64 protein-coding genes, 5 tRNA genes and 1 riboswitch are annotated in these 55,537 nt (G+C 46.9%); of the genes, 20 read left to right on the forward strand and 49 right to left on the reverse strand.

Translation table 11 applies throughout. The features are described 5' to 3' along the window. Nucleotides 1-2: 2 nt before the first annotated feature. The 6 genes from GKZ89_RS17275 to GKZ89_RS17300 form a co-directional block, all read right to left on the reverse strand. A tRNA-Gln gene (locus GKZ89_RS17275) sits at nt 3-77 on the reverse strand. Nucleotides 78-92: 15 nt separating this feature from the next. After that, nucleotides 93-168 (reverse strand) — tRNA-Val (locus GKZ89_RS17280). A 370-nt stretch (nt 169-538) separates the two neighbouring features. Continuing rightward, nucleotides 539-610, reverse strand: a tRNA-Glu gene (locus GKZ89_RS17285). Nucleotides 611-620: 10 nt separating this feature from the next. After that, nucleotides 621-711, reverse strand: a tRNA-Ser gene (locus GKZ89_RS17290). A 14-nt stretch (nt 712-725) separates the two neighbouring features. Next, nucleotides 726-800, reverse strand: a tRNA-Asn gene (locus GKZ89_RS17295). A 131-nt stretch (nt 801-931) separates the two neighbouring features. Next, complete coding sequence (locus tag GKZ89_RS17300; RefSeq protein ID WP_155113661.1) at nt 932-1,381, reverse strand: SprT family protein; 450 nt, start codon at nt 1,379-1,381, stop codon at nt 932-934. A gap of 106 nt (nt 1,382-1,487) precedes the next feature. Here GKZ89_RS17300 and cmpA point away from each other — a divergent pair, with 106 nt between their 5' ends. After that, entirely contained in the window at nt 1,488-1,598 is a 111-nt protein-coding gene (cmpA, locus tag GKZ89_RS17305; RefSeq protein ID WP_155113662.1) for a cortex morphogenetic protein CmpA, read from the forward strand. Nucleotides 1,599-1,626: 28 nt separating this feature from the next. Here the strand turns inward: cmpA and GKZ89_RS17310 are convergent, their stop codons facing one another. From GKZ89_RS17310 to acpS, 14 genes are all read right to left on the reverse strand, one after another. Beyond that, a complete protein-coding gene (locus GKZ89_RS17310; RefSeq protein WP_155113663.1) occupies nt 1,627-3,792 on the reverse strand; it encodes a Tex family protein in 2,166 nt (721 codons plus the stop codon). A 101-nt stretch (nt 3,793-3,893) separates the two neighbouring features. Further along, nucleotides 3,894-4,493: a PP2C family serine/threonine-protein phosphatase gene (locus GKZ89_RS17315; RefSeq protein ID WP_155113664.1), complete on the reverse strand. Its 600-nt coding sequence runs from the start codon at nt 4,491-4,493 to the stop codon at nt 3,894-3,896. After that, nucleotides 4,490-5,281, reverse strand: a complete 792-nt coding sequence (sigB, locus tag GKZ89_RS17320; protein ID WP_155113665.1) for an RNA polymerase sigma factor SigB — start codon at nt 5,279-5,281, stop codon at nt 4,490-4,492. Before sigB ends, GKZ89_RS17315 begins: the two co-directional genes overlap by 4 nt. Continuing rightward, nucleotides 5,247-5,729, reverse strand: a complete 483-nt coding sequence (rsbW, locus tag GKZ89_RS17325) for an anti-sigma B factor RsbW (RefSeq protein WP_155113666.1) — start codon at nt 5,727-5,729, stop codon at nt 5,247-5,249. Before rsbW ends, sigB begins: the two co-directional genes overlap by 35 nt. Then, nucleotides 5,726-6,058 carry an anti-sigma factor antagonist gene (locus GKZ89_RS17330; RefSeq protein WP_155113667.1) on the reverse strand — a complete coding sequence of 111 codons (333 nt, stop codon included), beginning with the start codon at nt 6,056-6,058 and terminating at the stop codon, nt 5,726-5,728. Before GKZ89_RS17330 ends, rsbW begins: the two co-directional genes overlap by 4 nt. Before the next feature lie 61 nt (nt 6,059-6,119). Continuing rightward, on the reverse strand, nt 6,120-7,127 hold the full coding sequence (locus GKZ89_RS17335) for a PP2C family protein-serine/threonine phosphatase (protein WP_155113668.1): 1,008 nt from the start codon (nt 7,125-7,127) through the stop codon (nt 6,120-6,122). Between the two features lie 13 nt (nt 7,128-7,140). Further along, nucleotides 7,141-7,542 (reverse strand): anti-sigma regulatory factor, encoded by a 402-nt coding sequence (locus tag GKZ89_RS17340; RefSeq protein WP_155113669.1) that lies wholly within the window; start codon nt 7,540-7,542, stop codon nt 7,141-7,143. Between the two features lie 3 nt (nt 7,543-7,545). Further along, on the reverse strand, nt 7,546-7,911 hold the full coding sequence (locus tag GKZ89_RS17345; RefSeq protein WP_155113670.1) for an STAS domain-containing protein: 366 nt from the start codon (nt 7,909-7,911) through the stop codon (nt 7,546-7,548). Further along, on the reverse strand, nt 7,908-8,744 hold the full coding sequence (locus GKZ89_RS17350) for an STAS domain-containing protein (RefSeq protein ID WP_155113671.1): 837 nt from the start codon (nt 8,742-8,744) through the stop codon (nt 7,908-7,910). Before GKZ89_RS17350 ends, GKZ89_RS17345 begins: the two co-directional genes overlap by 4 nt. 213 nt (nt 8,745-8,957) lie before the next feature. Beyond that, complete coding sequence (gene ndoA, locus GKZ89_RS17355; RefSeq protein ID WP_035404386.1) at nt 8,958-9,308, reverse strand: type II toxin-antitoxin system endoribonuclease NdoA; 351 nt, start codon at nt 9,306-9,308, stop codon at nt 8,958-8,960. A gap of 4 nt (nt 9,309-9,312) precedes the next feature. Continuing rightward, entirely contained in the window at nt 9,313-9,594 is a 282-nt protein-coding gene (locus GKZ89_RS17360) for a CopG family ribbon-helix-helix protein (protein WP_035404384.1), read from the reverse strand. A 128-nt stretch (nt 9,595-9,722) separates the two neighbouring features. Then, nucleotides 9,723-10,901: an alanine racemase gene (alr, locus tag GKZ89_RS17365; protein WP_155113673.1), complete on the reverse strand. Its 1,179-nt coding sequence runs from the start codon at nt 10,899-10,901 to the stop codon at nt 9,723-9,725. 339 nt (nt 10,902-11,240) lie between these two features. After that, nucleotides 11,241-12,251 carry an outer membrane lipoprotein carrier protein LolA gene (locus GKZ89_RS17370; RefSeq protein ID WP_162357026.1) on the reverse strand — a complete coding sequence of 337 codons (1,011 nt, stop codon included), beginning with the start codon at nt 12,249-12,251 and terminating at the stop codon, nt 11,241-11,243. Nucleotides 12,252-12,349: 98 nt separating this feature from the next. Beyond that, complete coding sequence (gene acpS / locus GKZ89_RS17375) at nt 12,350-12,715, reverse strand: holo-ACP synthase (RefSeq protein ID WP_155113716.1); 366 nt, start codon at nt 12,713-12,715, stop codon at nt 12,350-12,352. Between the two features lie 79 nt (nt 12,716-12,794). Between acpS and GKZ89_RS17380 the strand changes: the two genes are divergently transcribed. Further along, nucleotides 12,795-13,505: a rhomboid family intramembrane serine protease gene (locus tag GKZ89_RS17380; RefSeq protein ID WP_162357028.1), complete on the forward strand. Its 711-nt coding sequence runs from the start codon at nt 12,795-12,797 to the stop codon at nt 13,503-13,505. Here GKZ89_RS17380 and GKZ89_RS17385 read toward each other — a convergent pair. The 6 genes from GKZ89_RS17385 to GKZ89_RS17410 form a co-directional block, all read right to left on the reverse strand. Next, entirely contained in the window at nt 13,425-14,930 is a 1,506-nt protein-coding gene (locus GKZ89_RS17385; protein WP_155113674.1) for a PH domain-containing protein, read from the reverse strand. The genes GKZ89_RS17380 and GKZ89_RS17385 overlap by 81 nt on opposite strands. Next, on the reverse strand, nt 14,920-15,399 hold the full coding sequence (locus tag GKZ89_RS17390; RefSeq protein WP_162357042.1) for a PH domain-containing protein: 480 nt from the start codon (nt 15,397-15,399) through the stop codon (nt 14,920-14,922). The genes GKZ89_RS17385 and GKZ89_RS17390 overlap by 11 nt, the downstream gene beginning before the upstream one ends. Nucleotides 15,400-15,653: 254 nt before the next feature. Next, nucleotides 15,654-17,111 carry a degradosome RNA helicase CshA gene (cshA, locus tag GKZ89_RS17395; RefSeq protein WP_155113719.1) on the reverse strand — a complete coding sequence of 486 codons (1,458 nt, stop codon included), beginning with the start codon at nt 17,109-17,111 and terminating at the stop codon, nt 15,654-15,656. 201 nt (nt 17,112-17,312) lie between these two features. Beyond that, nucleotides 17,313-18,023 (reverse strand): alpha/beta hydrolase, encoded by a 711-nt coding sequence (locus GKZ89_RS17400; protein WP_155113675.1) that lies wholly within the window; start codon nt 18,021-18,023, stop codon nt 17,313-17,315. 87 nt (nt 18,024-18,110) lie between these two features. After that, nucleotides 18,111-19,478 (reverse strand): UDP-N-acetylmuramoyl-tripeptide--D-alanyl-D-alanine ligase, encoded by a 1,368-nt coding sequence (locus tag GKZ89_RS17405; RefSeq protein WP_155113676.1) that lies wholly within the window; start codon nt 19,476-19,478, stop codon nt 18,111-18,113. Between the two features lie 87 nt (nt 19,479-19,565). Further along, entirely contained in the window at nt 19,566-20,663 is a 1,098-nt protein-coding gene (locus GKZ89_RS17410; protein WP_162357055.1) for a D-alanine--D-alanine ligase, read from the reverse strand. 182 nt (nt 20,664-20,845) lie between these two features. Here GKZ89_RS17410 and GKZ89_RS17415 point away from each other — a divergent pair, with 182 nt between their 5' ends. From GKZ89_RS17415 to GKZ89_RS17470, 12 genes are all read left to right on the forward strand, one after another. Then, on the forward strand, nt 20,846-21,166 hold the full coding sequence (locus tag GKZ89_RS17415; RefSeq protein WP_155113678.1) for a thioredoxin family protein: 321 nt from the start codon (nt 20,846-20,848) through the stop codon (nt 21,164-21,166). A gap of 92 nt (nt 21,167-21,258) precedes the next feature. Beyond that, complete coding sequence (locus GKZ89_RS21645) at nt 21,259-21,399, forward strand: DUF4025 domain-containing protein (RefSeq protein WP_430697575.1); 141 nt, start codon at nt 21,259-21,261, stop codon at nt 21,397-21,399. Between the two features lie 44 nt (nt 21,400-21,443). After that, nucleotides 21,444-21,551: riboswitch (SAM riboswitch) on the forward strand. 82 nt (nt 21,552-21,633) lie between these two features. Next, on the forward strand, nt 21,634-22,869 hold the full coding sequence (locus GKZ89_RS17425) for a carboxylate--amine ligase (protein ID WP_155113680.1): 1,236 nt from the start codon (nt 21,634-21,636) through the stop codon (nt 22,867-22,869). 15 nt (nt 22,870-22,884) lie between these two features. Next, nucleotides 22,885-23,934: an LLM class flavin-dependent oxidoreductase gene (locus GKZ89_RS17430; protein WP_155113720.1), complete on the forward strand. Its 1,050-nt coding sequence runs from the start codon at nt 22,885-22,887 to the stop codon at nt 23,932-23,934. A gap of 16 nt (nt 23,935-23,950) precedes the next feature. Next, a complete protein-coding gene (gene msrA / locus GKZ89_RS17435; protein ID WP_155113681.1) occupies nt 23,951-24,487 on the forward strand; it encodes a peptide-methionine (S)-S-oxide reductase MsrA in 537 nt (178 codons plus the stop codon). A 292-nt stretch (nt 24,488-24,779) separates the two neighbouring features. Beyond that, a complete protein-coding gene (locus GKZ89_RS17440) occupies nt 24,780-26,315 on the forward strand; it encodes an FAD-dependent oxidoreductase (protein WP_430697562.1) in 1,536 nt (511 codons plus the stop codon). Between the two features lie 70 nt (nt 26,316-26,385). Then, nucleotides 26,386-26,835, forward strand: a complete 450-nt coding sequence (locus GKZ89_RS17445) for a MarR family winged helix-turn-helix transcriptional regulator (RefSeq protein ID WP_155113682.1) — start codon at nt 26,386-26,388, stop codon at nt 26,833-26,835. After that, the gene (locus GKZ89_RS17450; RefSeq protein ID WP_155113683.1) at nt 26,832-27,257 is read left to right on the forward strand and encodes an organic hydroperoxide resistance protein; all 426 of its coding nucleotides are present in this window, start codon (nt 26,832-26,834) and stop codon (nt 27,255-27,257) included. The genes GKZ89_RS17445 and GKZ89_RS17450 overlap by 4 nt, the downstream gene beginning before the upstream one ends. A gap of 474 nt (nt 27,258-27,731) precedes the next feature. Continuing rightward, nucleotides 27,732-28,604, forward strand: coding sequence for an NADH dehydrogenase FAD-containing subunit (locus tag GKZ89_RS17455; RefSeq protein ID WP_155113684.1), 873 nt, complete (start codon nt 27,732-27,734; stop codon nt 28,602-28,604). Continuing rightward, complete coding sequence (locus GKZ89_RS17460) at nt 28,585-29,322, forward strand: hypothetical protein (RefSeq protein ID WP_155113685.1); 738 nt, start codon at nt 28,585-28,587, stop codon at nt 29,320-29,322. Before GKZ89_RS17455 ends, GKZ89_RS17460 begins: the two co-directional genes overlap by 20 nt. Continuing rightward, entirely contained in the window at nt 29,319-30,023 is a 705-nt protein-coding gene (locus tag GKZ89_RS17465; protein WP_155113686.1) for a hypothetical protein, read from the forward strand. The genes GKZ89_RS17460 and GKZ89_RS17465 overlap by 4 nt, the downstream gene beginning before the upstream one ends. Before the next feature lie 13 nt (nt 30,024-30,036). Continuing rightward, nucleotides 30,037-30,711 carry an ABC transporter ATP-binding protein gene (locus GKZ89_RS17470; RefSeq protein WP_155113687.1) on the forward strand — a complete coding sequence of 225 codons (675 nt, stop codon included), beginning with the start codon at nt 30,037-30,039 and terminating at the stop codon, nt 30,709-30,711. 475 nt (nt 30,712-31,186) lie between these two features. Here GKZ89_RS17470 and GKZ89_RS17475 read toward each other — a convergent pair whose 3' ends face one another. After that, nucleotides 31,187-31,798 (reverse strand): class I SAM-dependent methyltransferase, encoded by a 612-nt coding sequence (locus GKZ89_RS17475; protein ID WP_155113688.1) that lies wholly within the window; start codon nt 31,796-31,798, stop codon nt 31,187-31,189. 147 nt (nt 31,799-31,945) lie between these two features. Between GKZ89_RS17475 and GKZ89_RS17480 the strand changes: the two genes are divergently transcribed. Beyond that, nucleotides 31,946-32,992 carry an FAD-dependent oxidoreductase gene (locus tag GKZ89_RS17480; RefSeq protein WP_162357047.1) on the forward strand — a complete coding sequence of 349 codons (1,047 nt, stop codon included), beginning with the start codon at nt 31,946-31,948 and terminating at the stop codon, nt 32,990-32,992. On the opposite strand, the gene GKZ89_RS17485 is transcribed toward GKZ89_RS17480, so the two are convergent. From GKZ89_RS17485 to GKZ89_RS17570, 18 genes are all read right to left on the reverse strand, one after another. After that, complete coding sequence (locus GKZ89_RS17485; RefSeq protein ID WP_155113690.1) at nt 32,961-33,536, reverse strand: metal-dependent hydrolase; 576 nt, start codon at nt 33,534-33,536, stop codon at nt 32,961-32,963. The two genes, GKZ89_RS17480 and GKZ89_RS17485, sit on opposite strands and share 32 nt — an antisense overlap. A 58-nt stretch (nt 33,537-33,594) precedes the next feature. Beyond that, nucleotides 33,595-34,257, reverse strand: coding sequence for a vWA domain-containing protein (locus GKZ89_RS17490; RefSeq protein WP_241680309.1), 663 nt, complete (start codon nt 34,255-34,257; stop codon nt 33,595-33,597). Nucleotides 34,258-34,276: 19 nt separating this feature from the next. After that, nucleotides 34,277-35,368, reverse strand: a complete 1,092-nt coding sequence (locus tag GKZ89_RS17495) for a toxic anion resistance protein (RefSeq protein WP_155113691.1) — start codon at nt 35,366-35,368, stop codon at nt 34,277-34,279. Nucleotides 35,369-35,384: 16 nt separating this feature from the next. Beyond that, the gene (locus GKZ89_RS17500; RefSeq protein WP_155113692.1) at nt 35,385-36,983 is read right to left on the reverse strand and encodes a YceG family protein; all 1,599 of its coding nucleotides are present in this window, start codon (nt 36,981-36,983) and stop codon (nt 35,385-35,387) included. 25 nt (nt 36,984-37,008) lie between these two features. Next, a complete protein-coding gene (locus GKZ89_RS17505) occupies nt 37,009-37,821 on the reverse strand; it encodes an HAD family hydrolase (RefSeq protein ID WP_155113693.1) in 813 nt (270 codons plus the stop codon). Then, the gene (locus GKZ89_RS17510) at nt 37,821-38,936 is read right to left on the reverse strand and encodes a cysteine protease StiP family protein (RefSeq protein WP_155113694.1); all 1,116 of its coding nucleotides are present in this window, start codon (nt 38,934-38,936) and stop codon (nt 37,821-37,823) included. The genes GKZ89_RS17505 and GKZ89_RS17510 overlap by 1 nt, the downstream gene beginning before the upstream one ends. Continuing rightward, nucleotides 38,926-40,326, reverse strand: a complete 1,401-nt coding sequence (locus GKZ89_RS17515; RefSeq protein WP_241680310.1) for a phosphoribosyltransferase family protein — start codon at nt 40,324-40,326, stop codon at nt 38,926-38,928. Before GKZ89_RS17515 ends, GKZ89_RS17510 begins: the two co-directional genes overlap by 11 nt. Continuing rightward, the gene (locus GKZ89_RS17520; protein WP_155113695.1) at nt 40,253-41,482 is read right to left on the reverse strand and encodes an HpcH/HpaI aldolase/citrate lyase family protein; all 1,230 of its coding nucleotides are present in this window, start codon (nt 41,480-41,482) and stop codon (nt 40,253-40,255) included. The genes GKZ89_RS17515 and GKZ89_RS17520 overlap by 74 nt, the downstream gene beginning before the upstream one ends. Nucleotides 41,483-41,548: 66 nt before the next feature. Continuing rightward, nucleotides 41,549-42,127, reverse strand: coding sequence for a TerD family protein (locus GKZ89_RS17525; protein WP_155113696.1), 579 nt, complete (start codon nt 42,125-42,127; stop codon nt 41,549-41,551). Nucleotides 42,128-42,265: 138 nt separating this feature from the next. Beyond that, a complete protein-coding gene (locus GKZ89_RS17530) occupies nt 42,266-42,844 on the reverse strand; it encodes a TerD family protein (protein ID WP_155113697.1) in 579 nt (192 codons plus the stop codon). A gap of 63 nt (nt 42,845-42,907) precedes the next feature. Next, nucleotides 42,908-43,504 (reverse strand): TerD family protein, encoded by a 597-nt coding sequence (locus GKZ89_RS17535; RefSeq protein WP_155113698.1) that lies wholly within the window; start codon nt 43,502-43,504, stop codon nt 42,908-42,910. An 867-nt stretch (nt 43,505-44,371) separates the two neighbouring features. Beyond that, complete coding sequence (locus GKZ89_RS17540) at nt 44,372-45,445, reverse strand: ABC transporter substrate-binding protein (RefSeq protein ID WP_155113699.1); 1,074 nt, start codon at nt 45,443-45,445, stop codon at nt 44,372-44,374. Further along, nucleotides 45,442-46,245: an ABC transporter permease gene (locus tag GKZ89_RS17545; RefSeq protein WP_155113700.1), complete on the reverse strand. Its 804-nt coding sequence runs from the start codon at nt 46,243-46,245 to the stop codon at nt 45,442-45,444. The genes GKZ89_RS17540 and GKZ89_RS17545 overlap by 4 nt, the downstream gene beginning before the upstream one ends. Beyond that, entirely contained in the window at nt 46,242-47,045 is an 804-nt protein-coding gene (locus tag GKZ89_RS17550) for an ABC transporter permease (protein WP_155113701.1), read from the reverse strand. The genes GKZ89_RS17545 and GKZ89_RS17550 overlap by 4 nt, the downstream gene beginning before the upstream one ends. Beyond that, nucleotides 47,035-48,141: an ABC transporter ATP-binding protein gene (locus GKZ89_RS17555; RefSeq protein WP_155113702.1), complete on the reverse strand. Its 1,107-nt coding sequence runs from the start codon at nt 48,139-48,141 to the stop codon at nt 47,035-47,037. The genes GKZ89_RS17550 and GKZ89_RS17555 overlap by 11 nt, the downstream gene beginning before the upstream one ends. Before the next feature lie 30 nt (nt 48,142-48,171). Further along, on the reverse strand, nt 48,172-48,714 hold the full coding sequence (locus tag GKZ89_RS17560) for a helix-turn-helix domain-containing protein (protein WP_155113703.1): 543 nt from the start codon (nt 48,712-48,714) through the stop codon (nt 48,172-48,174). A gap of 168 nt (nt 48,715-48,882) precedes the next feature. Continuing rightward, the gene (locus GKZ89_RS17565; protein ID WP_155113704.1) at nt 48,883-49,170 is read right to left on the reverse strand and encodes a putative quinol monooxygenase; all 288 of its coding nucleotides are present in this window, start codon (nt 49,168-49,170) and stop codon (nt 48,883-48,885) included. Between the two features lie 12 nt (nt 49,171-49,182). Further along, a complete protein-coding gene (locus tag GKZ89_RS17570; protein WP_241680311.1) occupies nt 49,183-49,920 on the reverse strand; it encodes an AAA family ATPase in 738 nt (245 codons plus the stop codon). A gap of 113 nt (nt 49,921-50,033) precedes the next feature. Between GKZ89_RS17570 and GKZ89_RS17575 the strand changes: the two genes are divergently transcribed. The 3 genes from GKZ89_RS17575 to GKZ89_RS17585 are packed head-to-tail and all read left to right on the forward strand — an operon-like array spanning nt 50,034 to nt 51,466. Next, nucleotides 50,034-50,525, forward strand: a complete 492-nt coding sequence (locus GKZ89_RS17575; protein WP_155113706.1) for a DinB family protein — start codon at nt 50,034-50,036, stop codon at nt 50,523-50,525. Then, nucleotides 50,501-51,022: a metallophosphoesterase family protein gene (locus tag GKZ89_RS17580; protein ID WP_241680312.1), complete on the forward strand. Its 522-nt coding sequence runs from the start codon at nt 50,501-50,503 to the stop codon at nt 51,020-51,022. The genes GKZ89_RS17575 and GKZ89_RS17580 overlap by 25 nt, the downstream gene beginning before the upstream one ends. A 42-nt stretch (nt 51,023-51,064) precedes the next feature. After that, entirely contained in the window at nt 51,065-51,466 is a 402-nt protein-coding gene (locus GKZ89_RS17585) for a cytosolic protein (RefSeq protein ID WP_155113707.1), read from the forward strand. Between the two features lie 53 nt (nt 51,467-51,519). Here the strand turns inward: GKZ89_RS17585 and GKZ89_RS17590 are convergent, their stop codons facing one another. Together GKZ89_RS17590 and GKZ89_RS17595 are read right to left on the reverse strand one after the other, a co-directional pair. Next, on the reverse strand, nt 51,520-51,816 hold the full coding sequence (locus GKZ89_RS17590; protein WP_155113708.1) for a hypothetical protein: 297 nt from the start codon (nt 51,814-51,816) through the stop codon (nt 51,520-51,522). Nucleotides 51,817-52,027: 211 nt separating this feature from the next. Further along, nucleotides 52,028-52,330, reverse strand: coding sequence for a DUF6509 family protein (locus tag GKZ89_RS17595; protein WP_155113709.1), 303 nt, complete (start codon nt 52,328-52,330; stop codon nt 52,028-52,030). A 134-nt stretch (nt 52,331-52,464) separates the two neighbouring features. On the opposite strand from GKZ89_RS17595, the gene GKZ89_RS17600 reads away from it, so the two are divergent. Continuing rightward, nucleotides 52,465-52,632 carry a YozQ family protein gene (locus tag GKZ89_RS17600; RefSeq protein WP_162357050.1) on the forward strand — a complete coding sequence of 56 codons (168 nt, stop codon included), beginning with the start codon at nt 52,465-52,467 and terminating at the stop codon, nt 52,630-52,632. 617 nt (nt 52,633-53,249) lie between these two features. Next, the gene (locus tag GKZ89_RS17605; protein WP_155113711.1) at nt 53,250-54,572 is read left to right on the forward strand and encodes a short-chain fatty acid transporter; all 1,323 of its coding nucleotides are present in this window, start codon (nt 53,250-53,252) and stop codon (nt 54,570-54,572) included. 51 nt (nt 54,573-54,623) lie between these two features. Here GKZ89_RS17605 and GKZ89_RS17610 read toward each other — a convergent pair whose 3' ends face one another. Further along, entirely contained in the window at nt 54,624-54,779 is a 156-nt protein-coding gene (locus GKZ89_RS17610) for a DUF1540 domain-containing protein (RefSeq protein WP_162357052.1), read from the reverse strand. 63 nt (nt 54,780-54,842) lie between these two features. Continuing rightward, nucleotides 54,843-55,487 carry an SDR family oxidoreductase gene (locus GKZ89_RS17615; RefSeq protein ID WP_155113712.1) on the reverse strand — a complete coding sequence of 215 codons (645 nt, stop codon included), beginning with the start codon at nt 55,485-55,487 and terminating at the stop codon, nt 54,843-54,845. Nucleotides 55,488-55,537 lie beyond the last annotated feature (50 nt).

Genomic DNA, 55,537 nt, shown 5'->3' on the forward strand with positions numbered 1-55,537 from the left:
GATGGCTGGGCTAGCTGGATTCGAACCAACGCATGACGGAGTCAAAGTCCGTTGCCTTACCGCTTGGCTATAGCCCACTATTAAAATCTCTCTGGTGGAGGATGACGGGATCGAACCGCCGACCCTCTGCTTGTAAGGCAGATGCTCTCCCAGCTGAGCTAATCCTCCGTGGTTTCGGCTTGTGATGAGCGGCGTATTCCGTCGTCGCTTTCAGTCGTTCGCATCCTCACGCACTTATGTGCGCTCCGGTGCTCTCTACTTCGGCTCCTAGGACTACTTGCTCCTCCCAACCCTCTTACGTTTACTTTGTTGGGTGGTGGTTTCGGCTTGTGATGAGCGGCGCATTGCGTCGTCACCTTCAGTCGTTCGCATCCTAACGCACTGATGTGCGCTCCGGTGCTCTCTACTTCGGTTCCTAGCACTGCTTGCTTCTCCCAACCCTCTTACGTTTACTTTGTTGGGTGGGGTTTCGGCTTGTGATGAGCGGCGTATTACGCTGCCCAGCTGCCTGCTAGATTACTTGTCCCAAAATAAAAAATGACCCGTACGGGATTCGAACCCGTGTTACCGCCGTGAAAGGGCGGTGTCTTAACCGCTTGACCAACGGGCCGTAAAATAGATGGCGGAGAAGGAGGGATTTGAACCCTCGCGCCGCTTACGCGACCTACACCCTTAGCAGGGGCGCCTCTTCAGCCACTTGAGTACTTCCCCATCTGAAAATAAAATGGCTCCGCAGGCAGGACTCGAACCTGCGACCGATCGGTTAACAGCCGATAGCTCTACCACTGAGCTACTGCGGAACAATAAATAGCAGACTTCTTTGATTATAGATAAATTATTACACAAAGTCAACATCTATATACATTCGCAATGTCTGAATGTGGCGTCTTTCCCGACGGCTTTTATAATTTATCATACATACAGAAGTTCGTCAACCGACTTTCTGAATTTTCCCGCCGCATTTTCCACAAACATATTTCTTTGTGTCCATCCTTCTTTTGCGTTCATATTTTTGCGAACAAGTTCCGCACTTATACAAATGAATCGTATTCGGTGTCCGAAGCTTTTGGATCGGCGTGCAGAAACGCGGGGCACCTACTTCCGCAAGCAGCTTTCTGAAATCGTGGTCCCGGTGTTTATAGCCCTTGCCTTCCAGATGCAGATGGTAGTGGCAAAGCTCATGCTTGATAATGCCAATAAGCTCTTCTCTGCCATGCTCCACCCAGTGTTTTGGATTGATTTCGATGTTGTGGGAAGAAAGCATGTACCTTCCCCCTGTTGTACGGAGTCTGTTATTGAACACCGCTTTATGGGTAAATGATTTATGGAAACAGGAAGAAGAAATTTCTTCCACCAGTAATTGAAGTTCATGCTGAGTCATGTTAACACCCTTTATTTAATGACCCGGTCGGCGAACGGGACATTTTATCGTTGCATACATTAGCTAATACCCATACTCCATTATACCGATTAAGGAGGCATGAGCAATGCCATCATGGCTGAAAAATCAGATGATGCGTGCATATCTTGAAAAGAACAGCTATCAGATCAGACTTTTAAATCAATGCTGGTATTTTTACAGGAAAAAACACTGCTGAAAAAGAAGCAGTGTTTTATTTCTGTCGGTTACGATTGATCAGTAAGCATCGTGAGGGAAACCCTTCCCTTGTGAACATCAACCGAATCCACCCAGACCGTAACAACGTCTCCGACACTTACAACGTCGAGCGGATGTTTTACATATTGACGGCTCAGCTTGGAAATATGCACAAGCCCGTCTTGCTTTACACCGATATCGACAAAGGCGCCGAAGTCCACTACGTTTCTGACAGTCCCCTGCAATTCGAGTCCTTTGCTGAGATCTTCAAGCTTCAGGACATTTTTCTTGAGCAGCGGCTTGGAAACCTCATCCCGCGGATCCCTTCCCGGCTGGACAAGCGCATCGCAAATATCTCTCATCGTCAATTCGCCGATCCCGAACTCTTCAGCTGCTGCTTTCAGATCAACCGTCTTTATTTTTTCACTTAACGCTTCACTCCCGAGATCTCCGGCTGTTGCTTTCAATTGCTTGAGAAGACCTGTCGCGACTTTATAGCTCTCGGGATGAATGGCTGTCCGGTCAAGAGGCTGGTCTCCATCCATCACGCGCAAAAATCCAACGGCCTGCTCGTAGGTTTTCGCACCAAGGCGGGGAATGCCTTTCAGCTGTGTCCGGCTTGTAATCTTGCCAAGCTCCTCCCGCTTGTTCACAATGTTCTGCGCAACGGCTTTGGAAAGCCCGGAGACGTACTGCAGCAAAGCGGGTGATGCGGTGTTTACATTCACGCCGACACGGTTTACAACGGTTTCCACTACAAAAGTAAGGGAATCATTTAAATTCCGCTGGCTGACATCATGCTGATACTGGCCGACACCCACTGATTTCGGGTCAATTTTCACAAGCTCCGCCAACGGATCTTGAAGTCTTCTTGCAATGGATACAGCACTCCGCTCTTCTACTTTTAAATCCGGGAACTCTTCCCTCGCCAGGTCAGATGCTGAATACACGCTTGCTCCTGCCTCATTCACGATCAGATAAGCAAGGTCTTTACCCGACTGCTGAATCGCATCTGCGACGAGCTGTTCACTTTCTCTTGAAGCTGTCCCGTTGCCTACAGCAATTACCTCGATCTGATGCTGATCAATCAGCTTCAAGATGGTTTGAATCGCTTCTTCTCTCTTGTTCACCGGAGCGTGGGGGTAGATCACGCCGATATAGAGGACCTTGCCTGTTTCGCTTACGGCTGCGAGTTTGCAGCCTGTCCGATATGCTGGATCCAATCCGAGGACAACCCTTCCTTTCAAAGGGGGCTGCAGAAGAAGATTCTTCAGGTTTTCAGAAAAAATGTGAATCGCTTGTTCATCCGCCTTTTCGGTTAACTCTTTGCGGATTTCCCTTTCAACAGAAGGTTCGATCAGCCGCTTATAGGCATCTTCAATTGCTTCCTCCATCAAGTGCTGGACAGTGGTGTTTCTTGACTTCAGCTCTTTTCTTTTCAGATAACTGATAATCTGGTCTGCCGGAGGAGTGATGGCCGCCCTTAAAATTCCTTCCTTCTCTCCGCGGTTGATGGCAAGGATTCTGTGGGGGGCTGCCTTATGTACAGGCTCTTCGTATTCATAATACATTTCAAATACATTCTTTTCGTCTTTTTCCTGATCCTTAGCTGATGTGACAAGGCTGCCCTTTCTAAAGGTTTGCTCTCTGATCCATTTCCGGTATTCCGGCTCATCCGCAATTCGTTCAGCAGCAATATCCTTGGCTCCTTGAAGGGCATCTTCAGGCGTCGCAACACCCGCTTCTTCATTAATAAATTCGAGCGCCTTCTTTTCAGGGGCTTCTGAAGCAGGCAGCTTCATCATCCACTGCGCCAGCGGCTCCAGGCCTCTCTCCTTCGCAATCGCTGCTTTTGTACGGCGCTTTTGCTTATAGGGTCTGTATAGATCCTCTACTTGCTGAAGTTTTACAGCAGACCCGATCTCTTTTTTCAGCTCTTCAGTCAGCTTGCCCTGCTCTTCGATCAACCTGAGAACTTCCCCTTTCCGGCTCTCAAGGTTTTGCATATACTGCCATGCTTCTGAGATCTCTTTAATCTGGACCTCATCCAGCGCACCCGTCTGTTCCTTGCGGTAACGGGCAATAAAAGGGACTGTATTCCCTTCATCAAGCAGCTGAATTACACTCCTCACCTGCTTTAAGGGAATAGATAAAGATTCTGTCATTGCTTTAAGTAAACGTTCCTGGTTTTCCATACGTCTCCTCCGGTTAGCGGGATGACTCTATCATAGCAAAAAACCTTAAAGGATTTACAGCACATGTGCCATCTCATAATAAAAAGCCGCCCAAATTCCAGTTAGAAAATTTGGCCGGCTATATAAGTCAGATCATCGTCCCGCTCTTTCGTAAAAGGCTCAAGGAAAGTGGAAATTTCCTCGATTGTTTCATGATTTTTAAGCAGTGATTTAATGGCTGTGATTTTTAGTCCGTCTGAATGGATAATGAATTTAGCGCCTGATTGGTAGGAATAGCTGCTGATTTTATATTTTTGGGGTTTGCCTGACATATAACCGAGGATTGGCAGAGGATATACGAAATCTCCTGAAGGGTTATGCATGACAAAACGTATATTTCCGACAGATCCATAGGTCAGCTGCTGATCTGCGAAGGTCATCTTAAAGATCCCGACTGTAGCTCCCCGCTTTTCTTTAAGAGCGGTGTTGCACTTTTCCAGCAGCTGGCCGACCTCTTCTTCATGACAGCATTTGACCAATTCGGTTATGACCTGGGAAGATTCATGAGCTAATTCACCGCTCCCAAGCCCGTCAGCCAGCACACATATAAAATAATCCTCTGTGGTCGTCATAAAAAAACTGTCTCCGCAGAGGGATTTTCCCTTTTTTTGAAGTTGGAAGGCCAAAGCGCGGACCTTTTCATTTGTTACCCTTTCGATCATTGATAATACTCCAATGATTTATCGGCAGCCAGCGCTTCCTTCAGCTTATGAATCGCTCTCCGCTGAAGCCTGGAAACATGCATCTGTGAGATGCCGAGTTCTTCTCCAGCTTCTTTCTGGCTTTTGTTTTCAATAAATGTAAGCTGGATAATCTGCTTTTCACGATCTGATAGAACATGAAGCACACTCTCAAGCATCATCCGCTGATTGACACGTTCAAATCCGTCATCCTGGGAACCGACAATATCAAGAATGGTAACTGTGCTTCCATCCGGGTCGGCCTCAATGGAATGATCAACAGACAGAGCCTGATAGCTTTTGCCCATTTCCATCGTTTCCAGCACTTCTTCTTCCGTTACCTCAAGGTATTCTGCTATCTCGTATACTCTCGGGGACCGCTGAAGGTTATTTGTTAACTCATCTACAGCCGCTTTGATTTTCGGTCCGAGCTCCTTGATTCTCCTCGGAACATGCACACTCCATGTTTTATCCCGCAGGAACCGCTTGATCTCCCCGATAATCGTAGGAATCGCAAATGCTTCAAATGATTTTCCGACCTCAGAATCGTACCTTCTGATTGCTCCAAGCAATCCGATCATTCCCACCTGAAGCAGATCCTCATGAAAGCTTTTACCGCGCGAATACTTTTTGGCAAGGGTCTCTACCAGTCCTCTGTAATGATGCACCAGATCAGTCTGGGCTTGATCATCCTGAGTCTTCTGGTAAGCGGCAATCAGGTCGTTTACCTGGTCCTTAGTTAGCTTCGTAGTTTGTGATGGTTGTGTCATGATTCACCCGCTCCCCGTTTAAGAACTTGGTTAAAAACACGGTGACTCCAGTGCTGATCTGCACCCGGACCTCATCCATGAGCGTTTCCATCAAGTAAAGGCCTAACCCTCCTTCCGGAAGGGAATCAACGCTGGAATTTGAAGAGTAAGGACCGAGTTCCTTTTTCTTTTCTTCGAAATTGAAACTTTGCCCAGTATCGGAAACCATTACTTCAAGGCGGTCTTCATACAGACCAAAACCGATATTCACTTCACCTTTATCAACATTTTTATAGGCATGCTGCACAGCATTTGTGCACGCTTCGCTTGTGGCAATTTTCAAGTCTTCAATTTCATCGTAGGAATAACCCATGCGGCTCGCAATCCCCGATAGCGTCAGGCGGACGATGCCTACGTATTCGGGTCTTGCAGGAATTTTCATTTCAATGTAATCCACTACTGAACTCATTGTACCCCACCCTCTGCTTTTGATGAAATATCGATGATGTCATTTAGACCCGTGATTGTAAAAAGTCTTTCAAGCCGGTCTGACAGTTCTACAAGGCGCAATTCTCCATCATTTTTCCTTACGTTTTTCAGAAGGCCTACGAATACTCCAAGACCTGTACTGTCCATATACGAAACATCGCGAAGACTTATCGTCAGCTGGGGATTGCTCTGCTCAGCAAGAGGAAGCAGCTCTTCTCTCAGTTTAGGCGCCGTATATGCATCTATTTCACCTGCTACAGTGACTTTTGTTAAATCGTTCATATTTTCGATAACTGTTTTTAAATTCATTATCCATTCACCTCAGACTTGACGTATTATGCTATGGTTTTTTACCCGAATCATTTGGCAGTTAAACCTTCCGCCGGATGATGATCAGTGTAAAATCATCCCTCAGCTGGAAATCCTGCATAGTCAAAAATTCCTTATAAATTGAGTCGGCTATTTTCTGTGCCGGAAGATGGCTATATTTTGTGATCATATCTGTAATCTCTTGTCTTTCAATAAAACCGTCCGAAGAACGGCTCTCTGACACTCCGTCTGAGAAGAGGATAACCATGTCCCCTTCTTCAATCTGCTTGTCATACTGCCTGTATTTGACGTTCTGGTCCACACCGAGGACGAGGCCTTTAGCATCAAGGTCCTGGAATGTATTATCTTTCCTGGAGAAGTAAAAACCCGGTTCATGGCCGGCTGATGCAAAAGAGAATAAATGCGTGTGCAAGTCATACATCCCATAAAACATGGTGATGAACATGCTTGGATCCACATTCTGTTCTACTACCCGATTCAAATTTTCCAAAACATAGCCCGGTTCCTTCCGGGACTCAGGGAGGCTGTCCATCGTGTATTTGATCATAGACATGCAGAGAGCAGCAGGAATGCCTTTTCCGATTACATCGGCAAGAGCAATACTGATATGGTTCTCATCCTGAACAAAATGATGATAGTCCCCGTTCATTTGCTTGGACGGAATACTGACCGCTCCAATGTCCAATTCGTCACAAATCGGAATCTTCGTTTCAAGGAGCGTCTGCTGGACATTCGCTGCAATTTCAATTTCTGACTTGATTTCAAGCTGCTTGTCCCTTAGGATCTGATGCTCCTGATAAGCAAGTCCATAGCCCACCATCACCTCAAGCAAAAAATCCAAAGAACTCAGTACATCTTCCTTCGTATCCGGGAACAGGTCCTGCAGAACCTTCCGGTGAATGCTCACAATTTCCTCTGGGGGAATTTGCTGCTGCAGGGTCTGTCTGCTGAATTTCTGCCCTTGGTACAAAGCGGTCTCTGTTAGTTCATTTATATAGTTATGAAGTAATTCTTTGTACTTTGATTCGATCACTTCTTTAAATTCCATAAAGGCCAGCCTCCTAGCGAAGCCATTTGACCGCACGAATGTCGGTCCCTTCTCCAGCAGCAGACTGAATGTTGAATTCATCCATCAGTCTTTTTACACCTGGCAACCCGGCCCCAAGCCCCCCTGAAGTAGAAAAGCCGTCTTCCATTACCTTTCTGATATCAGGAATTCCAGGACCACTGTCAATGGCTATTATTTTCAATCCTCTTTTTCCGTATTCTTCGATTTGCTCGATGCATAGCTGACCCTGGCCGGCATATAGATAAATATTCCTTGCGAGCTCAGAAATCGCTGTGGTGATCCTTGCCTGGTCCACCGTGCCGAAGCCAAGCTCTTTGGCTACATTGCGCCCCAGCTGCCGGGCTGCTACAATGTCCCATTCTGTTACGATATTAACGCAGGATTGGTTGTCCATTGGCTATTCCCCCAATTCCTGCTGCAGCGTCTCTAGTCCTTTTTCTAAATCTAGTGCTGTCTTTACATCTTCAAGCTGTATGCCCAATTCGATCAGAGTAATGGCAACAGCCGGCTGGATGCCAGTCAGCACCACAGCTGCACCCATCAATTTAGACATCCCGATAACGTCTCCCAGTACTTTTGCGATAAAAGAATCAATAACATCCACAGATGTTAAGTCAATAACTACGCCGTTTGCGCCGGTTTCGTGAATCTTATGCAGCAGATCCTCCTGAAACTGAAGCGCTGTCTGGTCATCAAGCTCCCACTGAATGGAAATAAGGAGACAGTCTTTTAATTTGAGAATGGGTATTCTAGGCGTTCTCATTCTAATTCCCCCGTTGAAACAATATTTCGATCTGTCATTTCCAAGGCAGCTTCAATGCCTTTTTGCAGTGAATTTTTCGTTGTGATTTGATTCAGATTAATGCCCAGGTTCACAATTGTCTGGGCAATTTCAGGACGGATCCCTACCAGGAGGCATTTCGCCCCGACTAGCCGGACTGCTTCGGATGCCTGGATAATATGGTGGGCTACCATTGTATCGACAACCGGAACACCTGTAATATCAATCAGCACTACCTCAGAGCGGTGCTTCACCACTCCGTCCAGCAGATTTTCCATAATACGCTTTGCTCTTTCTGTATCAATCGTGCCCACAAGAGGCATAACGGTTATATTTTCAAAAACAGGAATAAGCGGTGCAGACAATTCCTGAAGGGCTATTTTTTGAAGCGAAACAGTTCTTTCCCAGGAGGAAGCATATTCAAGCAGCAGCTGCTCCGTTAGAGGAGAAACCTTTTGATCGAATTGCCATACAAGCTTCATCTTGTCCTCTTCGGAAGAATGCTCTGTCATTTTATTAAAAATCAGAAGCCCGAGTTTTTTGACCCCTTTTGTAATAAAAGTCATTGACCACCCCGACTGGACAATGCGGGATGTAAAGTCAGAGAGCAGCTGGTCTGCCTCTTCGGTGCTGCCCTCCATATATTGAATAAGAATTCCGATGAATTCCTGAGCTGTCTGTCTGTATACAGCATCAGACACAAAATCCGAATACTTCCGGTCATCGAGCTCCTTCAGCGCAAGATGCCACTCTTCCTGGATCTCGATCTGATTCTCGTGCAAAAACGATAAAATCGAATTGTTCTCAAGATTCAAGCCTGTCCCCCCTGTTCCCTGAACGGATTAAAATACACTGCCCCTATTATACCTATTTATGTAAACAAAAAAAAGGAATGTGCCGGTTAAACTTCGCTTCCAAGTTATGGTCTTTCTCCTGAATCCTTCTGTGCCGGACGATTCACTTCTTATTATAAAACAAAAAGGAAGCTGCCGTGCATAGCAACTTCCTTTTTATTTTTGATTATTCGATTAAAAATCAATAAGTCCGAGGCTTATCTGCAAGGCTTCATCCACTTTATCCATCATTTCATCGTCAAGGTGAGTGATCTTGTCCGTCAGTCTCTGTTTGTCTATGGTCCGGATCTGCTCAAGCAAAATAACGGAATCCCGTTCAAACCCATAGCGCTTCGCGTCAATTTCGACATGTGTCGGCAATTTTGCCTTTTGGATCTGGGCTGTGATTGCAGCAACGATGACAGTCGGACTAAATCGGTTCCCTATGTCGTTTTGAATGATTAAAACTGGACGGACGCCTCCCTGTTCAGAACCAACCACAGGTGATAAATCAGCAAAATAAACGTCGCCGCGTTTTACAATCAAAGGATCAACCTCCGCTTACTAAGCGGTCTACGGTATGATCAGCCTCTGATTCTGCCATGAAAGCTTCGGAAGCAATATTGAGGTTAATCTTGGCCATCTCCATGTATCCGCGTCTCATGGATTCACGAATTTGGCGTTTTTTGCGTTCACGAAGATACATTTTTGTCGCCTGATAAATAAGCTCGCTTCGATTTCCGTTCTCTTGTTTGACAAGACTGTCCAATTCTGACACTAATGTCTGCGGTAAGCGGATCATAATTTCAGTCGTTGCGCTGGATTCAGACACAAACATACACCTCCACCAAACTTGCACACCCGTTATTCCATTCCATAGTCAATCATACCATCATTATATCCGGAAGCAAACTATTTTCTAAATAATCTCTTAACGGAATGCGTATGATATCCGCAGGTTTATCGGCTTTCAGAATGAAAAACGCTCTGAATAATCGGGTTCCTAACATCCATTATACTCTTATTTCGCAAAAACATACGAGGGACACGGGACGACAGAATGCAAGGAACTTCGTAGTTAATCGTATCAAGTCTTTCTGCAACTTCGTCCATCGTGATGGACTCTTCAGACTGGCTGCCGATCAGTGTCACCTTCGTACCGGTTTCCATTCTCTCCGGCAGCCGGATCATGCATTGATCCATGCAGATTCTGCCGATAATTGGCACTCTTTTCCCCTCTGCAATCACCTCGGAATCTTTCAGCCGGCGGATCCAGCCGTCCGCATAGCCAACCGGCAGCGTCCCGACCCATTCCTCTTCATCTGCCGTATATACAGCCCCGTAGCTGACACTTTCGCCCTTTGCCAGTTTTTTAACATGAACGATCTTTGTATGAAGGGACATCGCCTCTTTGAGCTCATATGGCAGACTTTTTTTCAGCTCGGAAGATGGCGACAGCCCGTACATTGAAATTCCAAGTCTGACTGTATTAAAGATTTTGTCTTTAAAACGAAGGCCTGCCGCGCTGTTGGCACAATGTACCATCAGCCCGCTGCAGTCAATGCCCGCAAGCATCTGCCGGAATCGCTCAAACTGCCGGTCCGTATAGTCAGACTCAGGCTCATCCGCCGCTGCAAAATGCGTATAAATTCCGCGGAACTGCAGGACTTCCGACTTCCGGGCAAGCTCAACAGCCTCATCCAGCTCTTCTTTCTCCGTCAAACCGAGCCTGCCCATCCCCGTGTCCACTTTAATATGCACATCCATTGTTCCGTTTCGAACATGCTTCTCTGCTTCCATCAGCCACTCCAGCGAAACAGCCGTAAGCGTCAGTTTGCTGTCAATGCAAAACTGGACATCCTCCGGCCGGGAAGCGCCAAGCACAAGAATCGGCGCTTCCACTCCCTTCTGCCGTAAAGCCACAGCCTCATCCACAAAGGCAACCGCCAGCATCTCGGCTCCTGCCTGAAGCGCCGTTTCTGCAACCTCCGCATCACCATGCCCGTATGCATTTGCCTTCACCACAGCGATTACCCGCCCATCCGGACCAAGATGGCGTATCATGCTCTTTACATTATATTCAATCGCATCCAAATCTATTTCTGCCCACGTATCACGATAAAAGGGTTGCTCCTGCATCAGCATTCATCCTCCGGAAAAATTAAATCTATAAAAGATTATCCGGTTTTGGACGGGGAGTTGTCAAACACAGAAGAAAGTGGCTGACATGAGGCTGGATAGGTGGCGGTTTACATTAGGCCGGACCTGTCCCGCTATGCTTTAAAGCAGCAGGGGACAGAGGGACGCCGCTGCGAGCCCGTGTGCGGGAAGGGGTTTCAGGGATGGTGCCGGAGCTTTCGTACAGCAGAGATCGCGGGGACTGACCCCTCTGGGATACCCGTCCGGCAACCAGGATACACAATAGCACCCGCCTTCTCCCCACAAAAAAACTGACCTCCAAAGGTCAGTTTTTTCGCATTACTTAGCTGTCTGTCCCTGTACGGAGCGGGCGGTGTTCATCAGTTCGTCCGGAGTCATGTCTTCAGAGGCAATCATGTATTCGACTCCGTCGGCAGTCCAGGTGATGGAGTTTTCCGTGATGGCGCCTACTGTAAAGCCGAGGTCTGCCGGATCACCATTGACGGTTACGGCATTGGCAGATGGAGCGGCGGCGGCTTTTTCCTGGATCAGGGTGAAGTTCTTTTCACCTGCAAAGGTCATGACCACGCGCTTGCCGTTATCGGTTTTCAGCTCTTTTTCCTGGATCAGCTTCACGCCTTCTGGCATTTCCATCGGATATTTGACCGCGAACGGCTTATTATCAACTGGTGCTGTGGCAGGTAGGTCCATCATGCCGAAAGACATGTTCTTTTCCATATTGAAGGAGTCCTTGTCAAAGGATGGATTAAATTCAAAGTCTTTAAATTCCACAGTTACAAGTGCGTTCCGGTCCGGATCCATGACTTTAACACTTGCAGGGGACAAGTCATTTTTATTAAAGGTGATTTCCTGCATCGGAAGCATGGAATTGTTCTGATAGTTCGTTTTGGTTTCAAAGACGTATTGCTTTTCTGTTGCCTTGAACACGGCTGCCTTATCCTTGATCACATCATTTACAAGTGATTCGAACAGGTAAGCCTGGCTGCTGTTTTTCGGCCAGTCGCTCTGAAAACGGAAGCTTTTGTTCAGTGACGGTGTAAGGACGTAGACCCCTTCTTCGTTTCGTAAGATCATCTGGCTTTGTTCTTTGGCCGGATTTTTGAGGTTAACGCGGTAAAAGGATGGCTCCTTGTACCAGATTTCCACATCATATACTTGCGGCTCGCTTCCTGTCTGCAGTGTCATTTTCGCTTTTGTTTTGTAGCTTTGAAGATCTTCTACCTTTTTATCCAGCCCTTTCACTACATCGGTCTGCGATTTATTTCCGCATGCAGACATTAAAAAAACAGCCATCAGCCCTACAAGCAATAAACATAAGCTTTTTTTCACCCGTTTTCAGCCCCTTTGTATTGTCTAAGCAGGAGGAAAAACACTTGTCTCCCTCATTCCGATACAAATATATGACACAGGTTGGGTGAATATGCAGACTAGCTTGACAGGCTTTCCATAATGATTTGGGCGGCTGCGTACTCTTTCGTATGTGTGATGGAGACATGGATTTTCATCTTTTCAAAGCCAGTGGCGATGACCTCCGGCGCTCCATTGCTTCCTTTTACCACCTGAAAATCATGGAAGCTTAATGCGCCGCCAATTCCTAACCCGGTGGCTTTTGCGAACGCTTCTTTACAGGCAAATCGGCCTGCCAGAAATTCTGTTTTTCGCAGACCGGCAAGCTTTTCGTAAACGGCAAGCTCCAGCTCTCCGAGAATACGGTCCGGAAACCTGGGCTGCCTCTCCTCCAGTCTGCGGATCCGCTTAATCTCCACTATATCCATACCGATGCCGGCAATCATGTAATCTTCCTCTCTCATCAGTACTAATCCCTGTGTCCCTCCATATAAATGGAAATAAATAAGGAAAGGGGCGGGCCCTGTGTTTACACGGACAGAAACTTTTTCAGAATTTCTTTCTAAATATCCGGTTACTTCTTCTATTGCCGCTATTCATACAGCCTTATGGCTGGTCTTTCTTCTCCCGTTTAAAGATGCTGCTTACTGGTTTTCAGAAATTGACGGATTTAATTCAGCTATTCTTGCAGGAGAGTGGTGGAGGCTTGTGACCCCTTTATTTCTCCATGCAGGCTTTTCCCATCTTTTTTTTAATACGGTTTCTCTCATTCTTTTTGCTCCAGCTCTTGAACAGATGCTTGGCAGATGGAAATTCAGTCTCCTCTATTTGCTTGCCGGCGTTGCCGGGAATGCCGCTACCTTATTGCTTCTGCCGGGCAGCTACAGCCATGTGGGGGCGTCCGGAGCCATCTTCGGATTGTTCGGCGCCTATCTGTTTGCTGCTTTTTTCAGAAAAGGAAAAATCAGCCCAGTAAATGTACAGATTCTTTCTATCATTGTTGCCCTCAGCTTTGTTACTTCACTCCTGTCTCCATCCATTAATCTGACAGCGCATCTTTTTGGCGGAGTGGCTGGGTTCGCATTGGGACCGATCCTTTTTCAAAAAGAAGCGTTTGTCCACTATACGTACTACAGTGTTGCTAGCCGGAGCAGATCAGTCAGCCGGACCTTGCCAGTCTGGATGGTGATCCTCTTTATCCTTGCGGTGATCGGGGTTTTCTACATGTTTTTTTAAGCCGGAATACCAGTCATACAGACGTTCCGCTTCAGCAAACTCCAGATCCCTCACAGCAAACTGAGCACCCAGGCTGCTGGACATGACCGCTGCTTTAACCGTTGCCAGTTCTCCTGATTGCTGGAAAAGATTTTGCTGCAATTGAAACTGCTGCATCCTCTTCTTTGGCAGAATGACGGATATTCTGGAAATCGCTCTCATATGAAGGGTCAGCTGCTTTCCTTCTAAATGATAGCCTGCATCCCGGTAAGCCATATAGCCAAATAACAAAAAGAGTGGCAGGAGCAGGAGGGAGAAAAGACCCCATCCAGGGAATAAAAAGATGAGGATCCCTGCCGGAATCAGAGAGGGCCAGACGTACCGGATGATGTACTTTCGCATCGCCCTCTTCGGAACCGGAATTTTTTCGCTGCTGTATGCATATTGGGGCAGAAATTCCTTCAGCAGCGATTCAGCTCTCTCCTTTTTCACAAACGGGAAAATCGCTGCCGAAAGACCATCCTTATCTTCTTTTCCGCCTGCACAAATCAGCTGAACTGTCGCATACCCAAGCGGCTGTCTCAGAGGATTCTCCGTTATTTTCACGGCCTGAATACGCTTAACAGGGATCGTAAGCTGTTTTTTTTCGAGCAGACCCCGTGAAATCACTAGATCATCTCCTGATTTCACAAGGGAAAAACGCGCATATTTCAGCAAAATTCCGGCCATGGAAAGAAGCCATGCCGCCAGAAAACCGATAAAAATTAGCAGAGCAAGAAACGGGACGCTCGAATGGATCAGGAACTCAAACCGGCCCAGGATCCTGTCGATCGGGAGCAATTCATCCACCTGTGAGCCAAATGCGAAAACAGCCGAAAGAATAACCCCTATCCCGCTGCTTGTCGCTGCTCCGATCATCAGTTCCTTTTGAGACATTTTATACGTTTTCTCAGGAGCTGAACCGGCCTCTTCTGCCTCTTTCCTTTGTGTGCCAAGCAGTTGCTTCCGTTCGTATAGGGCTTCTTTTATGGCAGCTGCTTCTCCCTTTGAGATTGCGGTCAGCTCGATTTCAGCTTCTTTCCCTCCGCTTGCCGTTTCAATTTCGAGGCGGACAAGCCCGAACATCTGCTGAACGATTCCTGCTGTTGTGTTAATGGTTTGTACCCGTTCAACCGGCACATAACGGCGCTGTTTTACAAACAGCCCCTGCTCAATCCGCAATTCATCCTCTTCAATGCGGTATGTAAACTTCAGCCACTTCATCAAGCCGAAAGCCGCCAGGAGAAGCAAAAACAAGCCGGCCCCTCCGTACAGCAAGGCTCCGAGCAAGCCATCGGCACGGTTGGCAAAAATAAAGATTCCAAGCGGAATAATCATCTCTTTCAGCGATTTAAGAAAATGGATAAGGACCGTTGCCGGATGCAGGCGCTTCGGATCAGACATCATCGTCACTCACCCTTGCCAGACGGGAGATCGAATCTCTCAGCCTGTCTGCTTCCTCCATATCGAGGGCAGGGATCTCATGCTTCGTCGCAGCAGTCGAGATCTCAACAGAGGAAAGCTTATATTTCCTAAGGAGCGGGCCCTGTTTCGTATCCACATGCTGGACCCGGACCATCGGGATAATCGTCCTCTTGACCGTCACCCATCCATACTGAAGATCAATCTCCTGTTCATGCACCTCATATCTCCAAAATCGCTGCCGGTACAACGGAATAAGCCAGCCATAAAACACAGCAATCAAAATGGCAGCAGCTGCCCCTCCGGCAGCCAGCCACATCGGCCAACTCTGCCAAAATACAAGCAGCCAAAGAGCGGCATCGAGCAATGCGAATACCCCTGCTGTAATCATCCCCGTGATTTGCCAGACAGTCTTTGCTTTCATGCTGATCTGATTCCCCGGTTTCTCTCTCACATCCAACTCCCCCTTACGAATTTCTTTACAACGGCCAATCTGATGACCTTTTCTGATTACAGGTACTAAACAATACGGCAGAAGCAGGAAAAAGTTTCATATCTACTGATAAGTATAAAGGGAATCCCGCTTATTTAAAAATGAAGGCGGATTTTTTTATTAGGCAGCAGCTTAACCCCAGCGGTTTTGAGGGCTGCAGGGCGGTGTCTGCAAAATAAAAACAGCACCTGCATGAACAGGTGCTGTTGAATGGATCAGTTAGAGTAAGCTTTGTTTTTGCCGCTGTTGCTGCTGCCGCCGCTTCTTCTTTGCTGGCCGCCGCGCCCTTTGTCGTTGTAAGAGCGGTTGCCGCCTTTGTAGCCTTCACGACGGTTGCGGCTGCCGCCTTTGTAGCCGCCGCCTGAGCCTTTTCCGCCGCCGCCGCGTTTTGAGAATGCAGGCGGTTCATCGGTAAGCTTAATTGGTGTTTGGTCCGGTTCTTTTGTCATCAGCTTGATAACTGCTGCTACTACAGATTCAGCGTCGAATTCTTCAAGCAGCTGGGATGCTGCTTTGCTGTAGTAAGACAAGTTGCCTTCTTCGATGAGGGAACGGATTTTTTCCGCTGTCATCGTTTGCTGGCCTTCAAGAGCCTGATCAAGAGTCGGAGCATTCATTTTGTCCATTTTGCGTTTTGTCGTACGTTCGATGCTTTTCAGCATATCCATTTCACGGGAAGTGATGAATGTCATCGCCATTCCTGTTTTTCCAGCACGGCCTGTACGTCCGATACGGTGTACATAGCTTTCCGGATCCTGAGGCACATCGAAGTTGTAGACATGGGTTACACCGGAAATATCAAGTCCGCGGGCAGCTACGTCTGTTGCAACGAGTACATCGATGCTGCCGTTTTTAAACTTGCGAAGAGCAGACATTCTGCGGGCCTGGCTCAAGTCGCCATGGATTCCTTCAGCTGTGTATCCGCGAAGGTTCAATGCTTCTGTAAGCTCATCGACACGGCGTTTTGTACGGCCGAACACGATCGCAAGCTCAGGAGATTGAATATCCAGCAGACGTGTCAGAACATCAAACTTCTGTTTTTCGTGAGTGTTGATGTAAAATTGCTGAATGTTTGGTGTTGTTACTTCTTTGGATTTCACTTTAACAAGTTCAGGGTTCTGCATGAAACGCTCAGCAATGCGGCGGATCGGATCCGGCATTGTAGCGGAGAACAGCAGGGTTTGGTGCTCAGCCGGTACATTTGAAAGGATGGATTCGATATCTTCGATGAATCCCATGTTCAGCATTTCATCTGCTTCATCAAGAACAACTGTATGAACGCCGTCAAGCTTCAACGTTTTGCGGTTGATGTGGTCAAGCAAACGTCCAGGTGTTCCAACGATGATATGAGGGTTTTTCTTCAGCGCACGGATCTGACGGCTGATGTCCTGTCCTCCATAGATTGGAAGCACGCGGGAACGCTTGTAGTAGCTAAGCTTGAAAAGCTCTTCTGATACTTGAACAGCAAGCTCCCGTGTCGGTGCAATGATAATGGATTGGATGTTTTGGTTTTCAGGGTCGATTTTCTCGATCAGCGGCAATCCGAAAGCAGCGGTTTTACCTGTTCCTGTCTGTGCCTGGCCAATAATGTCTTTACCTTGAAGACCCAATGGAATGGTCTGTGCCTGAATGGGAGTCGCTTCTTCGAAACCCATTTTGTTGATTGCCTTCATAAGATTTTCGCTTAAACCTAATTCTTGAAACTTTGTATTCAAATTTATTCATACTCCTTTATTTATCCAGTCTTTTCAGACTTAGTTATAGTCTTCACAGACTTTAGTTTCAGTTTCATTCTTCTTTACGAAGCCCGTAAACACTTAAATTTAATCATAGCACGTAATAGGAATGAAAACAATGATTCATAAAAACCTTATTTAAACCTTTTCTGTTTCATATTGCCTGATGCCTAAAAAAGCGGCTGTTTCTTTCGCCAGTTCTTCGAAGTCTTCCCCATGGCAGACAAGGTGGGTCGAGGCAGGGAGAAAACAAAGCTTTTTCTCCTTCGAGCCGATCGTTCGATACAGGTAATGAGCGCTTTTCATCGGGACGATCCCATCACATTCCCCTTGGACAATCAGAACCGGTATTGTGATTTCCGGAAGTCTGGGCTTCGTATATTTAACAAGCTTCCGGAATTGGAGAGTGGATAAAATTGGCGTTTCCGTTATTTTTTTCCTGTAGCGGAGATACACTTCATTTTCATTCAGCGTACCTTTCATCCCATCTTCAATTACAAGCCGGATGTCCTTGATCACCTGCCGGGGGTTCACATAGTATGCGGCAGCGCTCAGCAGCACGAGCTTTTTCACCGGATATTTTGTCGCCAGATAGGATGCAATCATGCCTCCCATCGAAAAGCCTGCGATGTAGACCTCTTCACATGCTTCCAGCAAATCCGCCAGTTCATTCTCTGCACACTCGATCCACCTTTGGAAAGCCACTCCTCTAAGGGCACCTGGCTGATCGTGGCCAGGGAGACACGGAATCCGGATATCCCACTTCGTATGCTCTTTGACAAATTCGGCCAGCGGCACCACTTCATCCGGAGCCCCCGTAAAACCATGAATAAACAAACAGCCTTTCATCTCCTCAGCTCCTGGTTTTGGGTCTTTATAATACAGCTTACCCGCTCAGGAGGAATCGAAAAGACAAATTTTTGTTATTTTTTACATTTACTCAGACAGAGCTGAAACAACTTCCTCGAGTCTCATGCCTCTGGATGCTTTTACAAGGAAAAGATCTCCTTGTTGCGCAAATTCTTTTACGGCCTGAATAAGTTTTTCTTTATCCAAAAAACTTTTTATTTGATCTTCCTGAAGGTTCTTTTTGGCACCCTCAGCAATAAAGGCTCCGAGCTTGCCATAAGTAAACACATAGCTCGAGCGTGCTGTGATCGCTTCCCCTGTCTCTTCATGAAATGCCTCTTCCCGGTCACCGAGCTCAAGCATATCCCCAAGGATCAGAATTCGGCGGGAATAGCCTTCCAGGTCCTCCGCAAGCCTGATGGCTGCTTTCATGGACGTGGGGCTTGCATTGTAGGCATCATTAATGACCGCCCAGCCCCTCTCGGTTTTGGCCAGCTCAAGCCGCATAGCCGTCATAGCCAGATTCTCAAGTCCCTTACTAATCATTTCATCATTCAGGCCAAAGCTTCTTGCGACAGCAATCGCCGCAAGGGCATTCCAGACATTATGCTTTCCGAGAACAGGAACGCTGAACCTGCTGCCCTCAGGCTGGACAGTAAATTCGACCCCGGATTCTGATTGATGAAAATCGGCCGGATAAAGATCATTCCGGTCTGTTTCCCCAAACGTCACGGTTCTTCGATTAACAGCAGGCACTCTCTCTCTTAACAGCGGCTCGTCACCGAAGTAATACAAGGTGCCTTCTTCTTTCAAACCAATGGCAATTTCAAGCTTCGCCTCAGCAATTCCTTCCCTTGAACCGAGATCCATCATATGGGATTCACCAATGTTCGTAATCACCGCTGCATCCGGACGGGCGAGCTTTGATAGAAGCTCAATTTCTCCTTTTGAGCTCATCCCCATTTCAAGAACCACTGCCTCCGTGTCCTCAGGCATTGCCAGAAGCGTAAGCGGGAGTCCGATATGGTTGTTAAAATTACCCTGTGTTTTATGTACCTTAAAAGATGCTGACAGGGCGGAAGCCAAAAGATCTTTCGTTGTCGTTTTGCCATTGCTTCCTGTAACTCCGGCAACTTTAACGTTCAGCTGCTCTTTGTATGTTTTTGCAAGCATCTGAAGCGCCGCGAGTGTGTCATCTACATAGATAACGGGTACATCTTGAGGCGGGTTGTGCTCATTTTTCGCCCACAGGATTGCAGCAGCCCCTTCAGCTAATGCTTTATCCGCAAAACGATGGCCGTTAAAATTGTCTCCGGTAATCGGGACGAATAAAGAACCTTTCCGGATGCTTCTGGAATCAGTGGAGATGCCATCGATCTCAATTGTTTCAAATGACTGGGCCAGGCCTTCCCCCCCTGACATATCCTGAATTTCCGCTAATGTACGCTTAATCATGTTCAGCTGTTCCCTCCTTTTAAATCGGCACAGGCCGGCATTCCGGACTCTGCTGCTGCAGAGGCGGAATCAGCCGACCCTTATCCATTAAAACGTATGTTTAATTTGCTGTTTTTCTTCATGCCGTTCAATTCCAAGCTGGACTAGTGCTTCAATCAGCTCAGGGTATTCAAGTCCTGTATGTTTCCATAGAAGCGGGAACATGCTGAACGGAGTAAAGCCGGGCATGGTGTTTACTTCATTGATCAGCGCTCTGCCATCTTCCGTAAGGAAAAAGTCCGCTCGAACGAGTCCTGCACCGTCAATGGCTTTAAATGCTGTGATAGCCATCATTTCGATGAGTGCATATTCTTCTTCTGTGACCGAAGCCGGAATCATCATTTCCGTATCCCCGTCCACATATTTTGCCTTGTAATCATAGAACTCTTTTTTAGGAGCAATCTCGCCGGCTACTGAGCATTTAGGGTTATCGTTTCCAATAACGCCAATTTCAATTTCACGTCCGATAATCGCTTCTTCCACAATGATTTTACGGTCATAAGAGAAAGCTTCTTCGAAAGCCGCTTCAAGCTCTTCCCGGTTTTTGCACTTACTGATCCCAACGCTTGAACCAAGGTTCGCCGGCTTAACGAAACACGGGTATCCGATGCCGCTCTCCACTTTTGCAAAAGCCGCTTCCGGATCTTTTTTCCATTCACTGCGGATAAGCCATACGTATCCTGCCTGGGCAAGGCCAGCCTGGGCAAACAGGTTTTTCATTGTTACTTTATCCATTCCTGCCGCTGAGGAGAGGACTCCGTTGCCCACATAAGGAATATTCATCATCTCGAGCATTCCCTGAATCGTTCCGTCTTCTCCATTCGGTCCATGAAGAAGCGGGAAAATCACATCAAATGGCTGCTCTTCGGCAGAACCTGGTGTATTGGATGGAAACAGCTCCTTATTCAAGGACATCGGCAAAACAGCTTCACTTTCTGCTGCACCGAGCCGGAGCGCTGCCACTGTCGTAGCAGGCTCATCAAGCCGCGCTCCCCTGACCCATTCCCCTTTTTCCGTAATGTAAATGGGATGGATTTCAAATTTCTCCATATCAAGTGCCCGGATAACTGCCATAGCAGTCTGCAGGGAAACTTGGTGTTCTGCTGATTTACCGCCGTATACAAGTCCTAACTTAATTTTCACGATATATATCCCCCTCAAAGATCAGGTGCGTCTTTTTTATTCACTCTAACCATTTTATCATTTCCCGGTGATTTTGTTGTAGAGTTTTCTTCTATACCCTTCGCCAGCCTTCCATATTTTCTGCAAGAAGAAATAGTCGTTAATTCGCGAAATTTGTATTACACTATGATGGGAGGGATGACAAAATGGAAAGAATTACAACAACCGAACAGTTTGATCAGCTTATTTCAGGCAATCAGGAAGTGCTTATTAAATTTTTCGCAGACTGGTGCCCTGACTGTACGAGAATGAATTTCTTCATAGATGAGATCCTTGAAGAATACAGTGCCTATCAATGGTTTGAGATCAATAAAGATGAATTACCCGAAATCGCCGAGAACTATCAGGTAATGGGCATCCCAAGCATTCTTATTTTTAAGAATGGGGAAAAGAAGGGTCATCTGCACAGCGCAAATGCGAAAACACCTGACCAGGTCAGGGAATTTTTGTCGGAAAACCTATCATGACATACAGCCCGGGACCGTCAGCTCCCGGGCTGTTTTTTTGGCTGAAGCAGGCTATTGCTTCTGAACGATGGGTAAAAATAAGCCATCTAGCTATGAAGGAACTGGCCGAAACACATGAACAGGTACGTGACGATTACGATGCCGGCACAATTCAGTCTGCACATTTCGTTAAAATGGATGATTATTTTCCAGGAAATAATTCATTGTGCTGTATTTCGACCTCTCAATCTTGACAAAAAGACCGTTCAGACATATGATCGATTTAACTAAAAATTCACTCTTATCCAGAGAGGCGGAGGGACATGGCCCTGCGAAGCCTCGGCAACGGAACACATTTTGTGAAACCGTGCCAATTCCTGCAGACTGTATGTCTGAAAGATGAGAGAAGAGACGTCTTAATCATGGACTGTTCACCCCTCTTCTGCTCTGGAAGAGGGGTTTTTATTTAGAAAAGGAGCTGATGCAGATTGGCAGAATTTTTCACAGAAGGACCCGATCTATGGGGGCAGCTGCAGACCCTTCCAGAGGGCCGGAACCCTGCTGTCGTATTTAATGCACACATTACAGGCCTGGCGGTCACAAGGGCTTTAGGGAAACAGGGTGTTCCTGTTCTGGCACTGGACCGCGACGGCAGGGCCGTCGGCCTTCAGTCTAAATATGTGCATACGGCGGCCCACTGCCCGAATCCTTTCACGGAGGAAGAAGCTTTTATTTCCCTGCTCAAAGAAATCGGAGCCAGGCTTCCAAAAAAGGGCGTATTATTTCCGTGCAATGATGAATGGGTGCTGCTCGTCTCCCGTTACAGGGAGGAACTTGAAGAGTACTATCTCTTTCCATTTGCTGGCCTGGAGGCAGCAGAATCGCTGCTGAACAAGAAAAAACTGTATAAAAAGGCAGCCGCGCTCTCTATACCGATACCCGCGACCTGGTATCCGGATGAATGGAACGGAACAGTACCGGATGACATTCCTTACCCATGCATTGTAAAGCCGATTGAACAGCGCAGTTTCTATGAATCTTTTCATGTAAAGGCCTTTACCGCTCAAAACAAACCTGAGCTTCACTCTATTTTGGAGAGGACATCCGGCCACGGAACGGTTATTCAGGAAATCATCAGCGAATCCCTGTCGGACTTTTATTCTCTTTGCACCTATACCAATTCAGACGGGGAGCCTGCCGGCTTGTTTACAGGCAGAAAATTAGAGCAATACCCCCTTAATTTCGGTACCGGGTGTCTGGTCGAGTCAGCAGATGGCGGCAGTTTCGAGGCCGATGGTGCCCGTATCATAAAAGAACAGCGCTATTATGGAATCTCAGAAACGGAATTTGTATATGACAAACGGGATGACACATATAAATTACTGGATGTGAATACAAGAGTATGGAAATGGATCGGTCTGCCCGTCCACGCAGGAGTCAACCTCCCGCTCATCGCTTACAATGAAGCCATCGGGAAGGCCGATGAGCCCGTGCGTCCTGACGGAAAATACGTCAAATGGGTGTACTTCGAAGATTACCTGAACGTCAAACAGGAACGGCCGGGTTCCTTTCATGGCCACTTAACAGACGGGGAGATTGCCTCCGTGCTGTCTGGAGAACCCTCCCCTTCCATCATAGAGGCCGTTGCGTCAGCTGATGACCCTGCTCCTTCTGTCCAGCAGGTGAAAAATAAATACAATCAAGGATATGTTTGTCCTTGCTAGAAGGGTGAGAATGTGATGAAATATGGGTTCTGGCTCCCGATTTTTGGAGGGTGGCTTCGAAATACAGAAGATGAGAACATGCCCCCCACTTTTGATTACGCTAAAAAGGTGACCCAATCTGCTGAGGAGTGGGGCTACAGCACCACCTTGATCGCAGAGCTGTATTTAAATGACATAAAAGGGCCTGAACACGATTCTCTTGAAGCATGGACGACAGCCGCTGCTCTTGCAGCGGTTACGGAAAAAATCGAGATCATGACAGCCATCCGGCCCGGCTTCCACAATCCGGCCGTAGCAGCCAAGATGGCAGCGAATATTGATCAGCTCAGCGGCGGCCGGTTTACTTTGAATGTTGTGAGTGCATGGTGGGAAGAAGAAGCGCGGCAATATGGCGGCATCTTCACCGAGCATGATGAACGCTACAGCCGAACGGAAGAATTCATCCGGGTGCTGAAAGGCCTTTGGACAGAGGATTCATTCTCTCACCCAGGAAAACATTACCAGATACCGAATGCCAGGCTGTTCCCAAAACCGGTTCAAAAGCCGAATCCGGTCCTGTATGCAGGCGGGGAAAGCCAGCGCGGCAAAGAGACCATTGCTGCCAGCTGCGATGCCTACGTTATGCATGGCGGCACGGCAGAAGAAATCACGCTTAAAATAAACGAAATGGTTCAGCTCAGGCAAAAGGCAAACCGCCCGCCCTTCTCCTCATTCGGAATGGCCGCCTATGTCATCTGCAGGGATTCAGAGGAAGAGGCTCTGGAAGAGCTTGCCCGCATAACTGATGTAAAAGAATCCTCTGCATACTCAGGCTTTGATGATTTCACAAGTAAATCCAAGCTTGAACAGCAGATCCAGCTCCAGGATTATTCGGTCTCCAATAGAGGGCTCCGCCCGAATTTAATAGGTACCCCTGAACAGATCGCAGACCGGATTATCGAGTTTGAAAAAGCAGGCCTTGACCTGCTCCTTCTCCAATTCTCCCCGCAGCTTGAGGAGATGGAGCGTTTCGCTAAACAAGTCATGCCCCTAGTCGAAGAAAAGAAGGCGGCAATCGGGCGATAAACAGGAGGAATACGCAATGACGATTCAAACCGCAACCTTTGCCGGCGGGTGCTTCTGGTGTATGGTTAAACCGTTTGATGAGCTTCCGGGCATCCACGGCATCCTATCCGGCTATACAGGCGGGACCATCCAGAACCCAACGTACGAGCAGGTGAAATCCGGAACAACCGGCCATAAAGAAGCTGTACAAATCCAATATGATCCAAGTCTCTTCCCTTACGAAAAGCTGCTGGAGCTGTACTGGCAGCAAATTGACCCGACAGATGACGGGGGCCAGTTTATCGACCGCGGCGAATCGTACCGTGCCATCATCTTTTATCATTCGGAAGAACAGCGAAAAGCTGCAGAAGCTTCCAAAAAAAAGCTTGAACAAAGCGGCCGGTTTAAAAAAACGATCGTCACACCGATACAGGAGGCGGCACCCTTTTATCCCGCTGAAGAGTACCACCAGAATTTCCATAAAAAGAACCCCGAAAAATACAAACAGGAACGCACAGAATCCGGCAGAGATTCTTTTGCATCCGAAAATTGGCAAGGCACGAACTCCCGATGAAGATCGGGGGTTCTTTTTTTGTTGGCTTTGTTAAAGCATAGTGTTGATTTTTCACACCTGTTGATTGGAGCGAAAGGCGTGAGACTCCGAGCTGAGAGCAGCGGGACAGGTGAGACCCCGCAGTCGCGCAGCGGCGAGGAGGCTCACCGCCCGCCCCTGGATGAGCGAACGCCTGCAGCGGAAATCAACAACCAAGTTTAACAGAGCTTTTTTGTTAAAGAATGACGCCTATTCATAGAATCGTGCAATCATGGAAAAATTACCTGTAGTACATATTGAAGGAGGCCATTTATTGACAACGAATCCTATGCCGTCAAATCCTGAACCATTCTGGCGGGAGACAGTCTCGCTCCCAACATTTCCGAAGCTGCAGCAAGATCTCGAAACGGATGCAGTCGTCGTTGGTGGAGGCATTACCGGCATTACAGCTGCCTACCTGCTGGCTAAAGAAGGAGTGAAAGTGGTCCTTCTTGAAGCAGACGTCCTGCTGAACGGAACGACCGGACATACCACAGCAAAAGTAACGGCACAGCACGACCTGATTTACGATGAGCTCCTGCAGCACATCGGTGAAGAAAAAACGAAAAAATATTACGAAGCGAACGATCAGGCTCTTTCTTTCATCAGGGAATATGCAGGCGGCATTTCCTGCGATTACTCGAATCAGGATGCCTGGATCTATACGAACGAAAACAAGAACATCACGAAACTCGAAAGCGAATACAAGGCCTATGTAAAGCTCGGCATAGAGTGTGCGATGGAAGATTCCATCCCCTTCGATGTTCCGGTAAAAAGGGCCATCATTATGAAAAATCAGGGACAGTTCCACCCGCTGGCCTATTTAGCCGATATGACCGAAAAGCTGAAGGAAATGGGCGTGGCCATTTATGAACACACGGTTGCCGTGGACGCGGAAGTGCTTGGTGACGGCGCCAAAGTTAGAACAAGAGACGGTTTTTCTGTAAAGGCAAAGCATGTTCTCTCATGCTCCCATTACCCTTTTTATGACGGCAACGGATTTTATTTTACAAGAATGTACGCTGAGCGCTCCTACGTTCTTGGCATCAAAACCGACAACCCTTATCCGGGTGGCATGTATTTTAGTGCGGATACCCCCTCCCGCTCGATCCGGAGCACACCAATGGATGGCGGTGACCTGATCCTGCTTGGAGGCGAGAGCCATAAAACCGGCCAGGGATTTGATACGAAAAAGCATTATGAAGAACTCGAACTGTTTGGAAAAGTTCATCTAGGGTTAAAAGAAACGGTATACAAATGGTCCGCACAGGATTTGATCACCCTCGATAAAATCCCATACATCGGCCCGGTCACGAAGAATAAGCCTGCCATTCTCGCAGCGACCGGCTATAGAAAATGGGGAATGACGAACGGGACTGCAGCAGCGATGATGCTCCGGGACCTCGTATTGGAAAGGGAAAATCCGCATCAGGAAGTATTTTGCCCTTCCCGTTTCATCGCTGATCCAAGCATCAAGACGTTCCTCGTTCAAAATGCCGATGTAGCCGGCCATTTAATAAGCGGGAAGCTCGATTTTGGATCCCGGAAAAAAATCAGCGAGCTTCGGGAGGATGAAGGCGCGCTTGTCACTCACCAAGGTCAGAAGGCTGCAGCCTACAAGGATACACAGGGGTGCGTCCACCTTGTTGATTCAACCTGCACACACTTAGGCTGTGAGGTAGAGTGGAACAGCGGAGAACGGTCTTGGGACTGCCCTTGCCATGGCTCCCGCTTCACAATTGACGGTGAGGTCATGGAAGGTCCGGCAGACAAGCCGCTCGAAAAACTAAATCCGGACGAAGCACAATAGTTGATTTCTTTTTTTAAGTTGTATAAGATTAGATTGTGCACAACTTATATAAAAAAGGAAGACCATGATCATGGAAAATGAATCAAAACTAAAGCTTGAAAATCAGCTCTGCTTCGCCCTCTATGCGAGCTCAAAAGAACTATCGGCGATGTACAGACCCATGCTTGACCCATTGAACCTTACCTTTCCGCAATACTTGGTCATGCTTGTTCTCTGGGAAACAAATGGACAAACTGTAAAAGAAATCGGCGAAAAGCTGATGCTCGATTCCGGTACTCTTACCCCCATGCTGAAGCGTCTGGAAACGTCCGGCCTCCTGCAGCGGGTCCGCTCAAAAGAGGACGAGCGCAAAATGATGATTACCCTGACAGCAACCGGGGAAAAACTTAGAACAGAAGCATCCTGCATACCGGATAAGGTGGCCCCGAAGCTCGGGCTATCCATAGAAGAGTATAAACTGCTTCTCAAAACGCTTAAAAACCTGACTATTCATCTAAAACAAGGAGGAAACGAATCATGAATGCACTTTACACAGCAACTGCAACAGCAACAGGAGGACGCGAAGGTCGCATCAAATCTTCAGACGGACAGCTGGACTTCCCAGTTTCCATGCCAAAAGGCCTCGGCGGCCAAGGCGGAGACGGCACAAATCCCGAGCAGCTTTTTGCAGCAGGCTACTCTGCATGCTTTGACAGCGCACTGAACCTTGTCATCCGCCAAAAAAGAATCAAAACAGAAGGCACAGAAGTCACAGCCCACGTTTCCATCGGCAAAGATGAAGCAGACGGCGGCTTCAAACTTGAAGTCCAGCTCGAAGCAAAAGTAAAAGGCGTTGACGATGCAACTGCACAGGAACTGATCGAAGCCGCTCACCAGGTTTGCCCATATTCCAAAGCAACACGCGGGAATATTGATGTGGATCTTAAAGGGAAAGCTGAATAATAGATATGGGAAAGCCGGACCTTGGGGGTCCGGCTTTTTTGTTTTAGCAGTGGAACGATGATCGGCCGAGGTCAGTATCAAAAATTATCTAAACAATAGAATGTCCCATTTTAACCAGCTGCTGTTTAGACTTTAATGTAAATTAACTGTTAAAAACTATAAAATTTGTTTTAATTTACAAAAAAAACCTTTATAATACTCAAAGAAAAGTAAATGTAGCGAATTGGAAAGATCACACCAGAGTTTCTAATTTTTCTTACAATGTCGATTAACGGGAAGCTCACTTCTTACACTATTGACGATAGCGCAGTGGGTAAAACAATTAAACTAGGCGGCCAAACTTCAAATTGGAGTACTTTCTCAGTTGATGTTGTGGGAAGATGGACTGCAGATACAAAGTAACTTGGTCTTAAATGTAAAAAAGAAACCGTTTAAGAACTAAACGGTTTCTTTTTAAAGAAGGTGGAGACTTCTATGAAAACAGAATGGAATAAATTTATTAAAAACAAGCTGACCTATGCCAGCTTTGCAATGCTTTTCATCATTGTGCTGTGTTCTATATACACTGGAGTGCAAGCCTATAACGAGGAATATTTGCTAGGGAGTAATTTGTATAAAAAATTCCCTGATGCCATAGCATTAATCTCTCCCCATTCCTATTGGATTGGATTACACAACCCTTTCTTTGGAGAGTTCTATTACTTTATTTTTCCTTTATTAGTCGCATTTCCAGTTGTGGATTCAATTTTTAAAGAATTACATAGTGGAACCATTTATTATGAATTATCCCGAACAAGCCGCTATTCCTATTTTTTTAAAAAGATATGGTTCTCATTTCTTTCTTCCTTTTTTCTTTTTTTAATCCCCCTTCTGCTGGGAATCGTGATTTTTAATCTGGTGACAGGGCAATGGGATTTTACGTCTTATTCAATTACTTATAACAAACTTATTAATGGCCAAGCAATATTAGCAGACAATACATACAGTGCTGAAGAAGGTGTTTTCACAAATCTATTAACGATCTCCCCTTATTTATACATCCTTACCTATTATGTTATAGGCGGGTTGTACGCTAGCGCATATACGTGTTTAGGGCTGGCTATTTCTCTTTTTCTAAAAAACCGTTTTTTGGTTTTATTTATGCCTTTTATCGTTTATATCGGATGCTGGGTTGGATTCTCTGCGATAGGCCTGTTAAATTGGGATCCGTTTAACTTTTTGCGGGCTGCACAGCCTGTTAACGGGATTACTTATATGCCATTCATAATAGACTTCATATTATTTATGTTCTTTGCTTCTATTATTTACTTATGGGGTGCCAGAAAAAATGAAGATGTCTTATCTTAGTATATTTAGATATATATCTTTAGATTTGCTTATAAAAAGAAGAGCAGTACTCTCTTTTATTAGCATAATCCCGCTTATTATGGTCTTATCCGTTCTGCCGATTTCAGCCTTTTCTGTAGCAAAATGGGCTTCACTCCGTGATTTACTTGCAGCTTTCCGCTTCGAATTTACGTACTGTCCGGTGTTTATTTTACTGGTTGGTGCTTTATTAAAAACCAATCATGAATGGGTTATTTTGAGGCGATATAAACAGAGAGAGCAAATTGTTTTATATAAAATTTGGCTTGTGATTATTACAGCTTTCCTATTTGTATTAAGTATTAGTATCATAGGTTATCTTATTTATTTGACGATGACCCGACTAACAAAAATCAACATTGAATACACATCTTTTTTATACTATCTCCCAGGACAAGCAGATGCCCTTCAATCCTTCTTACACCTTCTAATTCTATTCCTTATCCTTTGTATATTAGGAATAGGACTTGTCATATTTTACGAACTAACAGGAAACTATGTCTTATCTGCTTTCGCCATAATCTCAATCACCGTGATTGATAAAAACACAATCGCTGCCATTCCTCTTGTCTTAAATAAACTTGTAATTTATATCCCTATTCACATAATAGCTGCTCTATTTATTGTATTTTTTATCTTAGCTAACCTAGCTGGAACTCTGTCAAAGAATAAAAATTTCTACAGGGACACAGAAGTATGAAACACCTTAAACTCAATTTCCGGCTGCTGAAGAGAGATTTAATTAAAATCGTATTCATATCTTTAATCGTACCGGTCTTAAACTGTATCATTTATTCAAAAAACGGTTTAATAACTCCAAATTTGAAGTCTGATGAAGTGGTTTTAAGTCTGTTCGGTGCGGTTGACCGTAATTACTCAAACTGGATATACTGGATCATTTTTTGTGTAGGGTACGTCGTTATTTTACAATTGGCTTGGAAAAAACAAGTTCATACTTTTGAGATAAACCAGTTATTGCGTCACAAAAACACAAGTACATTTTGGAATATAAAAATGATAACAGGTTTTATTGTTACACTTTGGTACGTCCTATCTGCATTGCTGGTCATGTGGGTTTATAGTGTCAGCATTCACACCGTCAACAATTTTGATCCCGTTTGGCTGCTTATTCTAATTTTTCTATCCATTAATTTCTACGTGCATGGATTGATTTGGCTGATACTAAGAAACGATACGCTAGTGGAAGTGGCAAACGTTGTTATTTTAATGCTGTTTTATGCAGGCACGAAATTGGCCCAACCGTATACACCACTCTATTACAGCATGCTGAGTAAGCACACAGACCCTTATCTTTTAATGGCAATCGAACTTATGATTATTGCAATTTTTTACATCATTATTATAAATCGAGCAAAAAGGATGGATTATTTCAGTAATTAATGGGGGTTCAACAATGTCTAAAATTGAATTAATAAACGTTTCAAAGAAAATCAAAGGAAAAAGACTATTAAATGATATCTCTTTGACAATTGATAAAGGGAAGATCTGCGGGTTTGTTGGCTCCAATGGATCTGGAAAATCAATGCTGTTTAGAGCTATTGCGGGGTTGATTAAACCATCCAGTGGAAACGTAAGGATTTTTGGAAAGGAACTGCATAAAGATCTATCTTTCCCTGAGAGCATTGGTGTTATTTTTGAAAAACCAGGATTTCTAGATCAGTATAATGCTTTCGATAATTTAAAATTCCTTTCAGATATCCAAGGAAAGATCGATTCTGAGCAAATTAAACGGTCTATTCGCAGAGTTGGCCTTGACCCAGAAGATAAGCGTCCAGTAAAAACCTATTCTTTAGGAATGAAGCAAAAACTTTCCATTGCTCAAGCCATCATGGAAAAACCTGAGCTGATCCTTCTAGATGAACCAATGAATGGTCTAGACGAACAATCTGTCATCATGATTTATGAAGTTATTAAGCAGGAGAAAAACAGAGGGGCAACGGTATTGATCACTTCCCATCATCGTACTGACATTGAGACATTGTGTGAAGAAGTCTATAAAATCCATGAAGGCACGGTAAAACCCTTTCATTTTCCATCAGTTTTAAAAACTCAGCAGGTTAAAGTATAAGTAAAAGGAAACCAGGGTTTCCTTTTTTTAAAAGATTTTTAGTCCTTTAACAGAGGACGGGACTGGATCTTGATCTGCCTTTCCACTCGGCCAGATTTAAAAAAGTCAGACAGATGGTTCGCTGGAATGATGGGTGGCGGGGTCTGTCCCGCTCTCCTTTAAAGCAGCAGGGGACAGAGACCGGAGCTGCTGACCCCTTGCGGCCCAACGGTTTGCAGAGTTGGTGCCGGAGCTTTAGTACGGCAGAGAAAGTGGGGACTGGCACGGTGCCAGTCCCCACATCCTTTAAAGCAGCGGGGGACGGAGGCAGCCAGGCTGAACCCCCTCTCCCCCAACGGTTTACAGAGATGGTGCCGGAGCTTTAGTCCTTTAGCAGAGTGAGGGACAGACCCCAGTTTACTCAGATCTGACTCTCTCCAAATTGATCCCACTTTAGCCCCGTTCTGATCCAACAGACCCCGCTGCCAGCCGATGTTCATTTCCCCCGCGGTTTCCGCGCTGTCACACAAACGGTCATCTCCGGCTTTACCCGTTTGAATTTCATGGAGATCCGCTCAAAGCCGCAGGCGCGCATGTCGTCATAGATTTGCTTGCCGAACATCTTCGTTTTGTTCGGGCTTGCGTTTTCTTCCCTCGGCTGCATGGTGATGGCGATGGTACCCCCCGGGATGAGGGCATCAAATAACCGGGATAGGCCATTACGGGGTTCGTCCCAGATGGTATAGTTATTGACGGATAAAATTTTATGGTAGGCGTGATCCGGCAAATTTGCTTCTCCGATATCTGCTGTCATGAGTTCGGTCTTCCCGGCATCTATTGAGTCTCTCAATCTTTTAGAGGCAAGTTCCTTCATCGTTTCTGAGATATCCAGTCCATCGGCTCTTACGACCGGATAGTGGTCGAGGATGTACTCAAGGGCGTAGCCGGGTCCATATCCGACTTCCAGCACCTTGTCGCCGCGTCTGATTCCGAGTCTTGAAATGGTCCATTTGTTGATCACTTTGTTTTCCTGAGCCATGATTTTCCCTGTCATGACTCCGATTATGCCTTTTGGCTTGCTGAAATTCCTTTTTATCAGGCTGAACATGCGGCCACCTCTTCACTCTGTTTTTACTTATAACTATCACCAATCTTTGTGTGTTAAACAAAATGACGCGCACCGAACCCTTCTTTCTTGCTGTTGTCTTTCTATTCAGCGAAAATGAAGACAGTATGGAACAGAGGGGTTACTTACATGAAAACGATTATTCTTGCCGGAGGAGGGCATGCCCATCTCGCCGGCATCTCCAAAGGGATTTTGAACAACTTATCTGAAGCTCGGATTATCATGATTTCTCCTTCGCGCTACCAGTATTATTCCGGCATGTTTTCGGGATTTACTGAAGGGCTTTATCAGGAAGAGGACATCCGCATTGATCTGCAGGCTTTAGCCGGCCGGCACCGCTTTACTTTTTTAAAGGAGCAGGTGACGGTGATTTCCGCTGAGGAAAAAGCCGTGTACACAGATGCCGGGAACCGGTATTCATTTGATTTGCTTTCCATTGATGTAGGCTCCAGCCAGAAAGCCGGATCTTCCATCCTGCCAATCAAGCCGAATCATTCCTTCCCGGATTCCATCCGCTGCTTCCGGGAAGGTCAGGCCCCTGTGATTGCAGGCGGCGGGGCTGCCGGAGTGGAGCTCGCGTTAGCAGCTGCAGCTTACCGGAGGAAAAAAGGCATGAAGGCACCTGTGACATTGATCAGCGGGGGGCCGCTATTATCTTCATCTCACACAAACCACCTTCAAAAAATCTGCTCTGCAAAGGGTGTGCAGGTCATCGCAAATAAAAAAGCCTCTCTGACAAGCAGTGAGGCTTTGGAGGCCGGTGGTGAAACGATTCCTTTTTCCGGTTTGCTATGGCTGACCGGCCCTGAAGCCCCTGCTCTATTTAAAGAATCCGGCATGGGGACGGATGAACATGGTTTTCTGAGTGTAGACGACCGGTTGTCCTATAGCGATTCCATTTTTGCTGCTGGGGATTGTGCTGCGATTTCCTCTTATCCGAAGCTCCCGAAAAACGGAGTGTACGCGGTCCGCCAGTCCGAGATCTTATGGAAAAACCTGATCCGGTCTGTCCATGGCGAAGCGCTTTTGCCCTTTGAGCCGCAGAAACGGTATCTCGCTATCCTGTCTACAGGAGACCGCGAAGGGTTCCTTACATACGGCGGGCTTCATTATCATGGCAGTAGTGCGTGGAAGCTGAAAAACGTTATTGACCGGCGGTATATGAACTCTTTTTGAGGCGCCGTTTTGTCCGGATCTTTTCGATGAGCAAATACAAAATGGCAGCAGCGATCAGTACGCTGTTGATCATACTGAATTCCCGTCCGAAGAAGTCACGATCATAATAGGAAACCGGCCCTCTGAAAATAAGATCGCTCACCGGGTAAAAAACAGGGACAGCGTCCTGGACGTGTGTAAGAAGGTCAATCAGGATATGGCCAAGCCAGCCATAGCAGAACGCAAGCCAGCCATTTACCCATAGTGTTCGAGATCCAATCGCTATGATGATAAATGCAACAGTCCAAATGAACAGAGAGTGTCCTCCCTGTCTGAGGACAATTGTGACTGGCTCATCGAACAATCCATGTACAGCCCCCCTGAGTGAAAATGCAGCTTTCTCCAATCCGAACCAGTTCATAAGAAGGTTTTTCAGAAGCAAATAAAAAAACATAATGAAGTAGACAAAGTCCGGAGCCATGCTTCCGATTACAAAGAATTTTACCATCTGCTTTTTCTTGCGGAAGAGCATGTAGGTCCAGAAGCCGTGATGAAGTGTGTTCACGATTTTCCCCTCCGATTACTATAAAAAAACGCTTGATCATCTCAAGCGTTTTTTACTCTTATAAAATCCCCTTGCCCTTCGCCTCTTCAAGCCAGGAGGGAAATTCATTGAGCAGCTGATGGTAGAGCTGGTCGTCTGAAATGGTCTCCGGGTCTTGAATATGAAAGAAGTTGGCGTTGTCGATAAAGCGCCCTTCCATGGAGTCGAGGTTTTCGAGTGTTTCAAAATTGCTGTCGCCGATTCCGACAAACTGCCAGAAGATGGGCTGATTGGATGATTCGACGACTGGCTTTTTAATTGTTTTCTTGCAGCCTCCGTCATTGATGAAAACGATGAATGCGGGATCACGGCTGATGTCTTCTTTTGTATATTTCCGGATGACGTCTTCCATTACTGGTGGTTCATCGTTACGGCCAAATTTATGAATCAGCGAGTCAGAAAGGATGACGTTTTCGACGTATCCTGTGAAATCGCGCTCAGTTACCGGCTTCAGACGGGCAAACTCATTGTCATAAACCCAAACGTCCAGCATTCCATCATCATCAAACTGGCTGGCAACGGCAAGAATCCGTTCTACGACCTTTTGGACGGTTCCGTTTTTGTAAAGCTTCCTCATGGATCCGGATATATCGAGTACGAGACCGACCCTCGCTGTAACACCGGTAAGCTTCTTCTTTTCGAGAACAATTTGAACGTTTTTCTTCATCAGGCTGATGCTCATAAATGGATATCCTCCCGTATCAGCGCTGCTGTTCCAGACGCTTGAAATTTTCCTGAAGCTGTTCGATCCGGACTTTTCCTTCTTCTCTCATCCGCTTGTTTTCATCCTCGATGGCTTTCGTTTCCTGCATCCCCTTCATAATGATGCTCCATGTCTCTTCCATCGTTTCGATCTTGATGCTCGGGCTGCCGGACATTCTCGCAATATCAGTGCTCTGCTTGGAGATATTCTGGGCATTTTTCAGAAGCATTTCATTTGTGCGGCGGTCAAGTTCGCTCATCGACTGCGCGACAAGGTTTTGCCTTTTGGCAGCGATCGCATTGATCAAGCCGGTTTTGAAGATCGGAATCGTTGTAACGAAGGCTGAATTGATTTTGGCGATCAGCTTTGTGTTCCCCCGCTGAAGCAGGCGGATTTGCGGTGCTGCCTGGTAGGCAACCTGTTTTGCCATTTCAAGGTCATACACTCGCTGCTCCATCAGCTCAATCCCGTTTTTCAGTGTATCCAGTTCCATTGCCGCAAGCTGATTTCCGCTCGCTGCACTGCCTTCAAGTTCCGGGAGCCTGTTTTTCAGCTCTTCGACTTTCATTTCTCCGGCAACAATATACTTCTCAAGCTCTGTGTAGTACTGGAAATTCTGGTCATACAGCTGCTCAAGCGTCTGGGTGGAGCCCTTCATTTCGTTTTCGTATTTTGTGATTTCCACATATACTTTGTCAATTTCAGAGCCCATCGTCTGGTATTTGGAGAAGAGCTTGTCCATCACCTTTTGGCCTCGGTTGAACATTTTATTGATCAGGCCTTTTTTCTCGGCGAAATCCTTGCTGTCAAAGCGGTCCATGATCTTGCCCAGGTGCTTAAGCAGGGCGCTTGATTCTTCCATGCTGCTTGATTTGATCGTGTTCAGGATTCTTCCGGAAAAAGCGGAAATCTCATTTGCCGGCTCTTTTCCATACTCGAGCAGGGCCAGCTGATTTTTATGATCAATGTTTTGAGAGAGCCTTTGAACTTCGGGCTCCCGTCTGAGCTGGGCTTTGATTTCGTTCGTACCCTTTTCGAGCAGTTCTTCCTTTTTATCTAAGTTCATGGTTTGAAGTTCATTTGTATTCATTTTTCTTTCCTCCATTTCAAAACCATTTTTTGAATATCTTTTTAAGCGGGGAAGATTCCTTGAATTCTTCTTCAAAACTGACCTCTTCCAGCCAGTGAACATCGAAGCTGCTTTCTTCAATGTAATGCTCGAGATCATTCTGTCCAGCTGGATTAAACACAGTGATATCCATGCCGAACTCGTTCATCAAGAGCAAAAGCGCAGCATCTGAACGGCTGAACGGCCCGTTTTTTTCCGTGTTATATAAGACAATCTTCGGGATATCCTGTGCATAATCGAATTTCTGGATTAGTTTCAGGACGTCCGGAGGCAAATAGAAGGCCTGGTTAAACAGGTATAGCTGTGTCTGGTAGCTGTCCTCCTGCTTCTGGGATTTAAGCTTGGGGTACGCACAGTATCTTGAGATGGCTGCTGCTAGTCCGGTCTGCAGGCCTGTAGGAAGATTTTTATAGGACCACCAGTTGCCCGCCATCATTTTCTCCGGGTCAAGCTTCCCATCTTCACCGAGCGCTGCCTGGTAATGAAAATGATGGTTCCCGGGGATCGGTTTAGTGAACGGAAAGGAGCGGATCGTCCACGCCAGTTCGTGGTCCGTCACCTGCTGGACTCTCGCCCAATATTCCTTGCGGTTTTTCGATACACCGGCAACTTTGGCAAATAGGGCGGGAATTTGCACAGACTGGTTCGAGACTTCAAAATTGGGGCGGATCAGTGCTTTTTCCCTTAAAAGAATAAACAGTTCATCATAGGTTGTCTTCAAGGTGATGGATTTGGGGATGTATGAGCGGAATTGCCATGGTTTATAGAGAAGTGAGTCTTCCGTATGGATCATCTGCTCAATCTCCCTGGATGCCCGGAAGGCAACCGTTCCTTTTCGTACTGGCTTTTGCTCCGGAAATGGCTGCAGACTGCCTGTAGACGGAAGCCGAATCACGGCTGTCCTTTCCTCTTTTTGATCGAAGGCTGCAAGAATGTCGGTTCCTTCGGGATGAAAGATCAGCACGTCCGCACCTGTTAAAATCAAATAATAGAGAAAGTTTGCTTCGCTTTTTGATGCATCTCCGTACCAGATTAGCTTAGGCCGTCCTGACTCTATGCCGGTCCAGTTTTTCAGATGGTTATGGCTCCATTTTACCAGATCGGTAAATACTCTTCTGAAATCAGGGTCCAGGAACCCTTCCGAATGGACAGATTGATACCGTTCAAGCAGGGCAGCCCAGCATTTCCGGTAATGGATGGAAAGGCTTCGTTCCTTCGATTTTGGAAGAAGACCTTCCCCTTCCATAAAAGCGATCATCCGGTTAACGGAAAGACCCTTCTCTTCTGTGTTAATCATTAAAATCCGCTGGATGGCCTGAAACATTTCAGGCTGAATGGACTTATCAATCCGGCCGCTCAGGAGCTGCGCGCCATCTTCATGAACCAGGTTGTACAGCAGCTCCCGGTACTCATCAGGATCAGGCAGGATCCCAAGTATCCGGAAAGCTGCCTGTGTAAAGGAATATTCCGAATCAGAAACAAGGAAGGAGCTCCGATTCGACAAAGGGGTTCGGAACAAACTGAGCCAATCCTCGTAACCTGTGCTGTTTTTGATTGGTCTAATTGTTTTTTCCATCCCTTCATCTGCTCCTTCCTGTTATTTACGAAACGACGTTTGCTTCCTGGCGGGCCTTTTCAAGAACCTGTGCCAATATTTCTTCTGAAGCAAGAATTCCTTCCTGTTCCGTTCTATAAATGGTTTCGATTGAATTTCGGCCCTGCTCCTGCAGTTCTCCATGCTTTGGAGCAAAAGCGTAGTCGGCGTTTTCAAGCAGGCACAGGTCGAGAAGCGAGTCGCCGGCAGCTGCTACTGTTCTTTCGCCTTCTGTTTTCTGTATATATTCGATCGCAGCCCATTTGCTGACAGGCTTTGGTACAAAGTACAGCTTCCTTCCCTGCATGGAATGGGTCCAGCCGGCGCTGTCGAGCCATTCCGTGAAGCCTTGAAGCTCTGCAGGCACCTTCGTCCGGTCAATGATGCAGTAGCTAAACAACTCATCTGCCGTCCGCTGCTTCAATACCCACTCTTCATGGACAATTTCCTGGAATTTTTCAAGCATTTCTTCACGGGCCAGGCCGTTTTTCAGCTCGCCGGTAATGAAACGGTTCCAGTCTTCGTCCGGTTTTCCATCGCGGAGAATATTGCCGCCGTTGCTGGTGACTGCATAAGGCGTTTGGATTTCCTCCGGGAAAAGGGTGACCCGCTTAAACTGCTCAATGGTCCTCGTCGTGACCGGGACAAACAGAGTCTCTTCTGCGGCCTGCTTCAGCAGGTCGATGCCCTTCCTGGTCATAAAGGATATTTCTCTTCCCTCCAGCGTTTCGATCAGCCGGATTGCTTCCTCAGCCGGTTCGCTTCTGAAGGATTTCCTTGAGTAAATCAGCGTTTGGTCCAAGTCACTCGCAAACAGCATCAGCTTTCCTCCTTCATAGGCTTGATCAGCCCGCAGCAGGAATAAGACATATCCGGATAAATTTCAACTGGGACATTGCGTTCCTTTGCAAGAAGGCGAATATGCCCCAAATCAGGATTGTTTTCGCTCTTCACAAGAATTTTCCACGGGACCCGGCGAAGCAGAACTCTTGTCGTCTCACCGACACCAGGCTTGATCAAGTTGATATTTTCGATGCCATAATCACGCTGAATCTTTTGAATGTCGGCCATACCCTTCCATGTCGGTTCTTCTGCAGGCATCTCTTCTGCATGCCGCTCAATTTCTTTCTCAACGAGAGAAAACTGATTGGCAATGGTGTCTATAAAGAAATTGGACAGATCTTCTTCTGCAAGCTCCCGGTAATACTTCGCCCCATGGTAATCCTCCGGGCCGATATATTCGCTGTTCAATACGGTCCGGCTTAAAAGTCCGGATACGGTAGAGTTCAGGCAGGCACTTGGAATCAGGAAATCCCCCCTCGTTCCAAAGATGGTCACACAGTAACCTGGGTCGGCAAGCACGGCCATCGAATCACTGATGCTGGTTCCGTACTTCTCATTCAGATGCGCAACAGCTTCATTCAGCTCTTTTTTGATGGCTCCCTTGCCTGTCCAGCCGTCCACAAACTGAATATTTTCCGGCGGGTGATTTTCAAAAATGTATTTCATCGCATTCTCGTCAATGCCCCGGCCGCGGATGATGGATACACTGTAGTGCGGAATATCAATTTGATATTTGAACAGGATATACCGTTTGATCAGAATTCCAATCGGCGTTCCCGCTCTTGCAAGCGAAACAAGAACCGCCCCTGTGCCGCGCTCTTTCAAAATTTGCTCGGCGACCACTCCGGCTGCGATGGCAAGTCTTTCTTTGTACTGAGTCAAAGACAGATGGAAAAGATTGATGTATTCCTTGGACGGCTGATACTCAATCGGAAGCATCTCGGAGTAATGCGTTCCGGATTGAACGGCTTCTTCCCTGTCCTGGGTGGAGCTCTCAGGCATGACTTCGCTGATGTCCTTTAACAGGAACGTTACATCCTTAGGGGAGTAACTCCCCATCGGCACTGGTGGCTTTATCGTTTTAGCTGGCATGGGAATCACCTTTCCTTCTGCAAAAGTAGACAAGCTGTACAATCGGAACTGCGGATGTTAAATGGGCAAGCATGGGCTGCAAGTCCTCTTCCAGGGCTTCTCTTTCCATAAAGACAAACACTTCATCATACATTCCGGGCTCTACATTGTAGAAGAAATGCCGGACATCCCGGTGTTCAGGGCTTGGATAGGAAAACTTGGATGAGATGGGGTATCCTTTTTTACGGACACTGTGAATCGGGCTCCTGGTTGTAGAGTGATAAAGGATCCCTTCGCCCATTTCAGAAGCAATTCTCATTGGTATGTACATGAACTCTCCGGTACCGAGGCAAAGGGTACGGCTCCCTTTTCTTTTACCAGTGAGTTCGGCCGCTGCACGGCTTATAAAGGAACCTGCTTTTTCCTGCATGGCACTATCCATGCCGAATCTGCCTGTAACAGAAAGATAATGCGGGGCGGCTGATGGGTCTCCTTTAGAAGACCACTCCGTTTCATAGCCGCTTCCTGCCTCAAGGGTATGAGCAAATACTTGGCTCTCACCCGCAGACAATCGGTTCGGCTCCGCTTCGGGTACTTCCTCGATGGAATCCCCTTCCGCTCTCATGGAACCGGAAAGAAGAGAAATCTCCCGGATGACGATTCCGTGAACTTTTTCAGCCTCCCGAAACGCTTCCCGGTGCTCATCCGTCCGCCAATCAAGCAGCGTCACGATCGCGTACTCCCGCCTCGGAAAAACTTCCTGAATGGATTCAATAATATTAAGGGCTGTTTTGCCCGTCGTGGATTCATCATCTACCAGAATGATTGGATAGGGATGATCAAAAAATTCCGTACCCGCGTAGCAGCGGTGCGAGGTCGCATGGGAATGCTCTTCCTCAAAATTGATGGCTGAACGGAGCTCCTCCACCTCTTCTCTGGTCGTATGAAGAAAACGGGCATTGCCGAAGCTGTTAAACATCGCGTGACCGAGTGCAGTAGCAGTCTCAGCAAAGCCGATAAAAACAGCCGGATCCGGCAAAGTGAACGAATGCTGCTGAACGGCTTCAAGCAAAAGCTCACCTGCTTCTCCTGCCACAATTGCTTCCTTCAGCTCCTGTTTGGCAGGGTGCACAGCTCCATGCACCTGCTCCATATATTGCGCGGCAAGAGCAGCACCAGCCAGCAGAGGCACTTTTGGTGAAACAGCAAGATGCTTGCCGAGCACTTTGCTGACAAAAAGAAAGCTTCTCTTCTTATTGATCCGGGCGCCCATTTCAAACAAACTCTCCAGCGGCAACTGAAACGGATTCTCACGGATTTCAATATCGACTTTAATTTTATCTAAAATTTCCAGCGAGACTTTGTTCGCTGTGTTCGGTGTTGAGAAGGTCAATGAAGGATTGTTGTTCATGCAGCACCCCGTAAATGGAAGATTTGAGAAGCACTTTACGTGCCCAGTTTGTATGCGGTTTGACCTCGTTCATCTTGTTGGAATAAGCGCTTTTGAAGACACCGCCCGCCCCTTCCAGGCTATCGAGGATTGATTTCGCATCAAGGTACTCTTCGTGTGTTACAACGTTCAGGGAATGAACGACTTTGATATGGGAAGGATGAATCACGGTTTTTCCGACAAGACCGTTTGTCTTATCCATCAGAATCTCATGAATCAGCGCATCCTCAAACCGGTTGATCATTTCTGTACGGATTTCAAGTCCGGTTCTGCCGAATGCCTGCTGAAAAGGCGATTGCCTGATTTGCGGCTTCATAATGCGTTTCGACCCGGAAAAATATTCCCAGACGGGTCCCGAAATCACATATTCCTTTGAGCTGCGGCCAAACATGTTGATAATGTCTGTAATACAGTCCCGGATCACAGATATATCGTAGATGGTCGTATCACTGCTCCTGCGGATGCCGAATAAGCCGGAAAAGTCTGTTGCCCCAATCCTCACATTCAGCACAAGCGGATGGTAGGAATCCAAAATTTCCTTAATGGAAACAAGAGTTTCCATTCGGTGTTCCTTATAGATGATCTCATAGGATTCAAGGATGGGCATGCCATACAGTGATAACGAATAAGCTTTGTTCCCTTCAACCAGCGATTCAAAAAAATGATGGCCGTTGGAAGGGCTGAACTTCGGAAAAATGAAGCCGCACAGCAGCTCTCTGGCAGAGCCAAGGGCCGCAAGCATTCTAGTCATTTGTTCTGCTTCTCTCACTCTGATAAAAATAATTGGCAGAAGATCGGAAGGAAAAGCCCCGCTTTCAATCGCAGCTTTAATGGTCTGAAGCTGCCTGACCGTATTTTCTTCCGCATGCTCCACCTCATGGTCCCCTATCGAATCCTCCAGGCAAATCGCCATGCTTGTCAGACCCTCATGTTTCCCTTTGAGGTATTTCCCAGATAGCACATCATTAGAAATTTGGTCTCTCGTTCCCGGCATATACAAAGTGGCTCCCAATGCAAAAGCCAGCAGGTCTCTGGAGGAGGTCCGGCTAAACGGAATGGGCTTTAGATAAAAAAGATCATCCAGCACATCCGCTGGCAAATAGTGAAAATGTCTCATTGCTTCCCTCCTCATCTAATGGTCTGCTATCTGAGAAAAACAGAGAGGCAGAATACTTGCTGCCTCCTATACCTGAAGACCATAGTTCCGGCACAAAGCGGCAAGCCCGCCGGAAAAACCGCTTCCGATCGCACTGAATTTCCAGTCAGACCCATGCTTGTACAACTCGCATACTACCACGGCAGTCTCAATGGAGAAGTCCTCACCTAAATCATAGCGAAGAATTTCTTTTTCTGTCTGCGCATCCAATATGCGGACGAACGCATTGGAAACCTGTCCAAAATTCTGCCGTCTTGCATCCGCATCATGAATGGTTACGGCGATACCGATTTTATCGATGTGAGCGGGCATATTGGCAAAATCGACGAGAATCTGCTCATCATCGCCGTCCCCTTCTCCTGTCCGGTTATCTCCGGTATGCTCTACCGCGCCGTTCGGACTTTTCAGCTGATTGTAAAAAATAAATTCACTGTCATTTTGAACCTTGCCTGTAGCATCTGCGAGAAAAGCCGAGGCATCCAGGTCAAAATCCTGCCCTCCACTGTAGCGGTTTGTATCCCAGCCAAGTCCGACAACCACTTTTGTCAGCCCGGGATTTGTCTTCGTCAAGTCAATCCGCTGGCCTTTAGACAATGAAAGTGCCATAGCAGTCCCTCTTTTCTTTATTTTTTGTTTAAAAAAGGGGCGACCTGCAGAAGTCTGCCCTTTAAAGCTTCACCCATTGGTGATCAGCCATAAAATCGGCAGGCCGCCTGCATTCAGTCACCCCGTTTCAAACGCCGGTTAGACGTTCAAGCCATAGTCGCTGACAAGAGAAGCCAGTCCGCCCTGATATCCGCTTCCGATCGCGCTGAACTTCCATTCAGCTCCGTGACGGTAAAGCTCGCCAACAACAACCGCTGTCTCAATGGAGAAATCCTCTCCAAGATCGTAACGGATCAGCTCTTCCCCGTTCGATTCGCTCAAAATACGCACATAAGAATTGCTGACTTGTCCAAAATTCTGGCTGCGGTTTTCCGCATCATGAATCGTGATCGTGAAAGCAATCTTCTGAATGCTTTCAGGAACGCCTGTCAGGTTCACTTTTACCTGCTCATCGTCTCCTTCACCTTCGCCTGTACGGTTGTCTCCTGTATGTTCAACAGCTCCGTTTGCACCTTTTGTATTGTTGTAGAAAACGAAATCCTGCTCAGAAGCGCATTTTCCATCAGCATTTAAAAGGAATACAGAGGAATCGAGGTCAAAGTCCTGTCCGCCGTCATACTTGTTTACATCCCAGCCAAGACCTACCACAATGTTTGTAAGACCCGGATTGGATTTTGTTAAATCAACTTTTTGCCCTTTAGATAAACTGATTGCCATTTTCATAACCTCGCTTTATTGGAATTTGGTATTCTGCTTAACTATTAATTTACACCTGCATCATTAAACGTAGCGGTTTGCAATTTCACTGATGGACGTATCCTTTGTTCCGTCGCCGATCGCGTTGAACTTCCATTCACCGTTATGGCGGTAGATCTCACCCGGAATCAGAGCCATCAGGCCAGAAAAGTTATCTGTCAGGTTAAAGTGAACAAGCTCGCTGTTGCTGGAGTTATCCACTACCCGGATAAACGCATTCTGAATCATGCCGAAATCCTGCTTACGCTGGACAGCCTGATAAATGTTTACCACAAATACCAATCTATGTATATGTGAAGGTATACGGCTCAGATCCACACGAACCTGCTCATCGTCCCCTTCTCCCTCTCCGGTGAGATTATCTCCGGAGTGCTGCACACTTCCGCATGAGCTTGTCTTGTTTCCGAAATACACTAAATCCTTCTTATCTGTAAGCTTGCCGCTCTCATTCAGCATCAGCACTGACGCATCACAGTCAATGTTGCTGCTGCCTCCGCCAAAGCCAAAGAACCCTCCGCTCTTCTTCACAGGATCCCAGCCCAGCCCGACTGTCAGCGACGACAAACCGGCTCTGCCTTTCGTCAAATCAATTTTCTGCCCTTTTTGCAAGGAAATGGCCATTCTTCAACACTCCTTCCCAGTAATAAATACTCTAAAACCTAACACTCTTGCACATGCAGCCTCTTTGAAGCGCATACAGCATTCCAAGAAAATGATACCACAGAATTTCCAAGGCATTCAACTTTGAGCGACAATGTTCCTTATCATTCAACAGGGTGAATAGGCCCGGTATTGTTTCATACGAATGGGGGAAGCCGGTGGTTTCATTTTTTTTCTGGTTTGGGGTGGTGATGGGGGCGGTGGTGATGGGGGCGGTGGGCAGCGGGTGCCTGTCCCCACTTTCTCTACCGTACTAAAGCTCCGGCACCACCTCTGCAAACCGTTGGGGCAGAAGGGATTGCACGATCCTTCCTCTGTCCCCTGGTGCGGTAAAGCGGTGCGGGACAGGCACGGTGCCTGTCCCCACTTTCTCTACCGCAATAAAGCTCCGGCACCACCTCTGCAAACCGTTGGGGCAGAAGGGGTTGCGCGATGCATCCTCTGTCCCCTGGTGCGGTGAAGCGGTGCGGGTCAGGCACCGCCTATTTGGTACAGGCGCTCAACTGATCAATATGCCGGTATAGGCGGTATAGGCAACGCCAAACTGATCAGTATACTGGTGTGGACGGGACAGGTTTCGCTCGACTTCTAAAATACCGATTGTGCTCTGACCCCACTTTCGCTAAAGCACTAAACCTCCGTCCCCCCTCCTTCACCTCTTTTTACAGCCAAGGGTTCAGTCCATTCTCGCTTGTTCCCCGGGTGCTTTAACGCAGTGGGGGTCAGTGCAAAAAATGCCCTTACTCAAATTACAACCTCACCTCCCCCCCTTCCTCCTCTCTCCCCGCACAAAAAAACAGCCCTCCAAATCAAAGGGCTGCTCTGTGTCTATTTCCGATGCATTTTAAATTCCAAAAACAGCTCGTTGTAGTGGGCGAGCATTTTCTTCCCAAGGTTGTCGTAGACTTCCAGTTTTTCCGTGGTCTCCGCATCCGGGTAAAAGCGCTCGTCTCCGGATATTTCTTCGGGCAGGATGGCGAGAGCTTCTTTATTCGGTGTGGAGTAGCCTACGTATTCAGCGTTTTGGGCAGCTGTTTCCGGGTCGAGCATGAAATTGATGAATTGATGGGCTGCTTCTGGGTTGGCTGCGGTTTTTGGGATGACCATGTTATCAAACCAGAGGTTTGAGCCTTCTTCGGGTACGACATAGTCGAGGTTTTCGTTTTCGGCCATAATTTCCGATGCGTCTCCGGACCAGACGACACCGGCGGCTGCTTCTTCGTTGGCGAGGAGCATTTTGATTTCGTCCCCGACAATGGCTTTTACGTTTGGCGTCAGCCTGTTGAGTTTAGCTTTCGCTTCCTGCAGGTGGGCTTCCTCTGTGTCATTCAGGGAATAGCCAAGGCTGTTGAGTCCCATCCCCATGACCTCGCGGGCTCCGTCTGCTAGAAGGATTTTGTTTTTCATATCCGGGTTCCAGAGGTCATCCCAGCTCGTGATTTCTTTGCCGCCGAGCAGTTCCGGATTGTAGACGATGCCGACCGTTCCCCAGAAATAAGGAATCGAGTACTTGTTCCCCGGGTCGAAGGACAGGTCCATGAAGCGCTGGTCGATGTTCTTCAGATTAGGCAGCTTCGAATGGTCAAGAGGGATGACCAGCTTCTCATCCTTCATTTTGCTGATGGCGTATTCGGAAGGAACGGCAATGTCAAACGTCGTCCCTCCCTGTTGAATTTTTGTAAGCATCGCTTCGTTGGAGTCAAACGTCTGGTAGATGACTTTAATGCCGGTTTCTTCTTCAAACTTGTCTACAAGCTCCGGGTCGATATAGTCTCCCCAGTTGTAGATGGTCAGCGTGTTTCCGCCGGAGTATCCCTGCGAGCTGTTCAGCCGGTCGATGGCTATGTACAGCACAAGGGAAAGGGCAGCGATCACAATGAATGCACGAGTCAGCTGTTTCATTTTCGGATGGCCACTCCTTTCACGCGGTTATTGCGCTGGGTAATAAAGTAATAGCCGATGACGAGAAGGATCGTCACCAGGAAAATCAAGGTGGACAAGGCGTTGATCGTTAAAGAAATCCCCTGCCTGGCCAGTGAATAAATTTCAACTGAGAGCGTAGTGAAGCCGTTCCCGGTCACAAAGAAGGTAACCGCGAAGTCATCAAGCGAGTAGGTCAGCGCCATAAAAAAGCCGGCGAAAATACCGGGTGTGATATACGGCAGGACGACTTTTGTCAGTACTTCTCTTCTGCTTGCTCCGAGATCTCTTGCTGCATCGACCAGGGAAGAGCTCATTTCCTCAAGCTTCGGCAGCACCATGATCACAACGATCGGCACACTGAAGGCGATGTGCGACAGGAGAACGGATGTGAAGCCAAGCTTGATGCCGATCATCGTGAAGAGGATCAGAAATGAAGCACCGATGATGACGTCAGGACTGACAATCAGGACATTGTTCATAGTCAGTAGTGTATTTTTCGTTCTTCTTCTTTTTACATATGTTATTGCAAGAGCTCCAAGCACGCCGAGAATTGTTGAGATGACGGATGACAGAAGGGCAATGATCAGTGTATTCAGCACGATAATCAGCAGGCGTGTATCCTGGAACACTTCCTTATACCAGTCGAGTGTAAAGCCTTCGAATTCTCTCATCGTCCCCCCGCTGTTGAAGGAATAGTACATCAGATAAAAGATTGGCGCATAAAGGATCGCAAAGACGAGAATTAAATAAAGATTGGACAGTTTGCTGTTTTTTCTCATCTTGCGCTCCTCCTTTGATTATTTGTCAGAAGAATGATGACAGCCATCGCGATAATCAGGAAAACGGCGATCGTTGCACCCATTCCCCAGTCCTGAGTGACGAGAAAGTGCTGTTCGATTGCGGTTCCGAGTGTAATGACACGGTTACCGGCAATCAGCCTTGTAATCATAAACAGGGACAGTGCCGGGATGAAGACAGCCTGGCACCCTGATTTGACGCCGGATACCGTCAGCGGAAAAATAACCCGCTTAAATGTAATCCATCTGGATGAGCCCAAATCTCTCGCAGCATCTACGAGTGAAGGGTTCATTTCCTCCAGTGAGTTGTAGATCGGCAGAATCATAAATGGGATAAAAATGTACACGGCAACGAAGATGAAACTGAAGTCGGTGAACAGGATTTGCTGTCTTCCTGCCCCTATAAACTCAAGGAGGTTGTTCGCCGTTCCGTATGTTCCAAAGATTCCAAGAAACGCATATGCCTTCAAAAGCAAATTGATCCATGTCGGCAGAATAATCAGCAGCAGCCAAAGCTGCTTATGCTTTGTTTTTGTCAGCAGATAAGCGGTCGGGTACGCGATGAGCAAGGAAAATACAGTAATCAGGAATGCATACCAGAATGAGCTCAAGGTCATCTGCATATAGACAGGTGTGAAGAAATTCGCATAGTTGGACAGTGTCAGATTGCCTTCTATATCAAAAAGAGAATAATAAAAGATGAGAACGATGGGTGCTGCAACAAACAGCACCATCCAGAGCACGTAAGGGATGAGGTACAGATTGCGCGCGTTAGTCTGCATGGTGTTCCCCTGCGTAGGATTCCAGACGCTTATCGAATTCTTCTTCCGTCTCATTAAATCTCATTACATGTATCGCTTCCGGTTCGAAATCAAGACCGATCTCCTCGCCGACGACTGCTTTTTTCGTCGAATGAACGAGCCACTCATTTCCTGCATCATCATAGCAGCAAATCTCATAGTGAACACCGCGGAACAGCTGGGAGTCTACCTTCACCTGCAGCTTCCCTTCATCTTTCCGGGCGATTAGCAGATCTTCAGGTCTGACGACAATCTCAACAGACTCCTTCGTATGAAAACCTCGGTCCACACACTCAAACCGCTTGCCGGCAAATTCCACTTCGTAATCCTGAATCATCGTTCCTGATACGATATTGGATTCACCAATGAAATCCGCTACAAACCGGTTGATCGGTTCGTCGTAAATATCTGTTGGCGTTCCGCTCTGCTGAATCTGCCCTTTGTTCAGGACAAAGATTTCGTCAGAGAGAGCGAGTGCTTCCTCCTGATCATGCGTGACAAAGATAAAGGTGATGCCAAGCCTGCGCTGCAGCTCCTTCAGCTCATATTGCATCTCCGTGCGAAGCTTCAGATCAAGCGCAGAAAGCGGTTCATCCAGCAGGATGACCTCCGGCTCGTTGACGATGGCCCGCGCGATTGCGACCCGCTGTTTTTGTCCGCCGGACATCCCGGTAATTTCCCGGTTTTCATAGCCTTCCAGGTTCACGAAGCGGAGGGCTTCTTTCACTTTTTCCGTAATCTGGTCTTTCTTCATTTTTTTGATTCTCAGACCGAACGCAACGTTTTCAAATACATTCAGGTGCGGAAAGAGTGCATAATCCTGAAAGACAGTATTCACCTGGCGTTTGTTTGCCGGTACTTCATTAATGACTTTTCCGTCGAAATAGATATTTCCGGATGAAGGTTCAGTAAACCCCGCGATTAAGCGGAGAATGGTGGTTTTTCCGCAGCCTGAAGGTCCGAGCAACGTGTAAAATCGGCCGCGTTCGATCTCAAAGCTCACAGAATCAAGAACCGGCGATGCTTCATCGTATTGCTTCGTTACTCCTTCAAATTGAATAATGACTTCGTTTTTCATAACAGCCTCCTCGTTTAAACAAACGTTTGATTAAAGATAAGAATGTGTAGCTACAAGCAGAATCTCAGAGGATCCGCTGTGTTGATTTGTGATCTGATGTGTATCCGCGGCAGAGAAATAAATGGACTCTCCTTCACACGCCTCATAATAGCGGGAACCGATCCGGATGGAAACGCTGCCCTTCATCACATACCCGAACGTTTCGGAGGATGAAGGTTCAAATTCTTTGAACTCTCCTTTTTCCTTCAGCAGAAGGCGGATCGGCTCCATTTCCTTTTCATTGGACTCCGGAACGAGCCATTGGATGGAATATCCTTTTTCCTCATCCTTATACCCGTATTGATCCTCTTCTTTATAGACAACCTTTTGAACGGCAGCACCCGACTCAAAGAATTTCTCCGGCGTGCAGCCGAGCACTTCCAGAATACTGAAAAAGGTATCCATTGATGGAGAGCTTAAATCCCTTTCAAGCTGGGATATGTACCCTTTGCTCAAGTCCGTTCGCTCACCAAGCTCTTCCTGGGTCAGCCCGCTTTTCAGCCGGAGATTTTTTAAATTTTTCCCAATTTGCATAAATGAACCTTCATTCCTGTTTATTTTAAGTAAACTTTCAGTCACAAAAGTTTTGCATTACCATACTCAAAGTTTATTATAGCCTTTTCTATTATAAGTTTTTTTTCCCGTTTTTCAACTGGAATTTTTATATAAAAAAAACACCGCTGCATGAGCGGTGTGTCTTGCTTAGACCTTATCGAGAAAATGGACTTCCCTGGTTTCAATCAAAGGAGCGATTTCTTCACGGTAAGCTTGGTAGTGGGGGGATGCAATATGGGCATCAACCGCCTCCTGGTCTTTCCAGTTCTCGAAAAAGACGAATACCCCTTTGTCCTCTTTTGAACGGTGAAGGTCATAGCTGATGCACCCTTCCTCCGCTCTCGAAGGAGCAATGGCCTTTTTCATTGCGGCAAACAGCTCCTCTTCCCTTCCTTCTTTCGCTTTCATAATTGCATTAATTGTAATGGCAGACATCGTTTTTCCTCCTCAGTCGTCTTCTTTAAAAATGTCTTCCAGCATTTTCTCGCGGTGATCAAGAAAATACTTGGTGATTTGATAGTGTTCAGTATGCTCGTATTCCGTTTCTGTTATTTCCCCATCTTCAAATAAATAAATCGCTGCATCCGGGTATCCGAGCAAAATGGGTGAATGGGTGGCGATAATAAACTGTGCGTTTTCTTCATTGATCAGGTCATGGATCACCCGCAGCAGGCTGAGCTGTCTTTGCGGGGACAGTGCTGCCTCGGGCTCGTCCAGGAGATAGATCGCCCTGCCCCCAAGGCGGTTTGTGAAAAGGGATAAAAAGGATTCACCATGAGATTGTTGATGCAGAGACTTTCCGCCGTAGCTGTCCAGAACTTGTGGATTCCCCTCACTGGCAACCTGGTCAATATGGCTCGCAAACTGATAAAATGTCTCGGCCCGGAAAAAGAAGCCGTCCGTTGCTTTCGGGAGCCATGAGAGCTGCAGATAGTCGCCCAGATCGGAGTTGGAGGCATCCACTTCATATTGGTTCCCTTTGCTGCCTCCTGCCGTATGGAATCCGCTCTGATACGCGATCGCTTCCAGAAGCGTGGATTTGCCCGACCCGTTCTCCCCGCAGAAAAACGTAACATTTTTGGTGAATTCCAGCTCATTTAAATCCCTTATTGCCGGAATCGTGAACGGATAATGCTGCGGGATAGGGCCGGTGAACGCCTTTAATCGTATACTTCTTAAATACAAACGGGCCGCCCCCTTTTTCTCCATTATACTGAAAGTTTTTGAAAACAGCCTTGTTTTGCTCAAAAGGGGGTATATACTGGGATAACGATGAAAAAATTTGAGGAGGCGTTTCAATGTTTACATCTAAAGAGGAATTCATTCAGGAATGGCAGCGCGAAGCAGAAGCTACTGAAAAAATACTGAACACTTTAACGGATGATTCTCTTAGACAGGAGGTTGCACCAGGCTTCAACCATTTAGGCGGGCTTGGATGGCATATCACGGTCTCTGTCCATTCTATGCTCACACAGACCGGTCTGAATTTCTGCCACCCTGCCCACGTTGAAACAGTGCCAGAATCAGCAGAAGAAATCTCTTCAGCGTACCGGGATACAAGCCGGGCGATGATAAAGGCTGTCCATGAGCAGTGGTCCGATGATTCACTGCAGGAACCCCGTGACTTTTTTGGCAGCCAGCTGCCGCTTCACGCTATTTTACGGATGCTCATTCAGCATCAGATTCACCACCGAGGACAGATGACTGTTCTCATGAGACAAGCAGGACTGCCTGTTCCCGGTGTCTACGGACCAAGCAAGGAAGAATGGATAAGCGCGACCGAAGCGTAATGAAAATTGCAGTCTTATCCGATACTCATTTCCCAAAACGGAGGAAGGCTTTTCCCCCGCAGCTCGAGCGCGATCTGGCACAAGCAGATGCCATCATCCACGCCGGAGATTTTCTGACAGTTGAGGCATTCCGGGAGCTGCAGAAATACGGGCCCCTGCATGCCGTTTACGGAAATGGAGACTGTACAGAGCTGAAAGAGCTGCTCCCAGGCAAGCTGATGCTTGAGTTTGGCAGGTTCCGGGTTGGAGTTGTACACGGCCATGAAGGCAGGGGTGCTTCAACGGAAAAGCGGGCACTGAATGCATTTAAGAATCATAAACCAGACTGCGTCATTTTTGGCCATTCCCATATTCCCATCAAAAAAGAACAGGATGGCCTGCTGATTTTCAACCCCGGCTCCCCTTCTGATAAAAGGCGGCAGCCCTTGTTCTCTTATGGTATCCTGACTCTGGGAGACAAGCTTACGGCAGAGCATGTGTTTTTTGGCCCTCAATAAATGGGTATGCTAAAACGGTACATAATGAAGGAGGATTTACGAATGGAGACATTTACAGTAGGATTTCATCAAGAAGATCAGATGCACAATATGACCGTGCAGCTGCTTTCGGAAGAAGACTTTCAGCAGCACACAGAAGGAGGCACCCGCCACCTTTTCGAACTCGACACGAACGTCGGATTCTTCGTATTTTTTGATGCAGTGGACGAGAAAGGAAAAGAATCATACCTTGTCCTTCGTTACGAAGAAAATGAAGAGGACCCATCTGCATGTTATGGCTTTGAGCTGAGGGATTTTTATCAATTCACAGCCCTTTACCTGAACGACCTCGAATTCAGCGAAGAAGTGGAAACAGCGGGAGAAGAAGAGGAAGTGTATGGACCGGTTCACCATCTTGCCCATCTGATGCACCACATCGTTGAAGAAGGAAAGAAACTGGAATAGAAAAGCAAAAACAGACCTTACTTAAAGATGGAAAGAAGCTCAGAGCCATAGTGCTATGAGCTTCTTACTGTTTCAGAATCCCCGGCAGATTTCAGCTTATCAATATATTCTTTTCCTTCTAAGAGAGAAAGCCCTAAAGTTTGTCTAGCTTTTTTGACAGCTTTAATGTCTTTCCCCTCATTTATTAATTTACGCAGCTCAAGATCGATTGGATTCTCATGCATTTCTGAATCTTTGGCTACTTGATCCACAGTATGTTGCATCCTTTTTACTCTGTCTTCTAGTTTATTCACCTTAGAGGTTAATTTTAAAATAACCAGAAAAAACAGGATAATTACAAAGTATTCCATATATTAGAAGCTCCCTATCCTTATTTTTCGCACTGCACGATGTACGAATCAAAACTGAATTGTATTGTTTCACTAATTGCGTTTCCCTCTCTCACAAAAGGAGTACAAACAAAAGCATATAGCCCAATTAATGAATTGGACTATATGTTTGTGGACTGATTTGAATTGTGAACTCGGAAATCAGACCCATTATGTTCAAACAGGCTGGCTTTCACTCTTGCTCTTCCTGCTCCGGCAGATGCTCCAGGCAATAAGAAGCCACCATGGCCTCTTCTTCCTCATCCAGACCGAAATCAAAGCTTTTCTCTGTTTCTTTTTCATAAAACTGATATTGGGTAATACGGGCACTGCCGTCTTCCATTAGAAAAATCACCCGCAAATAAATGCCATTTTCCGAATACAGCTCATCGTCCTCCGGCACCTCAAGATCCAGAAGAAACTCATACCGCTCTCCCGGCAGAATTCCGAACGGATCTTCAAGCAATTCTGCTTCATGGCTTGTAATAGTAAGCATATTTGGACTCCTCTCACTTTAGCTATACTCGAAATTATACACGAATTAAATTCACTGTGTAAGATTATGAAAATCGGGAAAAAAACCAATGTGCACAGAAAATGAAGCACAGACATCGAAAGGAGCGATTCAGCTTGAGCACCAAATTAACCGAAATGGCACAAGAGGTTGCAGGCAAGTCATTCGATCCGGCCGAAAAAAACCAAGAGCACCATTCCTCAGGGATAGAAGTGACACACGACCAGGTGGGCGACCACTATTCTGCAGGCACAATCGATGAGAAAACAAAGGACAAGCAATAAAAATAGCATGAAATGACTAAGCCCGGCACAGAGCCGGGCTTTTGTCTTTGGACTTTACTTGAGGGACTCTACTTCAGTGCAAATTCCGATAAGCTTTGCCGGCTGATGGGGGGTACGCTGGGGATTGGAGTTTTTACGTGCGGTTCATTGTGAAGTTCGTGCCGATCCCATCTCTTTACGTGCCCGGTCGAAGGATTTACGTGCCGTTTTAAACGGGGTTCGTGCCATTCTCTTTTTGCGTGCAGAAACGGGGGGAGTTCGTGCCGATTCCTTCTGTTTATGTGCCGGATCGGAGGATTTACGTGCCGTTCTAAACGGGGTTCGTGCCGATTCCTTCTGTTTATGTGCCGGATGAGAGGATTTACGTGCCGTTTTGAACGGGGTTCGTGCCATTCTCTTTTTGCGTGCTGAAACTGGGGCAGTTCGTGCCGATCCCATCTGTTTACGTGCCGGATGAGAGGATTTACGTGCCGTTCTCAATTTATCTGATCTTCTTCCGGCTGGTCAGAATTCCCTGCCGAACTCCTTACTCCGCCTGGACTGTCCCAAGATTCCTCAAAGGATATCTTCTTTTGAAAGCGAATTCATATAGTAGAACTTATATGGAGGGATGTATGATGAAAGCATTAATTTCTTTTTCCAACCGGCTGATGCAGCGATACCTGCCCGATCCCTTTCTTTTTGTTATCCTGCTTACGTTTGTGGTTTTGGCGTTTGGTCTTCTGCTCACCCCGAGCTCACCATTGGAGATGGTTCAATTTTGGGGAGACGGTTTTTGGGGACTGCTGAGCTTTACGATGCAGATGGCTCTTGTTCTGGTAACAGGGCATGTGTTGGCGAGCAGCCCCTTTTTTAAGCGGTCATTGAGTGCAATGGCAGGAGCTGCAAAATCTCCGGGGCAGGCCATTGTTTATGTCACGCTCGTTTCAATGGCTGCGAGCTGGATCAACTGGGGATTCGGCCTTGTGATTGGAGCTCTTTTTGCGAAAGAGCTGGCTAAAAAAGTACATAATGTGGACTATCGGCTGCTCATTGCCAGTGCGTACAGCGGATTTGTGATCTGGCACGCCGGTATATCCGGGTCCATTCCTCTTACGATTGCGACAGAGGGGCATTTTACAGCGGATGCAATCGGCGTTATTCCAACAAGTCAGACCATTTTTGCTCCCTTTAATTTAATCATTGTGGCTGTCCTGTTCCTGGTGATTCCCGTTGTTAACCGTTTAATGATGCCTTCCAGCAAAGAGATTGTAACCGTGGATCCTGCTTTGCTGGAAGAGCGGCCGTTTGAGGCGGCAGGGCTTGAAGCAGAAGCACTGACACCTGCTGCGCGTCTTGAGAACAGCCGGATTCTCTCCCTCCTGATTGGGATTATGGGTGTCGTTTTTCTCATCAGCTACTTCGTGTCAAAGGGTTTTTTGCTGAATTTGGATATCGTCAATTTTCTGTTTCTGTTTCTCGGAATCCTTTTTCACGGAACCCCTAAGAAATTTCTATTTGCAGTGAGCGAAGCCGTCAAAGGGACTGCCGGCATCATTATACAATTCCCTTTTTACGCAGGGATAATGGGAATGATGGTGACCTCTGGACTGGGCACAGTCATTTCAGAGGCCTTCGTTTCTATTTCCAACCCGCAGACCTTCCCGATGCTTGCGTTTTGGAGTGCCGGCATCATCAACATCTTTGTCCCTTCAGGCGGCGGTCAGTGGGCGGTTCAGGCTCCGGTAATGATCGAAGCAGCAAAAGCACTTGACGTCCCGATGGCCAAAACCGCGATGGCTGTGGCATGGGGAGACGCCTGGACCAATTTGATCCAGCCTTTCTGGGCCTTGCCGGCTCTTGCGATTGCAGGTCTGAAGGCAAAGGATATCATGGGGTTTTGCGTGTTCGTTCTTCTCGCAAGCGGAGTGGTCATTTCACTTGGACTGCTGCTCTTGTAAAAAGCAGAAAAAAAACAGCCTTCAACGCTAAGGCTGTTTTTCAATCATCCATTATTTCTCCGGTTTAAATGTTCCGCAATCCGTTTCGTGGTTATTCTCGGCTTTGGTTCCCTTATGACTGACTACGTAGATCTGAGTGGCGCCGCATCTGTTTCCTTTTTCATTATAGACACAGTTGTTCACTTCACATAACACGTCCTGAGCCACAGTTCCCACCTCCCGAGCGGTAGTGCTTATTTAATACCCGCTTCGGGAGGTGGGAAAACCGGTTTAGATGGATCGCACTGCTTCCTCAATGCTGATCTCTCCACTGACTAAGTCAAAAGAGCGTTTATACGTATGCTTTTCTGTGAGGGAAGCAGCAATCACCTTCGCTACATCTTCTCTTGGAATAGACCCTCTTTCCAGATTTTCTGCTGCCGAAACTTTACCGGTGCCCGGTTTATTCAAGAGACCGCCCGGACGGATGATTGTGTAATCGAGTCCGCTCCGTTCCAGCTCCTTGTCTGCATAATGCTTTGCAGCATAATATGGGAGAAGGTTTTCGTTCCAGTTCTCTCGGTGATGGGCCTGAAGCGCACTGACCATAATGAAGCGCTGAACCCCTTGCTTTTCAGCAGCCTCAATCAGCTTGCCCGCTCCGTCAAGATCAATCAATAATGTCTTGTCTGATCCTGTACTTCCCCCAGATCCAGCTGCGAAGACAACCGCATCATGACCAATTACAGCTTTTTCTAAATCGGCTGCCGGAGCTTCCAGATCAGCCAAAACCGTTTCAATTCCTTTTTCTGAAAAGGCATCTGCCTGCTCCTGCTTGCGGACCATCGCGACCGGTGTATGCTCCCCGCCCTGTTTCAGAATGTCTACAAGCTGCTTGCCAATTTGTCCATTTGCTCCTGCGACTAACACTTTCATGATTCAGATCCCCTTTCAATTTCTTCGTTTAATATATTGTTTCAAAAACC

This window comes from Metabacillus mangrovi, assembly GCF_009711125.1.
GTDB lineage: Bacteria > Bacillota > Bacilli > Bacillales > Bacillaceae > Metabacillus_B > Metabacillus_B mangrovi.

Bases quoted from the DNA above. Each gene is read 5' to 3' on its own strand.
- GKZ89_RS17315 (WP_155113664.1), bottom strand. From the start codon at position 4,493: ATGATCGAAAGGGTAACAAATGAAAAGGTCCGCGCTTTGGCCTTCCAA.
- sigB (WP_155113665.1), bottom strand. From the start codon at position 5,281: ATGACACAACCATCACAAACTACGAAGCTAACTAAGGACCAGGTAAAC.
- GKZ89_RS17335 (WP_155113668.1), bottom strand. From the start codon at position 7,127: ATGGAATTTAAAGAAGTGATCGAATCAAAGTACAAAGAATTACTTCAT.
- GKZ89_RS17455 (WP_155113684.1), top strand. From the start codon at position 27,732: ATGAAAACAGAATGGAATAAATTTATTAAAAACAAGCTGACCTATGCC.
- GKZ89_RS17520 (WP_155113695.1), bottom strand. From the start codon at position 41,482: ATGAGACATTTTCACTATTTGCCAGCGGATGTGCTGGATGATCTTTTT.
- GKZ89_RS17450 (WP_155113683.1), top strand. From the start codon at position 26,832: ATGAATGCACTTTACACAGCAACTGCAACAGCAACAGGAGGACGCGAA.
- GKZ89_RS17430 (WP_155113720.1), top strand. From the start codon at position 22,885: ATGAAATATGGGTTCTGGCTCCCGATTTTTGGAGGGTGGCTTCGAAAT.
- GKZ89_RS21645 (WP_430697575.1), top strand. From the start codon at position 21,259: ATGAAGGAACTGGCCGAAACACATGAACAGGTACGTGACGATTACGAT.
- cmpA (WP_155113662.1), top strand. From the start codon at position 1,488: ATGCCATCATGGCTGAAAAATCAGATGATGCGTGCATATCTTGAAAAG.
- GKZ89_RS17345 (WP_155113670.1), bottom strand. From the start codon at position 7,911: ATGAGAACGCCTAGAATACCCATTCTCAAATTAAAAGACTGTCTCCTT.
- GKZ89_RS17525 (WP_155113696.1), bottom strand. From the start codon at position 42,127: ATGGCACTTTCATTGTCTAAAGGCCAGCGGATTGACTTGACGAAGACA.
- cshA (WP_155113719.1), bottom strand. From the start codon at position 17,111: ATGAAGGCAATCAACAAAATGGGTTTCGAAGAAGCGACTCCCATTCAG.
- GKZ89_RS17535 (WP_155113698.1), bottom strand. From the start codon at position 43,504: ATGGCCATTTCCTTGCAAAAAGGGCAGAAAATTGATTTGACGAAAGGC.
- GKZ89_RS17505 (WP_155113693.1), bottom strand. From the start codon at position 37,821: ATGCTGTTTGCGAGTGACTTGGACCAAACGCTGATTTACTCAAGGAAA.
- GKZ89_RS17540 (WP_155113699.1), bottom strand. From the start codon at position 45,445: ATGAAACAGCTGACTCGTGCATTCATTGTGATCGCTGCCCTTTCCCTT.
- GKZ89_RS17490 (WP_241680309.1), bottom strand. From the start codon at position 34,257: ATGAGCATCAGCCTGATGAAGAAAAACGTTCAAATTGTTCTCGAAAAG.
- GKZ89_RS17480 (WP_162357047.1), top strand. From the start codon at position 31,946: ATGAAAACGATTATTCTTGCCGGAGGAGGGCATGCCCATCTCGCCGGC.
- GKZ89_RS17310 (WP_155113663.1), bottom strand. From the start codon at position 3,792: ATGGAAAACCAGGAACGTTTACTTAAAGCAATGACAGAATCTTTATCT.
- GKZ89_RS17405 (WP_155113676.1), bottom strand. From the start codon at position 19,478: ATGATTAAGCGTACATTAGCGGAAATTCAGGATATGTCAGGGGGGGAA.
- GKZ89_RS17615 (WP_155113712.1), bottom strand. From the start codon at position 55,487: ATGAAAGTGTTAGTCGCAGGAGCAAATGGACAAATTGGCAAGCAGCTT.
- GKZ89_RS17400 (WP_155113675.1), bottom strand. From the start codon at position 18,023: ATGAAAGGCTGTTTGTTTATTCATGGTTTTACGGGGGCTCCGGATGAA.
- GKZ89_RS17470 (WP_155113687.1), top strand. From the start codon at position 30,037: ATGTCTAAAATTGAATTAATAAACGTTTCAAAGAAAATCAAAGGAAAA.
- GKZ89_RS17605 (WP_155113711.1), top strand. From the start codon at position 53,250: ATGAAAGCATTAATTTCTTTTTCCAACCGGCTGATGCAGCGATACCTG.
- GKZ89_RS17595 (WP_155113709.1), bottom strand. From the start codon at position 52,330: ATGCTTACTATTACAAGCCATGAAGCAGAATTGCTTGAAGATCCGTTC.
- GKZ89_RS17500 (WP_155113692.1), bottom strand. From the start codon at position 36,983: ATGGAAAAAACAATTAGACCAATCAAAAACAGCACAGGTTACGAGGAT.
- GKZ89_RS17445 (WP_155113682.1), top strand. From the start codon at position 26,386: ATGGAAAATGAATCAAAACTAAAGCTTGAAAATCAGCTCTGCTTCGCC.
- msrA (WP_155113681.1), top strand. From the start codon at position 23,951: ATGACGATTCAAACCGCAACCTTTGCCGGCGGGTGCTTCTGGTGTATG.
- GKZ89_RS17460 (WP_155113685.1), top strand. From the start codon at position 28,585: ATGAAGATGTCTTATCTTAGTATATTTAGATATATATCTTTAGATTTG.
- GKZ89_RS17585 (WP_155113707.1), top strand. From the start codon at position 51,065: ATGGAGACATTTACAGTAGGATTTCATCAAGAAGATCAGATGCACAAT.
- GKZ89_RS17415 (WP_155113678.1), top strand. From the start codon at position 20,846: ATGGAAAGAATTACAACAACCGAACAGTTTGATCAGCTTATTTCAGGC.
- GKZ89_RS17545 (WP_155113700.1), bottom strand. From the start codon at position 46,245: ATGAGAAAAAACAGCAAACTGTCCAATCTTTATTTAATTCTCGTCTTT.
- rsbW (WP_155113666.1), bottom strand. From the start codon at position 5,729: ATGAGTTCAGTAGTGGATTACATTGAAATGAAAATTCCTGCAAGACCC.
- GKZ89_RS17385 (WP_155113674.1), bottom strand. From the start codon at position 14,930: ATGATGTCTGATCCGAAGCGCCTGCATCCGGCAACGGTCCTTATCCAT.
- GKZ89_RS17465 (WP_155113686.1), top strand. From the start codon at position 29,319: ATGAAACACCTTAAACTCAATTTCCGGCTGCTGAAGAGAGATTTAATT.
- GKZ89_RS17560 (WP_155113703.1), bottom strand. From the start codon at position 48,714: ATGCAAATTGGGAAAAATTTAAAAAATCTCCGGCTGAAAAGCGGGCTG.
- GKZ89_RS17475 (WP_155113688.1), bottom strand. From the start codon at position 31,798: ATGTTCAGCCTGATAAAAAGGAATTTCAGCAAGCCAAAAGGCATAATC.
- GKZ89_RS17510 (WP_155113694.1), bottom strand. From the start codon at position 38,936: ATGCCAGCTAAAACGATAAAGCCACCAGTGCCGATGGGGAGTTACTCC.
- GKZ89_RS17590 (WP_155113708.1), bottom strand. From the start codon at position 51,816: ATGGAATACTTTGTAATTATCCTGTTTTTTCTGGTTATTTTAAAATTA.
- GKZ89_RS17550 (WP_155113701.1), bottom strand. From the start codon at position 47,045: ATGCAGACTAACGCGCGCAATCTGTACCTCATCCCTTACGTGCTCTGG.
- GKZ89_RS17515 (WP_241680310.1), bottom strand. From the start codon at position 40,326: ATGAACAACAATCCTTCATTGACCTTCTCAACACCGAACACAGCGAAC.
- GKZ89_RS17330 (WP_155113667.1), bottom strand. From the start codon at position 6,058: ATGAATTTAAAAACAGTTATCGAAAATATGAACGATTTAACAAAAGTC.
- GKZ89_RS17530 (WP_155113697.1), bottom strand. From the start codon at position 42,844: ATGGCAATCAGTTTATCTAAAGGGCAAAAAGTTGATTTAACAAAATCC.
- GKZ89_RS17340 (WP_155113669.1), bottom strand. From the start codon at position 7,542: ATGGACAACCAATCCTGCGTTAATATCGTAACAGAATGGGACATTGTA.
- GKZ89_RS17300 (WP_155113661.1), bottom strand. From the start codon at position 1,381: ATGACTCAGCATGAACTTCAATTACTGGTGGAAGAAATTTCTTCTTCC.
- acpS (WP_155113716.1), bottom strand. From the start codon at position 12,715: ATGATTGCCGGCATCGGTATGGATATAGTGGAGATTAAGCGGATCCGC.
- GKZ89_RS17565 (WP_155113704.1), bottom strand. From the start codon at position 49,170: ATGTCTGCCATTACAATTAATGCAATTATGAAAGCGAAAGAAGGAAGG.
- GKZ89_RS17580 (WP_241680312.1), top strand. From the start codon at position 50,501: ATGGATAAGCGCGACCGAAGCGTAATGAAAATTGCAGTCTTATCCGAT.
- GKZ89_RS17555 (WP_155113702.1), bottom strand. From the start codon at position 48,141: ATGAAAAACGAAGTCATTATTCAATTTGAAGGAGTAACGAAGCAATAC.
- GKZ89_RS17575 (WP_155113706.1), top strand. From the start codon at position 50,034: ATGTTTACATCTAAAGAGGAATTCATTCAGGAATGGCAGCGCGAAGCA.
- GKZ89_RS17495 (WP_155113691.1), bottom strand. From the start codon at position 35,368: ATGAATACAAATGAACTTCAAACCATGAACTTAGATAAAAAGGAAGAA.
- alr (WP_155113673.1), bottom strand. From the start codon at position 10,901: ATGCAGGAGCAACCCTTTTATCGTGATACGTGGGCAGAAATAGATTTG.